We start from the raw sequence: 55,116 nt of genomic DNA, 5'->3' as shown, positions 1-55,116 counted from the left end.
ACACCGTCAGGTGCTGTTCGTCGGCGAACGGCAGCTGGTTGTGGCGCAGGTTGGCCAGGGCGTATTCATAGGTCTTCTCGCCCTGGTCGCGGCTGGTGACGTAGAACACTTCGACGCCCTTGGACTGGGCGTACTTGAGGAAGTCCACGGCCCCCGGGGTGGCGACCGGGCCGTTGTCGGCGACCCACTGGTCCCAGGCGGCGTCATCGAAGAATTCCTTGTCCGAGTTGATCAGGTAGCCCCAGTAGCTGTTGCTGCTGAGCACGGTGTCGTCGATATCGCTGATGATCGCCAGCGGGCGGTCGCCGGCCTTGCGTTGTTGCAGGGCCTGGTCCAGTTGCATCCTGGCCACGTTGAAGCCCTGGTAGTACAGCGCCTGGAACTCGGCGGCGGTCTGTCGCCAGGCCACGGCGGCGGTCAGCAGGTTGGAAGATGGCGCGCTGGCCTGGTCGGCGAAGGCCGGGGCACAGGTCACGGCCAGAAGCGAGAACAGCCAGGGGGCGAGGGAAGTCCCTGTGGTTTTTATTGTCATGGTCGAGCCCTAGAAGTGAGGATTGCGCAGCTCTCACGAACACTGCCCGGGTGTTCTATCCCAGGCAGCACCGGCGCTCAATGCGGGTGTCGCGATTGTGGATCAATGAGGCGTAATCCCGGGTACTTTTTCGCGGACATAAAAAAACGGCCTACCTTGCGGTAAGCCGTTTTTCGGTACTTGGTGGCTACACAGGGACTTGAACCCCGGACCCCAGCATTATGAATGCTATGCTCTAACCAACTGAGCTATGTAGCCAAGTGGCGCGCATTATTCGCTCAGAACGAACATGCGTCAAGCGTTTTTTTAAAAAAAATATCCACGCTATCAACCGCTTATCAAAATCCCCGCTTTGCTGCTATCGCCCAGTCGCAACTGGCGGCTCGAGATGCAGCGATGCATTGCGAGCGAAACAGGTCGTTAGCAAGCTAAGGGGATGGCCTGAGTGCCGGCAAAAGTGGCACATTGACGCACCTGCCCCTGTGCATCCACCCGTTGTACGGAAACAATCCTATGGCTATCAGCAATGCCCAGCCTGTCGCAACGACGGCTTCTCCCGCTTCCCAAGGCAGCCCGCTGGTCCTGCGCATCATTGGCGCGGTGGCCCTGGCGCACCTGATCAACGACCTGATCCAGGCGGTGATGCCGGCGATCTACCCGATGCTCAAGGCCAACTATGGCCTGACGTTTACCCAGGTCGGCCTGATCACCCTGACCTTCCAGCTCACGGCATCGTTGCTGCAGCCCTGGGTGGGCTACTACACCGACCGTCGGCCCCAGCCGTTCCTGTTACCGGCGGGAATGATCTGCACCCTGGTCGGCATCCTGATGATGTCCCAGGTGGGCAGCTTCGGCTTGATCCTGCTGGCTTCGGGGTTGATCGGCATCGGCTCCTCGACTTTCCACCCGGAGGCTTCCCGGGTGGCGCGGCTGGCGTCTGGCGGTCGCTATGGCCTGGCGCAATCGAGCTTCCAGGTGGGCGGCAATGCTGGCACCGCGTTCGGCCCACTGCTGGCAGCGGCGATCATCATCCCCTATGGCCAGGGCAACGTGGCCTGGTTCGGCCTGTTCGCGCTCTTCGCCCTGGTGGTGCTATATGCCATCAGTCGCTGGTACGCCAACCACTTGCGCCTGTACCAGCTCAAGCAGGGCCAGGCCGCGGTCCACGGGCTGTCCAGGGAACGAGTGATCAGCGCGTTGGTGGTACTGGGGCTGCTGGTGTTCTCCAAGTATTTCTACATGGCCAGCTTCACCAGCTACTTCACCTTCTACCTGATCGAGAAGTTCGACCTGTCGGTGGCTAGCTCGCAGTTGCACTTGTTCCTGTTCCTGGGAGCGGTGGCGGCGGGGACCTTCTTCGGCGGTCCCATCGGCGACAAGATCGGGCGCAAGGCGGTGATCTGGTTCTCGATCCTCGGAGTGGCGCCGTTCACCCTGTTGCTGCCCCATGTCGACCTGTTCTGGACCAGCGTACTGAGCGTGGTGATCGGCTTCATCCTGGCCTCGGCGTTCTCGGCCATCGTGGTCTACGCCCAGGAACTGGTACCAGGCAAGGTGGGCATGATCGCCGGGATATTCTTCGGCCTGATGTTCGGTTTTGGCGGGATCGGCGCCGCACTGCTGGGGCACCTGGCGGACCTGCACGGTATCGAGCATGTGTATTTCCTGTGCTCGTTCCTGCCGCTGTTCGGTGTATTGGCGATCTTCCTGCCCAGGACGCGCAAGGCCTGAGGCCAAAGGCTGTCGAACACGCCCGGGCCATGCCCGGGCGTTGTGTTTGCGCGCCTAGCGATGGTCCTGGCGTTGGCGGCTGCAATCTTGCCGGAAGGCGTTGGGCGATTGGCCGCCAAGACGCTTGAAGAACCGCGAGAAGTAGGTGGGATCGCTGAAACCCAGCTGATCCGCTAGCTGGCTGATACCGATGTTGCTGTACACCAGGCTGCGCTTGGCCTCCAGCATCAGGCGCTGGTGGATAATCTGTAGCGCGGTCTGTCCGGCCAGTTCCCGGCACAGGGTGTTGAGGTGCACGCTGGACAGGCCGATGCGATGGGCCAGGGATTCCACCGTCGGGTGTTCCCGATAGTGCTGTTCCACCAGCTTGATGAATTGCCCCAGCCATTGCTGGCGGCGTTCGCTGCGGTTGCTGGGGGCGACGTTTTGCTGGCCACGGCGGGCGATCCAGATCATCAATACGTTGACCAGCGAATGCAGCAGCAGGTCTCGGGCCGAGGCGCTGCCTTCATATTCGTGCTGCAGGTGTTTGAACAGCGTGTCGAGGCTGCGTCGCTCGCGCCCGACCGGGTAGCAGCCGGAGCTGGCCAGCACTGTCGACGGTGCGCCCAGTTGCGTTTCCAGGTGGGCGACCAGCGGCACCGCCAGGGTCAGCACATAACCCTGGATATCGGCGGAAAACCTGAAGCCATGGACCACCAGTGGCGGTATCACCTGGATCGCGGCTTCTCGCACTTCCCGCTGTTGTCCTTCGATTTCCAGCCAGGCCTGGCCTCGTTGCAGATACAGCAACTGGTAGAGGTCTGCGTGGCGATGGGGCTTGATCTCCCAGTGGTGCAGGCTGCTGCGTTCGGGGATGGATTCGCAGTGCAGCAGGTCCGGGGTCGGCCAGGCCTGGTTCTCGCCGTAGAGCTTGAAGACCGGGATGCTGGAGAGACTGGCTTTCATGGCTGGGCTACCTTCGAGACGGATCGACAACATGCTCGATAATCGAACGCAGTTTGTAAAAGTGCATTAAATAATGGGTTTATCATCATTTTTTGCAGATTTCATCGGCAAAAATGCAGGTTGACAACAAAAACCATAAATTCCGCGCCAGGCCCCATGGCGCACTGGGAATGCCCTGCGAGACGACGACAATGAAGACTCAGGTTGCGATTATCGGTGCCGGCCCGTCCGGTTTGCTGTTGGGCCAATTGCTGCACCAGGCTGGCATCGATACGGTGATTCTCGAACGCCAGACCCCGGAATACGTATTGGGACGCATCCGTGCCGGGGTGCTGGAACAAGGCACGGTGGACCTGTTGCGCGAAGCCGGTGTGGCCCGGCGCATGGAAGCCGACGGGCTGGTCCACGAAGGCGTGGAGCTGCTGCTGGGCGCTCGACGGGTGCGCATCGACCTCAAGGCGTTGACCGCTGGCAAGACCGTGATGGTCTATGGCCAGACCGAAGTCACCCGCGACCTGATGCAAGCCCGAGCAGCCTGCGGTGCAGTGACGCTCTATTCGGTAAGCCAGGTGCAACTGCATGATCTGCGAGGCGAGCGGCCTTACATCACTTGTGAGCAGGGCGGTGGGTCATTGCGGATCGACTGTGACTACATCGCCGGGTGCGACGGCTTCCATGGCGTGGCCCGGCAAAGCATTCCCCAGGAATCACTCACACACTATGCGCGTGAGTATCCCTTTGGCTGGTTGGGGCTGCTGGCCGATACTCCGCCGGTCAACCCTGAGCTGGTCTATGCACAGCACGACCGGGGTTTCGTGCTGTGTAGTCAGCGTTCCCTGACCCGCAGTCGTTACTACCTGCAAGTGCCATTGGGCGACAAGCTCGAGGATTGGTCTGACCGGCGTTTCTGGGAGGAACTCAAGGTGCGCTTGCCTGCTGACCTGGCTCAGCGCCTGGTGACCGGCCCAGCGCTGGAAAAGAGCATTGCGCCCTTGCGCAGCTATGTGGTGGAGCCGATGCAGCATGGCAAGTTGTTCCTGGTGGGAGATGCAGCCCATATCGTCCCGCCCACCGGGGCCAAGGGCCTGAACCTGGCGGCGTCCGATGTGCACTACCTATACCGGATCCTGCTCAAGGTCTATCGACAAGGGCGCTTGGAGCTGCTGTCCAGATATTCGGCACTGGCCCTGCGCCGGGTCTGGAAAGGAGAACGGTTTAGCTGGTTCATGACCCATTTGCTGCACGATTTTGGCGAGCACCAGGACGCCTGGGCGCACAAGATGCAACAGGCCGACCGTGAGTATTTCCTCCATTCCCCTGCGGGCCAGTTGAGCATCGCCGAGAACTACGTGGGGCTGCCCTACGAGGAGGTGGACTGAACAATGACACCGCGCGACACGCGCGTAGGAGCTCGATTCAGACGCGGCTGAATATGTCAGTTCTGTAACTTTTTAATGTCTAAATGATAATCATTAGTATTACACTCCGATCCCTCTCTCCCTTAGCGCACCGTTAAGGTGCATTGGTTCGACAAGGATTGCGTGTAATGAAACTCAGCTCCTGCGTGTTCAACTCCCTTCTATTGAGTGCTGGCGTTGGCCTGCTTGGCCCGTTGGCACAAGCTGGCGAAGCCGGTGAAGCGTCCAAGCCGACACCGTTGGAATTGGATACCGCCTTCGTCACGGCCAGTGGCGGTGCCACTGATCTCAAGGATGCGCCGGCCAGTGTCAGCGTCATCACCCGTGAGGAAATCGAACGCCAGCCGGTCTATGACCTCAATACCCTGTTGCGCCGGGTGCCGGGCGTGACGGGCGGTTTCGGCCCGGTGGGCGAGCAGTCGAAGATCAAGCTGCGGGGGCTGGACGACAAGTACACGCTGATCCTGGTGGACGGCAAGCGGGTCGGCAGCTCCGGGGATATCAGCTACCGCCGTGACTTGGCGCGCCAGGACCTGAACTGGATCTCGCCGAACATGATCGAGCGCATCGAGATCGTCCGTGGGCCGATGTCCTCGCTTTATGGCTCGGATGCCATGGGTGGGGTGATCAATATCATCACCCGCAAGGTGTCGCGGACCTGGAGCGGTTCGGCCAGTACCCATATCACCGTGCCCAAGGATTCCGACCGCGGCCAGACCACCCAGTACAGTGCCAACCTGTCCGGTCCATTGACCGAATCCCTGGGCCTGCGCCTGGGAGCCAACGTGACTCGGCGGGCGGCGGACGAGGTCGAGGCCCGTCTCGATTCGAAGGGCGAATTCATGTATGGCGACGGGGCTGGAGGCGCCAAGGACCAGAGCCTGAACGCCTTGCTGGACTGGCAGGTCAACGATGAGCAGAGCTTGTCTTTCGAGGCTGTGCATGGCGTAGAGCGCGCCTGGTCCTCGAAGAAGACCTTCGGTGATTGGGATGAAACCATCGGCGGAGCCTTTGGCCCCAGCCGCCTGATCCGCGACAGCTACATCCTGTCCCATGTCGGGGAGTGGAGTTTCGGTACCTCGAAACTCGATGCCTACCTGAACAAGTACCGCAACGATATCGACTGGGGCAAGGCCAGTTCCGAGGAGAAGATCGTCGAAGGCAGCCTGAACCTGCCGTTCGAGTGGCTGGTGGACCAGCGCTTGACCGCCGGTGGGCAATGGAAGCGTGAAGAGCTGACCAACACCGACACCCTGGGCACGGTGCCGGTGGACTACAAGGGCGCGCCGGTCAGTGGCTCGACCCTGAAGGGTGATTATTCGGCGGCCTTCATCGAGGATGAGCTGTTCCTCCTGGACAACCTGTCCCTGACCCTGGGCAACCGCTTCGACCACAGCGACAAGTACGGCAATCACAACAGCCCGCGGGCCTATGTGGTCTACCACCCGCATGCGGACTGGACGGTGCGGGGCGGGGTATCCAAGGGCTTTCGTGCACCGAGCCTGAAGGAAGGCAGCGCCGGCGCGGCGACCGAATCCGGTGGCCGTGGCTGTGGCTCGCTGAAGCCCCTGGGGTATGTCCGGGGCAGTTGCTGGATGGCCGGTAACCCGGACCTGACGCCCGAAACCAGTACCAACAAAGAGATCGGCGTGTCCTTCAACCATGACGACTGGGAGCTGGGCCTGACCTACTTCCATACCGATTTCACCGACAAGATCGAATATGGTCCGCTGGGGCAATTCCAAGGTCGCTGGTGGACCATGCTGGAAAATATCGACAAGGCTCGGACCCGCGGCTGGGAAGGCACCACCCGGATCCCGCTGGGCGACTCGGTGAACTGGCGCACCAACGCCACCTACATGCTGGAAAGCCGCAACCTGTCCACCGGCGAGGACCTGATCAGTGCGCCCAAGCTCTCGCTGTTCAGTGCGCTGGACTGGCAGGTCAACGATCGCTTGAGTACCGAACTGTCGGCGCAGCATGTGGGCAAGCAGCGGGGGAGACGCAATGACTTCGTGCAGTCCTACACCACCTACGACCTGACGGCCAACCTGGCCCTGACCAAGTGGCTGACCTTGAATGGCGGGGTACAGAACCTGCTGGACAAGGACCTGCGGGACGGCTCGACCAACTTCTACGTGCCCGGTCGGGCGTTCTTCGCGGGGGCGACCACCTACTTCTGAGGCAATGACAGGTATTGCGCCAGGAAGGGCGAGAGTCTGGCAAAACAGAGGGCACAAAAAACAAACCCCCGTGCATCCTGGGGATGTACGGGGGGTGGTGTCGTCCGGGGGGATCAGACGTTGAAGCGGAAGTGCATCACGTCGCCGTCCTTGACGATGTATTCCTTGCCTTCCAGGCGCCACTTGCCGGCTTCCTTGGCACCGGCTTCACCCTTGAACTGGATGAAGTCGTCATAAGCCACCACTTCGGCGCGGATGAAGCCTTTTTCGAAGTCGGTGTGGATCACGCCCGCTGCTTGCGGTGCGGTGGCGCCGACGCGAACGGTCCAGGCCCGTACTTCCTGCACGCCGGCCGTGAAGTAGGTCTGCAGGTTGAGCAGTTCGTAGCCTGCGCGGATCACGCGATTCAGGCCCGGCTCTTCCAGGCCCAGGGCCTCGAGGAACATGTCCTTTTCTTCACCTTCTTCCAGCTCGGCGATCTCGGCTTCGATCTTGTTGCATACCGGTACCACGACCGCGCCTTCTTCTTCGGCGATGGCCTTGACCACATCCAGGTGCGGGTTGTTCTCGAAGCCATCCTCGGCCACGTTGGCGATGTACATCACCGGCTTGCTGGTCAGCAGGTGGAAGCCACGGATGACGGCCTTGTCTTCGGCGCTCATGTTCTTCATCAGGCTGCGGGCCGGCTTGCCTTCGGTGAAGTGCGGGATCAGCTGCTCGAGAATGGCCTTCTGGGCCAGGGCGTCCTTGTCGCCGCCCTTGGCATTGCGCGCGACCTTCTGCAGTTGTTTCTCGCAGCTGTCGAGGTCAGCGAAGATCAGTTCCAGATCGATGATCTCGATGTCGCGCTTCGGGTCGACGCTGTTGGAGACATGAATCACGTTCTCGTCTTCGAAGCAGCGCACTACGTGGGCGATGGCATCGGTCTCGCGGATGTTGGCGAGGAACTTGTTGCCCAGGCCTTCACCCTTGGATGCACCTGCCACCAGGCCGGCGATGTCGACGAACTCCATGGTGGTCGGCAGGACACGGTTCGGCTTGACGATCTCGGCCAGGGCATCCAGGCGCGCGTCGGGCATCGGCACGATGCCGCTGTTGGGCTCGATGGTGCAGAAGGGGAAGTTCTCCGCCGCGATACCGGACTTGGTCAGGGCGTTGAACAGGGTGGACTTGCCGACGTTGGGCAGGCCGACGATGCCGCAATTGAATCCCATGGTGTTTCCCCTCGGGTAAGAGTCAGGCCTTCTGGCTGTGCAGGTTTTTCATCGCGCGGTTCCATTCACCGGCGAAGATATCCGGCAGCACGCCGAGGGCAAAATCGATGCTGGCGTCGAGCTTTTCCTGTTCGGCGCGTGGCGCACGACCCAGGACAAAGTTCGAAACCATGCTGGCGACGCCCGGGTGGCCGATGCCGAGCCGCAGGCGGTGAAAGGTATTCTGGTTGCCGAGCTGCGCGATGATGTCCCGCAGTCCGTTGTGCCCGCCGTGTCCGCCGCCGGTCTTGAGCTTGGCGACGCCGGGAGGCAAGTCTAGTTCGTCATGGGCCACCAGGATTTCTTCGGGCTTGATGCGGAAGAAACCCGCAAGCGCCGCCACGGCCTGGCCGCTGCGGTTCATGTAGGTGGTGGGAATCAGCAGACGAATGTCCTGACCCTGGTGACTGAAGCGCCCGGTCAGGCCGAAATATTTGCGATCGGCCACAAGGTTCACACCTTGCTTGTCGGCGATGCGCTCAACAAAAAGGGCCCCTGCGTTATGCCGGGTCTGTTCGTATTCAGCGCCTGGATTACCCAGGCCGACGATCAGTTTGATGGCAGTCACGATAGGGGCCCTTCTCTGGAGTTGTGGATAACATCGCCGCGCAGCTTGGCAGCGGCGAAAGTGGACGACAACAGCTCATTTACCATGATGCGTAAACTTCGCGTTCTCGCCCGCTTTCTCGCTACGTCACTGTCCGCGATGTTTCCGCTACTCCGGCGTCAGAGTGAAATTACTCTGCAGCGCCTTCAGCAGCTTCTGGAGCAACACGTGGAGCGTGGACGTTGGCTACTGCCAGGTCGTTACCGTGTGCCAGGGCCACGAACTCAACGCCTTTAGGGGCCTTGATGTTGGACAGGTGAACGATGGTGCCGATTTCAGCGTCAGCCAGGTCGACTTCGATGAATTCAGGCAGATCTTTCGGCAGGCAGGAAACTTCGATTTCCGACACTACGTGGGAGATCTCGCCGCCTTTCTTCACAGGTGCAGATTCGTTGATGAAGTGCACTGGAACGATAGCGGTCAGTTTCTGGCCGGCAACTACGCGAACGAAGTCAGCGTGCAGTACGTGGCCTTTGGCTGGGTGACGTTGCAGGGCCTTGATCACGACGTTCTGCTTGGTGCCACCGACGTTCAGTTCGATGATGTGGCTGTAGGCAGCTTCGTTTTCCAGCAGCTTGGCAATTTCCTTGGCCAGCATGCTGATGGATTCAGGGGCTTTGTCGCCACCGTAAACAACAGCTGGAACCAGGCTAGCGAGACGACGCAGGCGGCGGCTCGCACCTTTCCCCAGGTCGGAACGCAGTTCAGCATTCAGGGTAAAATCGTTCATTTTGTATCTCCAAAATAACCTCGTCCGCCTTGGCGTTTGCGACCAGCGCCAAGGGCGATACGGGCAAAAAAGCCCCGTCCCAACCTAGGCTGGGACGGGGCGCTTTTCGTCATCGAGATGTTTTGCCAGGGACCAGCCCTTAGCGGAACATCGCGCTGATCGATTCTTCGTTGCTGATACGGCGAACCGCTTCGGCAACTACCGGTGCGATATCCAGTTGGCGGATACGTGCACAGGCTTGTGCTGCTGCGGACAGCGGGATGGTATTGGTCACCACCAGCTCGTCCAGCACGGAATTTTCGATGTTCTCGATGGCCCGACCCGACAGCACAGGGTGTGTGCAGTAGGCGAAGACCTTGGCGGCGCCATGCTCTTTCAGGGCCTTGGCCGCGTGGCACAGGGTGCCGGCGGTATCGACCATGTCGTCGACCAGAATGCAGGTGCGTCCTTCGACGTCGCCGATGATATGCATCACTTCGGAGTGATTGGCTTTCTCACGACGCTTGTCGATGATCCCGAGATCAACGCCCAGGGACTTGGCCACGGCACGTGCACGCACGACGCCGCCGATGTCCGGGGAGACGATCATCAGGTTTTCGAAACGCTGGTCTTCGATATCGTCCACCAGGACTGGGGAGCCGTAGATGTTATCTACCGGGATATCGAAGAAACCCTGAATCTGGTCAGCATGCAGGTCAACCGTGAGCACACGGTCGATGCCGACCACGGTGAGCATGTCAGCCACGACTTTCGCGCTGATAGCCACACGTGCGGAACGCGGACGGCGATCCTGACGGGCATAACCAAAATAAGGAATAACAGCAGTGATACGAGTAGCCGAGGAACGACGGAAGGCATCAGCCATCACGACGAGTTCCATCAGGTTATCGTTGGTCGGAGCGCAGGTCGGCTGAATAATGAAGACGTCTTTACCGCGGACATTTTCATTGATCTCGGCAGTAATTTCGCCGTCGGAAAATTTTCCAACAGAAATGTCACCGAGAGGGATATGCAGCTGACGTACGACACGCCGAGCCAGATCGGGGTTGGCGTTCCCCGTAAAGACCATCATCTTGGACACGCGCAGTACCTGAAGGCTGAGGGTATACCTGGATGAGTATAAGGAAAATGGCAGGGGCGGCTGGATTCGAACCAACGCATGGCAGGATCAAAACCTGCTGCCTTACCGCTTGGCGACGCCCCTGTATCTGTTGCTTCGAGTGCCTGACACTCGTTTCCGTTAGAGCAGCGTTTGCAGCTTGCGATGCAACATCGAAACGTTGCTCCCTTTTGCTACAAACCCTGTAAGGGTCTCTGTAAGAAGGGCCGAGACTTTATCAGCTTCAGCTTTGCTTGGGAAGCCCCCAAACACACAACTTCCAGTTCCAGTCAGTTTTGCTTCGGTAAATTTACCTAGCAAATTCAATGCGTTACGTACTTCTGGATAACGCCTTGCGACTACCGGGAGGCAGTCATTTCTGCTGTTTCCCTTGGGAACGGGGCGCACTTTAATGGGCGCGCTGTCACGTGTCAACAGCGGATCGGAAAAAATTTCTGCTGTACTTACAGAGACTTGCGGGACCAGCACGAGGTACCACGGCTCCTCGGGGTATTCGGGGCTGAGTTTTTCCCCAACGCCCTCGGCGAATGCCGCATGCCCACGGACGAAGACCGGTACGTCGGCACCCAGGGTCAAACCCAGTGCCGCCAGGCGGTCTTCATCCCAGTCCAGTTGCCAGAGATGGTTCAGGCCCAGCAGGGTGGTGGCGGCATTGGAACTGCCGCCACCGATGCCGCCGCCCATGGGCAGGATCTTGTCGATCCAGATGTCGATACCCAGGGTGCAGCCGGATTGTTCCTGGAGTTTCTTCGCGGCCTTGACGATCAGGTTGCTGTCGTGGGGGACGCCTTCGAACTCGGTGTGCAGGTGGATCACCCCGTCATCACGTACGGCGAAGGTGATTTCGTCGCCGTAGTCGAGGAACTGGAACAGGGTCTGCAGCTCGTGATAACCGTCTGCGCGACGTCCCAGGATGTGCAGCATCAGGTTGAGCTTGGCCGGGGACGGCAGCGTCAGTTTTTGCACGCTCATGTCATTGCCCCAGCTTGCGTGGTTGCCATTCCTTGATCACCAGTGTGACGTCAAGGTCGCTGCCATGCAGCTTGATCCGCTCGGGCAACCAATAGCCGTTCTGCTGCGAGTAGCTGCTGTAATCCACTTGCCAGCCGTCCTGTTCCAGGCTCGCCAGGTGGCTGTCGCCATCCAGGGTCAGGCGGCTCTTGCTACCCGGGGCGGGCAGGCCACGAACCCACCAGCCCAGGTGGGATACCGGCAGTTTCCAGCCCAGTTGTTCTTCCAGTAGCGACTCCGGGCTGCTGGCTTCGTAGCGGCCCTGGTTGGCCACTTCGAGGCTGACCTGGCCCGGGCGACCGGTCAGGCGTGCGGCACCGCGGCCCAGCGGGCCGGACAAGCGGATGTCGTAGTAATCCTGGCGTTGCAGCCAGAACAGCGTACCGCTGCCGGAGTCCTTGGGAGCACGGATGCCGATCTTGCCGTTGATCTGCCAGCCATCGAGACCGCTCAACTGGTCCTTGTGCTGGCGCCATTGCGCCGGGTTGCCCTGGCCCTGGACGGATTCACGGGCGCCGAAACCGGCGCAGCCGGCCAGCAGGGCGATGAAGCTGAAAACGATGAAGTGGCGCACAAGCATGGTCTTAAAGAGTCTCTGATCCGGTCAGGCGTTTGATGGTCTGGCGCAGCACGGGGTTGTCCGGCTGGTCCTTGAGGAACTTGTTCCAGACCTGCCGGGCTTCGCGTTGCTTGTCGTTATGCCACAGGACTTCACCCAGGTGCGCGGCGACTTCCGGGTCGGGGAAGCGCTCCAGGGCCTGGCGCAGAAGGCGCTCGGCCTCGTCCAGGTTACCCAGGCGGTAGTTCACCCAGCCCAGGCTGTCGAGTACCGCCGGGTCGTCCGGGGTCAGCTGGTGGGCCTGCTCGATCAGGGCCTTGGCCTCGGCATAACGGGTCGTGCGATCGGACAAGGTGTAGCCCAGCGCGTTCAGTGCCATGGCGTTGTCCGGTTCGCGCTGGATGATCAGGCGCAGGTCCTTTTCCAGCTGGCCCAGGTCATTGCGCTTCTCGGCCTGCATGGCACGGGTGTAGAGCAGGTTCACATCGTCGGGATACTGCTTCAGCGCCTGCTGGATGACGCTCCAGGCGCGCGGCCCCTGGTTGTTCGCCGACAGGGTCTCGACCTCGATCAGGTACAGCTGGATGGCGTAGTCGGGTTGGGCGTCGCGAGCCGCCACCAGGCGCTTTTGCGCTTCATCGGTACGGCCGTTGTTCATCAGGATGTCGGCCTGGCGCAGTTGTGCCGGCAGGTAGTCGTTGCCCGGGCCAACCTGGGCATACTCGGCCAGCGCCCCTTGCGGGTCGTTGAGCTCTTCGGCGATACGGCCCAGGTTCAGGTGCGCGGAATCTTCATGGCTTTCCCGCGCGATCAGGTCTTCGAGGTAGCCCTTGGCCTCGTCCCAGGCCTTGGCTTCCAGGCACACCAGTGCCAGGGAGTAGCGCAGCTCGTCGTCCTCGGGGTACTGCTGGACCAGGCTCGAGAACTGCGCCTTGGCATCTTCCATGCGGTCCTGTTCCACCAGCATGCGGGCGTAGGTCAGGCGCAGGCGCTTGTCATCCGGATACTTGCGAATGCTCTTTTCCAGCAGGGGCAGGGCTTCCTTGCTGCGGTTCAGGCTTTGCAGCAGGCGGGCGCGCAACAGCAGCGGCGCCACTTCGCCGTCTTCCGGCGGATTCTCCTCCAGCAGGGCCAGGGCTTCCTTGGCGTCGCCATCCTGTTGCATCAGCAGGGCCTTGCCGAAAATCAGCTGGCTGTTATGCGGATGCTTTTGCAGCAGCCGGTCGAAGCCTTTCATCAAGCCGTCACGGGTTTCCTGATCGGTATCGGCGGCCGACAGGGCCAGGAAGTCGAAATGGGTATCGCCCTTGCCCTGCAGGACCTTCTCCATATAAAGCATGGAGTCGTCGTAACGCCCGGCGCGGGCCAGCTGGATAGCGGCCGCACGCTGCGCCTCGAGGTCGTCGGGAGCGTTTTTCGCCCAGATCAGCGATGTGTCCAGGGCCGCTTGGTCGGCGCCCAGGTACTCGGCGATGCGAAAGGCCCGCTCGGAGATGCCCGGGTCCTGGGTGTTGATGGCCTGGGTTACGTAGTTGTCCAGGGCAATGTCGAAGCGATTGCGCTGGCCCGCCAGCTCGGCGCTCAGCAGGCTGAAGACGGTGTCTTCGCTGAACGAGGAGTAGACCTTGGGCTTTTCAGGGGCCGGGGCGCTGTCTTCCACCGACGGCGTGGCGTCCGATGAAACAGGGGCCAGGGACTGGCATCCGCTGAGGAAGACAAGGGCGAGGAGCAACGCGGAGGATCTATTCATATAGGAAGAGGGCGACTAACCTGCGGTCGGATCATCATGACACAAGCCTTCGGCCAAACATAACCGAGACTCAACGGGATGCCAGAACAGAGGCAGTCTATTGGGACAATAGTCGGCGGGAGTTGTTCTGAATCTGTCGAAGTAGGACAATTGCCGGCTTCTCGACATCATCAGCGACCTTGAATGGCCTTCCTTGCACTTGGTATTAACCACAAGACTGCTTCTGTAGACGTCCGCGAGCGCGTGGCCTTTACCCCTGAGCAGTTGGTTGAGGCCTTGCAGCAGCTCTGCCGACTCACCGACAGCCGCGAAGCTGCGATCCTCTCCACCTGCAACCGCAGTGAGCTCTATGTAGAACAGGATCATCTTTCGGCCGATGTGGTGCTGCGCTGGCTGGCGGAATACCACCAGCTGAGCCTGGACGACCTGCGTGCCAGTGCCTATGTGCATGAGGACGATGCGGCAGTTCGTCACATGATGCGCGTGGCCTCGGGCCTGGACTCGCTGGTACTGGGCGAGCCGCAGATCCTCGGGCAGATGAAGTCCGCCTACGCCGTGGCCCGTGAGGCCGGCACCGTCGGCCCCTTGCTGGGACGGCTGTTCCAGGCGACCTTCAATGCCGCCAAGCAGGTCCGCACCGATACCGCCATCGGTGAGAACCCCGTATCCGTGGCTTTCGCCGCAGTGAGCCTGGCCAAGCAGATCTTCAGCGACCTGCAGCGCAGCCAGGCGCTGCTGATCGGCGCGGGCGAGACCATCACCCTGGTCGCCCGGCACCTGCACGAACTGGGCGTCAAGCGCATCGTGGTGGCCAACCGCACCCTGGAGCGCGCCAGCCAGCTGGCGGAACAGTTCGGCGCCCATGCGGTACTGCTCGCGGATATTCCCCAGGAGCTGGTGCACAGCGATATCGTCATCAGTTCCACCGCGAGCCAGTTGCCGATCCTGGGCAAGGGAGCGGTGGAGAGTGCCCTGAGGCTGCGCAAGCACAAGCCGATCTTCATGGTGGACATCGCCGTTCCCCGGGATATCGAGCCGGAAGTCGGCGAGTTGGACGACGTTTATCTCTATACCGTCGACGATCTCCACGAAGTGGTCGCGGAAAACCTCAAGAGCCGCCAGGGCGCGGCACAGGCTGCCGAAGAGCTGGTGAACATCGGCGCCGAGGATTTCATGGTGCGTTTGCGCGAGCTGGCGGCAGTGGACGTGCTCAAGGCCTATCGTCAACAGAGCGAGCGCCTGCGTGACGAGGAGTTGCAGAAGGCCCTGCGCATGCTGACCAACGGCACCAGCGCCGAAGACGTGCTGGCCCAGCTGGCCCGTGGCCTGACCAACAAACTGCTGCATGCACCGAGCGTGCAGTTGAAAAAGCTTTCCGCCGAAGGCCGCCTCGATGCGCTGGCCATGGCTCAAGAACTCTTTGCCCTCGGTGAGGGCTCTTCGGATAAAACCCCGCAATGAAAGCGTCACTGCTCAGTAAGCTGGACATTCTCCAGGACCGTTTCGAGGAACTGACCGCCTTGCTTGGCGACGCCGAGGTCATTTCCGACCAGGCCAAGTTCCGTGCCTATTCCAAGGAGTACGCGGAAGTCGAGCCGATCGTCGCCTCCTACAAGCAGGTACTCAAGGTCCAGGCCGACCTGGAGGGCGCCCAGGCGCTGCTCAAGGACAGCGACCCGGACCTGCGGGAAATGGCCGTGGAAGAAGTCCGCGAAGCCAAGGAACAACTGGCCGAGCTGGAAAGCAGCCTGCAGCGCATGTTGTTGCCCAAGGACCCCAACGATGGGCGCAACGTGTTCCTGGAAATCCGTGCCGGTACCGGTGGTGACGAGGCGGCGATCTTTTCCGGCGATCTGTTTCGCATGTATTCGCGTTATGCCGAGCGACGTGGCTGGCGCCTGGAGATTCTCTCCGAGAACGAGGGCGAGCACGGCGGCTACAAGGAAATCATCGCCCGGGTCGAGGGCGATAATGTCTACGGCAAGCTGAAATTCGAGTCCGGGGCCCATCGTGTACAGCGAGTGCCGGCCACCGAATCCCAGGGGCGCATCCATACCTCGGCGTGCACCGTGGCGGTGCTGCCCGAGCCGGATGAGCAGGAAGCCATCGAGATCAACCCGGCGGACTTGCGCATCGACACCTATCGTTCTTCCGGCGCCGGCGGCCAGCACGTGAACAAGACCGACTCGGCCATCCGCATCACTCACTTGCCCACCGGCATCGTGGTGGAGTGCCAGGAAGAACGTTCCCAGCACAAGAACCGTGCGCGCGCCCTGGCCTGGTTGTCGGCCAAGCTCAATGACCAGCAGGCCAGTGCGGCAGCCAGCGCCATCGCCAGCGAGCGCAAGTTGCTGGTGGGCTCGGGCGACCGTTCCGAACGTATCCGCACCTATAACTTTCCCCAGGGGCGTGTCACCGACCATCGGGTCAACCTGACCCTGTATTCCCTGGACGAAATCATCGCCGGTGGCGTGGAAGCGGTGATCGAGCCGCTGCTGGCCGAGTACCAGGCCGACCAACTTGCCGCATTGGGTGATTGAATGACCATCATCGCCAGCCTGTTGCGCGCCGCCCAACTGCCCGATTCGCCAACCCCGCGCCTGGACGCCGAGCTGCTCCTGGCCGCGGCCCTGGGCAAGCCCCGCAGCTTTCTGCATACCTGGCCCGAGCGCATCGTGCCCAGCGAGGCGGTCCTGGTGTTCACTGAATACCTGCAACGGCGTCGCTCCGGCGAGCCGGTGGCCTATATCCTCGGCCAGCAGGGGTTCTGGAAACTCGACCTGGAAGTGGCTCCCCATACCTTGATCCCGCGCCCCGACACCGAACTGCTGGTGGAGGCCGCTTTGCAGCTGTGGCCTGCCGGCCCGGCCCGGGTCCTGGATCTGGGCACCGGCAGTGGCGCCATTGCCCTGGCCCTGGCCAGCGAGCGTCCGGCCTGGCAGGTCACTGCGGTGGACCGCGTGCTGGAAGCCGTGGCCCTGGCCGAACGCAACCGCCAGCGCCTGCAACTGGACAACGTCACCGTGCTCAGCAGCCACTGGTTCGATTCGATCCAGGGCCAGCGCTTCGGCTTGATCGTCAGCAACCCGCCCTACATTGCCGAAGCCGATCCGCACCTGGCGGCCGGCGACGTGCGTTTCGAACCGGAAAGCGCCCTGGTGGCCGGCAAGGATGGTCTCGATGACCTGCGCCTGATCGTGGACCAGGCTCCGCTGCACCTGGAAGCCGGTGGCTGGTTGATGCTGGAGCACGGCTACGACCAGGGCCCGGCGGTACGCGAGCTGCTAGCCGCCCGGGGTTTCATCGAAGTCCATAGCCGGGTCGATCTCGGTGGCCATGAACGCATCAGCCTGGGGTGCTTGCCGTGCTGACCGATGAGGAGCTGTTGCGCTATAGCCGGCAGATCCTGTTGCAGCAGGTCGATATCGACGGTCAATTGCGTCTCAAGCAGAGCCGCGTGCTGATCGTCGGCCTCGGTGGCCTTGGCGCTCCTGCGGCGCTCTACCTGGCAGCGGCCGGGGTCGGCGAGCTGCACCTGGCCGACTTCGACCGCGTCGACCTGACCAACCTGCAGCGCCAGATCATCCATGACAGCAATAGCGTCGGTTCGAGCAAGGTGGACTCGGCCATTGGCCGGCTGTCCGCCCTCAACCCACAGATCCGCCTGGTGCCCCATCCGGTGGCGCTGGACGAGGACTCTCTGGCCGCCGCCGTGGCAGGCGTGGACCTGGTGCTGGACTGCAGTGACAATTTTTCCACCCGCGAAGCAGTGAACGCCGCCTGTGTCGCCGCCGGCAAGCCCCTGGTCAGTGGTGCGGCGATTCGCCTGGAAGGGCAGTTGTCGGTATTCGATCCGCGCCTCGCGCACAGTCCTTGCTATCACTGCCTGTACGGGCACGGCAGCGAGGCCGAACTGACCTGCAGCGAAGCCGGGGTCCTGGGGCCGCTGGTGGGCACCGTGGGCAGCCTGCAGGCGCTGGAAGCCTTGAAGCTGCTGGCCGGTTTCGGCGAACCGCTGGTGGGCAGGTTGTTGCTGATCGATGCCCTGGGTACGCGTTTTCGCGAGCTGCGGGTCAAGCGCGACCCTGGCTGCAAGGTCTGTGGAGGCCGGCATGAGTGAAGCACCGGTGGCGGTCTTCGATTCCGGGGTCGGCGGTTTGTCGGTCCTGGCGGAGATCCAGCAGTTGCTGCCCAATGAGTCGCTGCTGTATCTCGGTGACTGCGGCTACATTCCCTACGGCGAAAAGACTCCCGAATTCATCCGCCAGCGCTGCGGCCTGATGGCCCGCTTCTTTCGCGAGCAAGGGGCCAAGGCCCTGGTGCTGGCCTGCAACACCGCCACCGTGGCCGGCGTCGCCGAGCTGCGGGGGGACTTTCCGGATTGGCCCATCGTCGGCATGGAGCCTGCGGTCAAGCCTGCCGCGGCGGCTACCCGCAGCGGCGTGGTCGGGGTCCTGGCCACCACCGGTACCCTGCAGAGCGCCAAGTTCGCCGCCTTGCTCGACCGGTTTGCCGGCGATGTGAAGGTCGTCACCCAGCCTTGCCCGGGCCTGGTGGAGAGGATCGAGAACGGCGACCTGCACAGCGCGGCCTTGTGCCAATTGCTGCAGGGGTATGTCGAGCCGCTGCTGGCGGCGGGCTGCGACACCATCATCCTGGGCTGCACTCATTACCCGTTTCTCAAGCCCGTGCTGTCACGGATGCTGCCTGGGCACATCAGCCTGGTGGATACCGGTGCGGCGGTGGCCCGCCAACTGCAGCGCCTGCTCGACGAGGGCGGCCTGCGCGCCCATGGCCCGGCCCGGGAAACCCGCTTCTGGACCAGCGGCAATGTGCCGCATTTTGCCAAAGTACTGCCCATCCTGTGGCAAGAATCCGGTAGTGTGCAGTCTTTCGACTTGTGAAAAAAACGTTAAATCCTGCTGTCAGTGCTGAACTTCTGGTTCAGCGCTGACTTCTATAGCCTATCTACCAGGCTGTATAAAAACGTTCAAAATAGTTCAATAAAAGGATGTTCCTGATGAAGCGACTGTTGTGTCTGGCCGCGCTTGCGGCCGCGTTGCTGGGGCCAAGTCTTTCCGCGCATGCCGCCGGGGTGGAATTTTCCGTGGGGCAGACCGGGGACTCGACGCAAGCCTACCGGCTTGGTATGCAATTCGATTGGGACAAGAGCTGGCTGCAAAGCGATGTCGGTCGCCTGACGGGCTACTGGAGTGGCGCCTATACCTACTGGGATGGTGACAAGAAGTCGAGCAACCACAGCCTGTCGTTCTCCCCGGTATTTGTCTACGAGTTCGCTGGAAACAGCGTCAAGCCCTACATCGAGGCCGGGATCGGGGTCGCGGCCTTTGCCCATACTCAATTGGAAGACAACAAGCTGGGCTCGTCCTTCCAGTTCGAGGACCGCATCGGTTTCGGCCTGCGCTTCAACGGCGGACATGAAGTTGGCATTCGCGCCACGCACTATTCCAACGCCGGCATCAGCAGCCCCAACGATGGGGTAGAAAGCTACGCCCTGCACTACACGATGCCGCTCTGATCCGTCCCAGCGATACGCCGTGGACCATTCCTCGGCGTTCGCTCAAGCAATCCGCCTCTCCCCATTCGAATTCGCGGCCTATCTCGGCCGCCGCTCGTATCAGCGCATGCGGCAGCCAGAGGCTGTCTTTAGCACACAACTGAACCCAGCCCAGCTGAAACAGCAGGGCGTCGGCCAGTTGCCTAGGCATCGAGGCGTCCCAGCAGCGGTCGTGGCGCTGCGGCAGGTTTGGCCAGCAGCATTTGCGCGGTGCCGATGGTGCGTTCCAGGAAGCCTCCTTCGCAGTAGCACAGGTAGAACTCCCAGAGCCGCAAGAAATACTCGTCGTAACCCAGTTCGCCGAGACGACCATGGGCGCGGCGCAAATTCTCGTGCCACAGGCGCAGGGTTCGGGCGTAGTGCAGGCCGAAATCCTCCATGTGCAGCAGGTTCATGTCGGTTTCGCGGCTGACCACTTCAAGCATTTTCTGCACGCTGGGCAGGGCGCCGCCGGGGAAGATGTAGCGCTGGATGAAGTCCACGCCCTTCTTCGCCTGCTCGTAGCGTTGGTCGCGAATGGTGATGGCTTGCAACAGCATCAGGCCATTGCTCTTGAGCAGGTTCGCGCATTGTCTGAAGTAAGTGGGCAGGAAGCGGTGGCCCACGGCTTCGATCATCTCGATCGACACCAGCTTGTCGTACTGGCCGCGCAGGTCGCGGTAATCCTCCAGCAACAGGGTCACCCGGTCCTGCAAGCCGGCGGCGTCGATCCGCTGCCGGGTGTAGGCGAACTGTTCCCTGGACAGGGTCGTGGTGGTGACCTGGCAGCCATAGTGCCGCGCGGCATACAGGGCCATGCTGCCCCAGCCGGTGCCGATCTCCAGCAGGTGGTCCTCGGGAGTGAGCGCCAGCTTCTGGCAGATGCGCTGCAGCTTGTTCAACTGGGCCTGCTCCAGGCTGTCCTCGGCACTGCGAAACTGCGCGGCGGAATACATCATGGTGGGGTCGAGGAACTGCTCGAACAGCTCATTGCCCAGGTCGTAGTGGGCGGCGATGTTTTTCTGCGAGCCCTTGCGGGTATTGCGGTTGAGCCAGTGCAGGCCGCGCACCAGCGGCCGGCCGAGCCTGGCCAGGCCGCCTTCCATGGCGTCCAGCACTGCCAGGTTGCTGACGAACACGCGGATGACCGCCGTCAGGTCCGGGGTGCTCCAGTAGCCATGGATATAGGCCTCGCCGGCGCCGATCGAACCGCTGCTGGCTACAAAGCCCCAGACGCTGCTGTCGTGGATGTGGATTTCCCCCAGCAGGGCGCCGCTGCTGCCGAACACCAGGCGTTCAGCGTTTTCATGGACCACCAGTTGGCCGTGGCGCAGTTGTGCCAGTTGCCGCAGCACGCCACGGCGCAACAGGCTGGCAGTGAGGCCGTGAGTGTTGATCAGAGTGGTTTTGGCCGAGACGCTAGAGGATTTCATGGCGGCGATCCTTGGGTGGTATAGCGGCTGTGCGAAAGGCGCCAACGGCGGCCTGATGGGGGAAAAAGCGCAGGCCCTTGGCGGCCAGGCGCAGGGCCTGCCAGTAGATCGCCAGGCAGGTCTTGGCGGTCATCCACGGAAAGCGCCGCAAGTACCGATGCAGGCTGCGTCGATCCAGGGCCTGGCGTTGCAGGTTGAGGGTGGCGTCGAACAACTTCAGCTCACCCTGCCAGTCGGCCATGTGTACGCCCAGGCGTTCGCCCGGGGGGCTGAAGCTCATGCGGTACTCAAGGTCCCGGGGCAGGAATGGCGATACGTGAAAGGCCTTGGCCACGGCAAAATGCTGGTGCTCGGGAGTGTCGGTGCTGGCGGGGCTGGCCGGCAGCACATAGTGATAGCGCTCGCGCCAGGGGGTGTTGCTGACCTCGCAGAGAATCGCCGCCAGTTGTCCGTCGGCTTCGTAGCAGTAGAAGAAGCTCACCGGATTGAAGGCCAGGCCCCAGCTGCGCACCTGGGTCAGCAGTCGTACCGCACCACCGGGCACATGACCGATGGCCGCGGCCACCTGCTGGCGTACGGCGTCGATCAGGTCCATGCCCCGGCCGGTGAAGGCCGGCAGGTAGTCGCCTTGACGAAAGGCGAAGGGCGCGAAGCGGCTCCGGCCAGCCAGGGGTGAGAGGCCCAGCACCGCGTCCTGTTCCTCCAGGTCCAGGTACAGCAAGCCGATCCGGTAGCGGAACGCGTGGCCCTTGGGGGCGAAGCGCCGGTGGCTGATCCAGCCGCTGTACAGGGCACTGTTCACAATTGTTCTCCGAAGACCTGGGCCACCCGCAGGGCACTGACCACGCCGTCCTCGTGGAAGCCGTTGGCCCAGTAAGCACCGCAGTAGAAACTGTGGTGGGGGCCTTGCAGTTCGCTCCAGCGCGCTTGCGCGGCCACGGCCTCCAGGCTGTATTGCGGGTGGGCGTAGGTGTAGCGGGTGAGAATCTTCGACGGATCGATGGCCGCGCTCTGGTTGAGGCTGACGCAGAAGGTGGTGCTGCTCTGCAGGCCCTGCAGGATGTTCATGTCGTAGGTCACGGCGGCGGCCTTATCGGCGCTGGCATCGAGGCGATAGTTCCAACTGGCCCAGGCCAGGCGGCGGCGCGGCAGCAGTCGGGTATCGGTGTGCAGCACTACGTCGTTGTCGGCGTAGGGCAGCGCCTGGAGGATGTCCTGTTCGGCGCGGCTAGGGCTGGCCAGCAGCCGCAGGGCCTGGTCGCTGTGGCAGGCGAACACCACCTTGTCGAAACGCTCGTTGCCGGCGGCGCTGTGGATCACCACGCCGAGTTCGTCGCGCTCGACCCGCTGCACCGGGCAGTCCAGGCGGATGCGCTCGCGGAACGAGGCCGTCAGTGGTTCGACGTAGCGGCTTGAGCCGCCTTCGATCACGTACCACTGGGGGCGGTTGTTCACCGACAGCAAACCGTGGTTCTTGAAGAAACGGACAAAGAACTGCAGGGGGAAACCGAGCATCTGCCCCCGTGACATCGACCAGATCGCCGAGCCCATGGGCACGATGTAGTGCTGGATGAAGCGCTCGCCGTAGCCCTGGCTCTTCAGGTAGTCACCGAGGGTGGTCGAGGCCGCGATACGCTGGTTTTGCAGGTCCAGCAGCGAGTGTTGGTTGAAGCGCAGGATGTCCCGCAGCATGCCCCAGAAACCGGGCGACAGCAGATTGCGCCGCTGGGCGAACAGGCTGTTGAGGTTGTTGCCGTTGTACTCCAGGCCCGTGGCTGGATCGCACACCGAGAAGCTCATCTGGGTGGCTTTGAACTTGACGCCGATCTGTCCCAGCAGGCGGATGAAATGGGGGTAGGTCCAGTCGTTGAAGACGATGAAACCGGTGTCCACGGCCTGGGTCTCGCCGTTGAGGCTGACCTCCACGGTATGGGTGTGGCCGCCGATCCAGCTGCCGGCTTCGTAGACCTGGATGTCATGACGGCGGTTCAGGAGGTAGGCACAGGTCAGGCCGGCGATGCCGCTGCCGATGATGGCGATTTTCATGGGGCACTTCCCGGGCGGGCCAGGCGTTTGGCGAGGGCCAGTTGCAGGCGGCCGGGCAGCCAGGACAGCAGCTTGAGGCCGAAGATGAACGGGGCGGGGAATGCAATCTCCAGATCCCGGTGGGGCAGGCGCTGGTGGATATGCCGAGCGGCCTTCCGGGCGCTCCAGCGCATGGGCATGGCGAAGTCGTTGCGCGCGGTTAGCGGGGTATCGACGAAGCCCGGGCTGACCAGGGTCACGTCGATGCCTTCGGCGGCCAGGTCGATGCGCAGCGATTGCAGCAGGTAGCGCAGCGCCGCCTTGGAGGCGCCGTAGGCACCGGCCCGGGGCAGCGCCAGGTAGGTTACCGAGCTGGCTATACCCACCAGGTGCGGGCGATTGCCGGCGCGCAACAATGGCAATGCGGCTTCGATGCAGTAGCTGGCGGCCAGCAGGTTGGTGTTCAGTACCCGTTCGATCAGCGCTGAGTCGAATTGCTGCACCTCGATGTACTCGCAGGTCCCGGCATTGAGGATCACGCTGTCCAGGGCACCCCAGGCCTGGGCGATGCGCTTGCCGATCTCGCGCACCTGCAAGGCGTCGCCAAGGTCGCCCGGTACCACCAGCACCCGGCCCGGATAGCGCTGGGCCAGGGCCTCCAGCGGCTCGCGCGAGCGGGCACTGAGCGCCACCTGGGCACCGGCCCCGAGCAGCTCTTCGGCCAGCGCCGCGCCGATGCCGCTGCTGGCGCCGGTGAGCCAGACCCGCCTGGGCATGGCCGGGTTCATCCGAGCCTCCTTTTCAACCAGGCGATCACGGCCCCGATCAGTGGCAGGTGTTCGTAGAGCAGGGCTCCCGCGTCGAAATAGTCACGGTGGCGATAGACCCGGGCGTCACGCCATTGCAGGTGTGAACAGCCGGCCACCTGGATCAGGCCGCCGCCGTTGAGGCGCGGGTGGCGGTAGCTCATGGTCCAGCGCAGGTAGCCCTGGCCTTCGGCGCACTGGTCGCTGCCGTGGAAGTCGAAGCGCAGTTCGCGGGCGTTGGCGTACAGCTGGGCGAAGTAGTCGCGCAAAGGGGCCAGTCCATGAACCTCGTGCAAAGGGTCGGTGAACTGGACGTCAGCGCTGTAGAGCTGGCCCAGGCGATCGAGGTTGTGGGCGTCCAGGGTGGCGAATTCCCGGGCGAAGTGGTCGAGGAAATCACTCATGGCCGGCCCCTGCCTCCAGCCGCGAGGGCAGTGCCTTGAACGCCGCCAGGGCCCGTTCCCGGGACCGTGACAGGTCCACTATCGGCGCCGGGTAGTCAGAGACGCCGAACAGCCCGCCCAGGGTCGCCGGGTTGTGGATATCTTTTTTGTTCAGCCCGGCCAGTTGTGGCAGCCAGTGCTTGATGAATGCGCCTTCGGGGTCGAACTTCTGTGACTGGCTCACGGGGTTGAAGATACGGAAATAGGGCGCAGCATCGGTGCCGGTGGAGGCGCTCCATTGCCAGCCACCGTTATTGGCCGCCAGGTCGCCGTCGATCAGGTGGCGCATGAAGAAACGCTCGCCTTCGCGCCAATCGATCAACAAGTTCTTGGTCAGGAACATCGCCACCACCATGCGCAGGCGGTTGTGCATCCAGCCGGTCTCCAGCAACTGGCGCATGGCGGCATCGATGATCGGCAGGCCGGTGCGGGCTTCTTGCCAGGCCGCCAGTTCCTCGGGAGCGTCGCGCCATTTCACAGCTTCGGTTTCCGCTCGGAAGGCGCGGTGCCGGGATACCCGTGGGTAGCCCGCGAGGATGTGCTTGTAGAAGTCGCGCCACAGCAACTCGTTGATCCAGGTGACCGCCCCGGGGTTGCCGCTGTCGAACTCGCCCTGGTTGCTGCGCAAGGCGGCGTGCAGGCATTGGCGGGGCGAGATCACGCCGGCGGCGAGGTAGGGCGACAGCTGGCTGGTGCCGGGCTTGGCCGGAAAGTCGCGTTCGCCCTGGTAGTAGTGGATCTGCTCATCGGCGAACCGCTCCAGGCGCGCTTGCGCTTCGTCTTCGCCGGCGGGCCACAGTTCGCGCAAGGCCGGCTTCGGGGTGGGGAAGCCCTCGACGTGGCCTGGCAGCGGATCGGCATGGATCGACAGCGGTATCTGCGCCCTGGGCGCGCTCACCAGCGCAGGCAGCGCGGTGTGCAGGCGGCTGTAGCAGACCTTGCGGAACTGGCTGAAGACCTGGAAGTAGCCGCCGCTCTGGGTCAGCACGCTACCGGGCTTGAACAGCAGTTGATCGAAGTGGCCTTGGACGCTGATACCGGACTTTTCCAGAACCCGGGCCACTGCTGCATCGCGACGGCTTTCGTGGATGCCGTATTCCTGGTTGAAGTGCAGCATGCGTATCTGCAGTTGCCGGCACAGGTCCAGCAGGACCTGGGGCGCCTGGTCCCAGGTGGCAGCGCTGCGAATCAAGAGCGGGATGTTCAGCTGGCCCAGGGCGTGACTCAGCGATTGCAGGTTGCGCAGCCAGAAATCGATCTTGCAGGGCGCATCATCATGGGCCTGCCACTGCTCCGGGCTCAGCAGGTACACCGCCACGGTCGGGCCCCGCTGGGCGGCGGCGCTCAGGGCGGTGTTGTCGTGTAGGCGCAGATCGCTGCGCAGCCAGATCAATTGCATATCGGTTTCCGGATCAGAAAAGTCCTCGCTCGAGCAGTGCCTGGTAGGCCGCAATCGGGTCTTGGGCCAGGTACAGATCGGCGATTTCAGTGATACATACGGACCACTCGGCGGGGTGGATGCACACCGTGGGTCCGGCGATGAATTTTTGGCAGGCAATGCCGCCCAGCAGCCGGGGCAGTTGGGCGGGATTGAGCGCCTTGCTGGAGTACAGCAGCAGGCCGCGGGCTTGCAGGCGCTCGGTGGCCAGGGCCAGTTCGCCCCCGGGCAGGGGCCAGTCGAAGACCTCTACCGGGCAGTCGGCGCTGCTGGCCAGCCAGGCGGTGAGCCACAGATGGGGTTCCAGGGGCAGGTCCGACTGGTTGACCAGCAACAACGGCGCGCCCTGCAACTGGCGGTTGTTGTGGTAGATCCGTGCGCCAAGCTTGCTGCGCAGCCATGAATAGAAGAACACCTGCTCTGACCGGCTGCCGGCTTGCCCTTGCCAGTGCTGCTCCAGCTCCGCCAGCAGGGGCATCAGCAGTTGCTCGCACAGGGTGCGAGGCGGGTACAGGGCCATGGCTTGGTTGAAAGCATCATCGACCTTGCGCTCAGCCAGTTGACTGATGGCCAGCCTGAGTACCTGGCGCAGACGTTGCCAATCATTTTGTACAGGGACATTGAAGGTCGGGGCGCTTTCGAGCAGGTGCCTGACCTGGCTGACCGCGACGCCACGGTTGAGCCAGGTCAGGATGGTCAGTACCTGTTGCACCTGTTCCCGGGTGTATAGGCGGTGCCCCTTGGGCGTACGGTGGGGCACGATCAATCCATAGCGACGCTCCCAGGCGCGCAGGGTGACCGCATTGACTCCGGTCAGGCGCGCGATCTCGCGGATCGGCAGCCACCCCTGATCCGGGTTGTCTCGGGATGCCGTAGCGGGCAGGGGATTGGGTTCCATGGGTCAGATCGCGTTGCGCAGGCTGAGGTTTTCCGGGTGCGGCTGCAGGTACAGTTGCCGCTCGATATAGGGATCGGGGTGGCGGCGCAAGTGATGCTTGAGCAAGGTCAGGGGCACCACCAGCGGCACGATGCCCTGGCGATACTGGCCGATGATGTGCTGCATTTCCTGCTTGTCTTCGGCACTGATGGCCTGCCGGAAATAGCCGCTCAGGTGCTGTAGCACATTGCTGTGGGTACCGCGGGTAGCGCATTGCTTCAAGGCGTTCATCAGTTGACTGAAGTAGCGCGGGCCCACCTGTGCCGCATCCTGCCTGCCCATGCTGCCCAGCAGCTGACCGAGGGCCTTGTACTGCACCGGGTGGTGGGCCATCAGCAGGTATTTGCAGCGGGCATGGAATTCGGTGAGGGCACGGCGGGTGAGGCCTTGTTCGAGCAGGAGCTGCCAGGCGCGATAGACATAGACCCGGGCCAGGAAGTTTTCCCGCAGTACCGGATCGTTGAGGCGTCCGGCTTCTTCCACCGGCAGGTCAGGGCGTCGCTCGCAGAAGACCCGCGCATATACCCCACGGCCATCGCGCCGATGATGAGGCCCGCTGCCTTGGTACACCTTGACCCGTTCCAGTCCGCAGGAGGGTGAGTCCTGCATGAAGATGTAGCCGCACAGGTCGGTCATATCGGCGGCCATCCGTTCGGCGTAGTCCTGCAGGGGGCGAGTGACATCCAGGGTTTCGTCCAGGGTCCCGATGGCCCGTGGCTGGTTGTTGGCCTGTACCAGGCGGATCGGTTCGCGGGGGATGCCCAGGCCGATGGCGACCTCCGGGCAAAGCGGCAGCAGTTCGAAGTGCTCGCCGAGTACCTGGCTGCACAAGCGGGATTCCTTGTGTCCACCGTTGTAGCGGACTTCGGCGCCGGTCAGGCAGGCGCTGATGGCGATTTTCGGCTTGGGAGTCATGGCTCGGCCTCCGGATACCTGTACATTTGGCAAGATTTGTACAACTTTTTTCTATCATAGATTCAAAGTTGTACGAGTCAAATTATTTGTACAAGTATTGGCGGTCGTCCTTCAAGGCTTGCCACTCCAGGCGGCTGAGGACTGCCTGCAACTGGATATCCAGTACATGGCTTTCTTCATTGCAGGACATTTCGGTGACGAGAAGGTGTTTCTCGCGATGCAGCGGGTGGGCTGCTGTCCATCTCGACAGCAGCAATTTACAGGGGGCGACTCGGTTCACTGCAGGTTCGCGTGCAGCCTGCGAGCAGCCTCCTGGCCACTTAACCAGGCACCCTCGACGCGCCCGGACAGGCACCAGTCGCCGCAGGCGTACAGGCCCAGGTCGGCGTCGGCCAGGGCACCCCATTCATGACTGGTGGCAGGCCGGGCATAGAGCCAGCGGTGCGCCAGGCTGAAGGCGGGCGCGGGCATGACGCTGTGCAGCAACTCGGCGAACGCACCGTGCAACTGCTCGATCACGGCCTCCTTGGGCAGGTCGATGTGTTGTCGACTCCAGCTGCTGGAAGCATGCAGGACCCAGGTGTCGAGCTGGCTGTCACGGCCGGGCTTGCTGCGATTGCGGGCCAGCCAGTCCAGTGGGCTGTCCTGGACGAAACAGCCCTGCATCGGGGTTTCCAGGGGAGTCTCGAAGGCTAGAGCGACGGCCCAGGTCGGATCCATCTTCACCCCGGCGGCGACTGCCGCCAGCTTTGGCGCGGCGGCCAGCAGAGCGGTAGCCTGTGGCGCTGGCGTGGCGATGACCACGTGGCTGAACGGGCCGTGGCTAGAACCTTCGGCATCTTGCAGGTGCCAGTGTCGTTCGCCGCGAAAGACTTCGGTGATACGGCAAGCGAAGTGCACTTCGAGATCGCCGATCAGGGCCCGAGTGATGGCGCTCATGCGCGGTGTGCCGACCCAGCGGGTTTGCTCGTCGGGGGAAGGGCTGAGCTGGCCAGCATGGGAGTTGTAGAGCTGCGGTGTCCATTCGGCGACCCAGCCTTTGGCCTGCCAGCGCTGGACCTCGGTGACGAAACGGCGATCGCGGGCGGTGAAGTACTGGGCGCCCAGATCCAGGCTACCGGCATCGCTGCGCTTGCTCGACATGCGGCCACCGCTGCCGCGGCTTTTGTCGAAGAGTTGGATGGGGTGCCCGGCGTCTCTAAGCGCCTGGGCGGCGGAGAGTCCGGCGATGCCGGTACCAATGATTGCAATGGGTACTGTCATAGGGGCCTCGTTTACCTTTCTGTACAGACTACGCCGCTGCCAAAACCTGTACAATGTTGTTCTTTGGTATAGCTTTCGGCGTCATCGGTTATGCAGGTTGTCTATCGTTAAAACGCAGCCTGTCCGATTGAAAAGATCCCTGCTTATAAAAATAGACTAGGGATTTGGGTAAAACGCCACGCGAGGAAGACGTCATGCATATCTTGCTGACCGGCGGTACTGGTTTGATCGGGCGGGCGTTATGTCGTCATTGGCTGGCCCAGGGGCATCAGTTGAGTGTATGGACTCGCCAGCCCGATAAAGTTGCCGCCTTGTGCGGTCCCCGGGTACGGGCCGTCAAATCTTTGCAAGAGCTGGACCAGGCGCCGCTGGATGCGGTGATCAACCTGGCCGGCGCGCCCATAGCCGACCGTCCCTGGACCCACAAGCGCAAGGCGCTGCTGTGGGCCAGCCGCATCACCCTCACCGAAACCCTGCTGGCCTGGCTCGAGAGTCGCGAGCACAAGCCCCGGGTGCTGGTCTCCGGGTCCGCGGTGGGGTGGTATGGCGATGGTGGTGAACGGGAACTGGCCGAGGACTCACCTCCGGTCAGCGAGGATTTCGCCAGCCAGCTGTGCATCGCCTGGGAAGAAACCGCCCAGCGTGCCGAAGCCATGGGCGTGCGCGTGGTGCTGGTGCGCACCGGCCTGGTGCTGTCCGCCGACGGCGGCTTTTTGTCGCGCCTGTTGCTGCCATTCAAGCTGGGCCTAGGGGGCCCGATCGGCAACGGGCGGCAATGGATGCCGTGGATCCACATCGATGACCAAATCGCTCTGATTGATTTTCTTATGCATCAGGATGCGGCACGGGGTCCTTATAATGCCTGCGCGCCGAAGCCGGTGCGTAACCGCGAGTTCGCTTCCGCCCTGGGGCGGGTCCTGCGCCGGCCCGCATTGCTACCGCTGCCGGCCTTTGTCCTGCGCCTGGCGCTGGGCGAGTTGTCGCTGTTGCTGCTGGGAGGCCAACGTGCCGTGCCCGCACGCTTGCTGGAAGCAGGCTTCACTTTCCAGTTCACCGATTTGCCCGCGGCCTTGGACGACGTGTCCGGCCGCCATTGAAATAGGACGTTGCATGAGCGATCACGCGTTGCTTCTGGTCAATCTCGGTTCACCGGCCTCCACCTCCGTGGCGGATGTGCGCAGCTACCTCAATCAGTTCCTCATGGACCCTTATGTGATCGACCTGCCCTGGCCGGTGCGGCGTCTTTTGGTGTCGCTGATCCTGATCAAGCGCCCGGCCCAGTCGGCCCATGCCTACCAATCGATCTGGTGGCAAGAGGGGTCGCCCCTGGTGGTCCTCAGCCAGCGCCTGCAGCGGGCAATGAGCGAGCAATGGAAGCATGGGCCGGTGGAGTTGGCGATGCGCTACGGCGAGCCATCGATCGAGTCGGTGCTGCTGAAATTGGTGGCCCGGGGGCAGCGCAAGATCACCCTGGCACCGCTTTATCCACAGTTCGCCGACAGCACCGTGACCACGGTGGTCGAAGAGGCGCGGCGGGTGATACGCGAACGGCGCCTGGATGTGCAGCTCAGTGTGTTGCAGCCCTTCTACGATGAACCCGAGTACATCGATGCCCTGGTCGCCAGCGTCAGGCCGCACCTGGAGCAACCCTTCGATCACCTGCTGCTGAGTTTCCACGGCTTGCCCGAGCGCCACCTGCAGAAGCTCAATCCAGGGCATAGCCTGGAGGGCGCCGGTGATTGCTGCCAGGATGCCTCGCCGCAGGTGCTCGGCAAGTGTTACCGCGGCCAGTGCTTCCGTACCGCCAAGGCCTTCGCCCGGCAAATGGGGCTGGCCGACGAGCAGTGGTCGGTGTCGTTCCAGTCGCGCCTGGGACGGGCCAAGTGGATCGAGCCCTATACCGAGGCTCGGTTGGATGAGCTGGCGAAGCAGGGCGTGAAGAAATTGCTGGTGATGTGCCCGGCCTTCGTCGCCGATTGCATCGAGACCCTGGAAGAGATCGGTGATCGTGGACGTGAGCAGTTTCGGGCGGCGGGGGGGGAGGACCTGGTGCTGGTTCCGTGCCTGAATGACGACCCGCAATGGGCCCAGGCCTTGAACGCCTTGTGCCTGCGGGCACCCTTGGCGCTATAGAAGGTTTCGCCGGACCGGTTCCTGGGGGACCGGCCGGCGAAGGTGTTTTCAGATCAGGGGGTCGTCGGACTTCTTGTTCTTCCAGCCGTCGTTGCCTGGCAGTATCAGGTTCAGGGCGATGGCGACGATGGCGCACAGGGCGATGCCCTTGAGGCCGAAGTCATCCTGCCCGGTACCGCTACCCACCAGCATCCCGCCGATACCGAACACCAGGGTCACCGAGACGATCACCAGGTTGCGCGCCTCGCCCAGATCGATCCTGTGGCGAATCAGGGTGTTCATGCCCACGGCGGCGATCGAACCGAACAGCAGGCAGAGGATCCCGCCCATCACCGGCACCGGGATGCTTTGCAGCAATGCACCGAACTTGCCGATGAAGGCCAGGGCTATGGCGAAGACCGCGGCCCAGGTCATGATCTTCGGGTTGTAGTTCTTGGTCAGCATCACCGCGCCGGTCACTTCGGCGTAGGTGGTATTGGGCGGACCGCCGAACAGGCCGGCAGCGGTGGTGGCGATGCCGTCACCGAACAAGGTGCGGTGCAGGCCGGGCTTCTTCAGGTAGTCGCGACCGGTCACGCTGCCTACCGCGATCACCCCGCCGATATGCTCGATGGCCGGGGCCAAGGCCACCGGAACGATGAACAGGATCGCCTGCCAGTTGAACTCCGGCGCCGTGAAATGCGGCAACGCCAGCCACGGGGCGGCGGCGATCTTGGCGGTATCCACTACGCCGAAGTAGAACGACAGGGCAAAGCCCACCAGCACCCCGGAAATGATCGGTACCAGCCGGAAGATCCCCTTGCCGAACACCGCCACCACCAGGGTGGTGAGCAACGCCGGCATCGAGATCATCATGGCGGTCTGGTAATGGATCAGCTCGCTGCCGTCGCCGGCCTTGCCCATGGCCATGTTGGCGGCGATGGGAGCCATGGCCAGGCCGATGGAGATGATCACCGGGCCGATGACCACCGGCGGCAGCAGGCGGTCGATGAAACCGGTGCCTTTGATCTTCACCGCCAGGCCGAGGAAGGTATAGACGAAGCCTGCCGCCATCACCCCACCCATGGTCGCGGCCAGGCCGAACTGGCCCTTGGCGAGGATGATCGGGGTAATGAAGGCGAAGCTCGAAGCCAGGAACACCGGTACCTGGCGACCGGTGGCCAGTTGGAACAACAGAGTCCCAAGACCCGCCGTGAACAGCGCCACGTTGGGGTCAAGACCGGTGATCAGCGGCATCAACACCAAGGCGCCAAAGGCTACGAAGAGCATCTGGGCGCCAGACAGCACCTGGCGCCACAGCGGATCGTTGAACTCGTCCTGCATGATCAGGAGTCCTTCTGCTTGGTGCCGAAGATCTTGTCTCCGGCATCACCCAGGCCAGGAATGATGTAGCCATGCTCATTGAGTTTCTGATCGATGGACGCGGTGTAGATGGTCACGTCCGGGTGGGCCTGCTGGACAACGGCGATGCCTTCGGGAGCGGCCACCAGGACCATGGCGCGGATGTCCCGGCAACCGGCTTTCTTCAAAAGGTCGATGGTGGCGACCATGGAGCTGCCGGTCGCCAGCATCGGGTCGATGATCATCGCCAGGCGCTCGTCGATTTCCGGTACCAGTTTTTCCAGGTAGGTGTGGGCCTGCAGGGTTTCCTCGTTGCGGGCCACGCCCACGGCGCTGACCTTGGCGCCCGGGATCAGGCTCAGCACGCCTTCGAGCATGCCGATGCCGGCGCGCAGGATCGGCACTACGGTGATCTTCTTGCCGGCGATCTTTTCCACCTGGACGGGGCCGCACCAGCCTGGAATCTCATAGCTTTCCAGGGGCAGGTCCTTGGTGGCTTCGTACGTCAGCAGGGCGCCGACTTCCTGAGCGAGTTCGCGAAAATTCTTCGTGCTAATGTCTGCGCGGCGCATAAGGCCAAGTTTATGACGGATCAGCGGATGGCGGATCTCATGGATGGGCATAGGGAAAGGCTCCGGCGGCGGGCAAAAAAAACGGCCTAGATTAATCTATCCGGGGTTGATGTCCTATAGACATAAAGTACGTTAGTCCAGAAACGCTTGATCTGGCCGGGCCGGATGCGTACCTTTGCCCGCTTTTCCGAAACTGCCACCCCTTGGAGAGCGCCATGTCCGCTGATCTCGAGCATATCCGTCAAATCATGCGCGAGGCTGACTGCCTGTACACCGAAGCTGAAGTCGAGGCGGCCATCGCCCGGATCGGTGCACAAATCACTGAAGAACTGGCTGAGCGTAATCCGGTGGTGTTCTGTGTCATGAACGGCGGGCTGATCTTCGCTGGCAAGTTGCTGACGCACCTGCGTTTTCCCCTGGAAGCCTCCTATCTGCATGCGACCCGGTATCGCAACGGAACCAGCGGTGGCGAGCTGTTCTGGAAATCCAAGCCGGAAATCTCCTTCATCGACCGCGACGTGCTGATCATCGATGACATCCTCGACGAAGGGCACACCCTGACCGCCATCATCGATTTCTGCCACCATGCCGGCGCCCGCGCCGTGCATACCGCGGTACTGATCGACAAGGACCATGACCGCAAGGCCCGTCCCGACCTCAAGGCCGACTACATGGGCCTGCCCTGCGTCGACCGTTATGTCTTCGGCTACGGCATGGACTACAAGGGCTACTGGCGCAACGCCGCCGGCATCTATGCCGTGAAGGGCCTGTAAGGCATGGCCGGCCCGAGCTTTCTCGATCAAGCGTTGTTCAGCGACCTGGCAGAGAAGGCCGCGGCCAACCCCCGTGGTCGCCAGCACCACAACTTCCATGCCATGGAAGAGCCCTGCCATCGCCTGGCGGTGGGGTTGCAGCCCTCGACCTATATCCCGCCGCATCGCCACCTGAGTGCCGACAAGGCCGAGACCTTGCTGGTGCTCAAGGGCCGCCTGGGCCTGTTGGTCTTCGACGAGGCCGGCCAGCTCCAGGACAAGCGCGAGCTGCAGGCCGGCGGCGACTGCGTTGGTGTGGATCTACCGGCTGGAGTGTTCCATGGCCTGGTGGCCCTGGAACCCGACAGCCTGATGTTCGAATGCAAGGCCGGGCCTTATCGTGCGTTGAATGCGAACGAACAAGCGACCTGGGCGCCCCGCGAAGGCGAGCCCGGCGTAGCCGAGTACCTGGCCTGGATGCGCGCGCAGTTCGACTGACCCGCCCGCGATCGTGCCAGGGGGGAATCACTGAAGGCGGCGCTTTCCCCGGGGGACGCCGCCTTCGGCATTGATGGCCGCCTGGTGGCTGCAATATCCAGGGAAAGCCGTGCTAGAGTGCTCGGCCCTTGCCTGGAGCCTGTCATGAGCCTGTTGATTCGCAGTAGCGCAGTCCTTCTTCTGAGCTTGAGCCTGCCCCTGGCGGCCGCCCCGGCGCCCTTGCACGGGCAGTTCCTGCCGCCGGACGACCTGACCCTGCGCGATGCGGTGCCTGAACAGCAGCAACTGCTACAGGTCACCGAATATTCGGTGGTCATCGGCAGCCAGCGCCAGTCCAACCAGCAGCCGATTCCAGTGACCTCGCCGGTTTGGGTGCGGCTCAAGGGCAAGCCCCTGAACAAGGGCGCCACCATCAGCCAGGTACTGGTCAACTTCGATGGTGAAAGCAAAAGCCTGAAAAAGCCGCAATACGATGCCCAGGGCCGAACCCTGACCCTTTATTACCCGCTGGCCCAGTACCGGGCGGTGATGGACCTGCTGCGCAACGACATCGTGTATTGCCAGTTCCTCAGCTATGCCAACGGCCACATCTGGGCCGACCTGCATACTGGCAGCGTGCGTCCGCGTTGAGGCTGGAGGCGGGCAGGAGGTAAACTGCCGGCCCTGTGAAATGTCTGCGAGCTGGAGTCGGCGATGCGTAAAGATAAGAAACAAGTGATTGGTGACGAGATCGGTGATGAGCAGGTCAAGTTGTTCCTCGATTTCGAACCGGCCGATGCCACCTCGCCGTCCCTGCACAAGCTGATCAAGGCCTATCGCGGCCTGCGTATCGATGACTTCGAGCGCTTCCTGGGCTTTTTCGTCGCCGCCGGTTACGACCTGGACGGCCGGGACGAGCAGGGCAAGACCTTCGTCGAGCTGATCCGTGACCAGCGCAATGGCGCCGACTACATCGAACTGGTGGACAAGGCCCGCGGCTGATTGCGCTGTGTCCGGTTTGCCGGAGCTATTGGCCAGGCATAAAAAAACGCCCCGTCCTGCAAAGGACGGGGCGTTTTTCATGGGCATGGATCAAGCGTAGCTTTCGGTTTCCTTGCTTGGCTCTACCAACTCCAGGCTCAGGTTGTTCTCGCTGTTGATCTTGCGATACAGCGCAGCGTCGGTGGCCAGGACCTTTTCCCGCGCCGGGAAGATTTCCTTGAGCTTGGCAGCCCATTCGCCGCTGGTCTTGGCCGGGAAGCAGCGTTCGATCAGCTCCAGCATGATCGATACGGTCACCGATGCGCCTGGCGAAGCGCCCAGCAGGGCGGCCAGGGTACCGTCCTTGGCCGCCACCAATTCGGTGCCGAACTGCAGGATGCCGCCTTTCTTCGGATCCTTCTTGATGATCTGCACCCGCTGGCCGGCCACTTCCAGGCGCCAGTCCTCGGCCTTGGCTTCAGGATAGAACCGACGCAGGGATTCCAGGCGCTGCTCCATGGACTGCATGACTTCGCTGACCAGGTACTTGGTCAGGTCCATGTTGTCGCGTGCCACGGCCAGCATCGGGCCGATGTTGCCGGCGCGAACCGACATCGGCAGGTCCAGGAACGACCCGTGCTTGAGGAACTTGGTGGTGAAACCGGCATAAGGTCCGAACAGCAGGGATTTCTTGCCATCGACCACACGGGTATCCAGGTGCGGTACGGACATCGGTGGCGAACCCACGGCGGCCTGGCTGTAGACCTTGGCCTGGTGCTGCTTGACCACTTCCGGGTTGTCGCAGCGCAGCCACTGGCCGCTGACCGGGAAACCGCCGAAGCCCTTGCTCTCTTCGATGCCCGAAGCCTGCAGCAACGGCAGGGCCGCGCCGCCGGCGCCGAGGAAGACGAACTTGGCGTCGACTTCGCGGGTGTTGCCGCTATTGACGTCCTTGATGCTCACGGTCCAGCCGTTGGCCTTGTTGCGCTTTAGGCCGGTGACGCGCTTGCAGTACTTGACCTGGGCGTCGGGGGCGCTGGTCAGGTGCTTGAGCAACTGGTTGGTCAGGGCGCCGAAGTTGACGTCTGTACCGTTGACGACCCGGGTGGCGGCGATGGTTTCATCCGCCGGGCGGCCCGGCATCATCAGCGGCATCCACTCGGCCATCTTGGCCTTGTCCTCGGTGTACTCCATGTCCGCGAAGGCGTGGTGCTGGCTCAGCACTTCATGGCGCTTCTTGAGGTAGGCGACACCCTTGTCGCCCTGGACGAAGCTCAGGTGCGGCACCGGATTGATGAAGGACCTGGACGAGCCGAAGGTGCCTTTGCGGGTCAGGTAGGACCAGAACTGCTTCGACACCTCGAACTGGGTGTTGATGTGCACGGCTTTCTTGATATCGATGCTGCCATCGGCGGCCTGTGGCGTGTAGTTCAGCTCACAGAGGCCAGCGTGGCCGGTACCGGCGTTGTTCCAAGGGTTGGAACTCTCCGCGGCACCCGAATCCATCAGCTCGACGACTTCCAGCTTGATCGCGGGGTCGAGCTCCTTGAGCAGTACAGCGAGGGTGGCACTCATGATGCCGGCCCCGACCAATACAACGTCTACTGCTTCGTTATGCGCCATTAACGCGTCTCCAAAATCTGCAGCACCAAATTGACGGCATGGCTGCCAGGAGTGACGGGGCGATTCACGTGGTGCCCCAGGTTACCCATGGCCAGGATTGCCATGTCCGAGTCTTCGCAATTCTTTGCAACTTCTGCGGACGCTACCAACCGGGCCTCAAGGTGCATATGAACGCATCTCGATGAACCTCGGGGCAATTCGACTTATGGTCGATACATCCGCCAGTGCAACCAAATCCGTCAGCGGACAGGCTTCAAGCTTCAGCTCTCGAGGAGCGCTCGGACCTGTGTAATCGGGCTGTTGTAGAGGCTAATGGTGCCAGTTCAGACGCAAAACTATTCATTTGCTCGCCACACTCTTGTGAAGTAGTGAAAACCCGTTTTTTCACGCTCTTTTGAAGACGTGAACCTCAAAAAAGGGCTGCCTCGGCCTGGCACCTGGCCCGAGCGGTGGTACCGGCATGACAGGGGCATGCGGGCACGACGGGCGAACAGCATAAGTGTCCGAGCAATGGCAGCTCTGCAGATTCGTGAAAAGTGGAGGGTTGCAAGGTGGGACAACAGCAAGCACGCCAGCTTCACTCGATCTGTGTGGGCGGCTCTCTGTGGGCGGTGCGGGGTGCCAAGGCAGTGGCGTTGGCGGTACTGCGAGGCCCGATCAGGAGACGTCCTTATAATCGGGGGGAGATTGTAACGAAGAAATGTGCAGAAATGATCCTGTTTCGCGACTTTTATTAGGCTTTTGGTCAGGTGGCCAGTATCGGTCGCGCCCCGGTGACCACGCCGCTCGGGCTTACACGGGCGCTGGCGGGCAGCATCTGGTGCAGCCAGTTCAGGCGAATCTCCTGGATCTCCACCCAGCCGTCGCCGACCGGTGCCACGAGACTGTGGCGAAATGCCTGGCAGCGGCCCTGGCAATCCAGCAGGGCGTAGCTACGGAACTCATGGCGTGGAGCGAACAGGGAGCGAAGGAACTTCATGACCAGGCACCTAGTGTGTCATTGACGATAAGCATGCCGCCGAGCCGTTACATCATCGTGTATTGCCAGTGAACGGCAGGTTACAGGAACCTGCTTGTACGGGACCTGTCCGAGTGATGATTCAAGTCCCCCGGCAATGCTGGTTTGCCGCTGTCGTGCACCGCTATACTGCGGGCCTGTTTGTGCCTGATTCCTGGAGAAATGAGCATGTTGCAACGCCTGTTGTTCGGTTTGATCACTGTGGCCAGCCTGTCGCTGGCAGGCTGCGCCCACAGCCCGCAACAACTCACTCCGGAGCCCAAGCTCACCTCCCAGCTGGCGCCGGTGGGTCATGGCCAGCCGGTGGTGGTGAGGGTGGTCGACGGCCGTTCGTCCCCTGTGCTGGGAACCCGTGGCGGGCTGTACCCTGAAACCAGTTCGATCACCGTGCAGGGCGCGCAGATCCTGCCCAAGCTACAGGCCCAGGCCGAGGCCGCGGTGCGCCTGCTGGGCTTCACCCCGACTGCCGGTGGTAGCCATGCGCCCCAGTTGACCGTGACGCTGGCCGAACTCAAGTATCAATCGCCCAAGGAAGGCATGTACGTGACCGAGGCGACCATCGGTGCGACCTTCCGCTCCGACGTGCAGAACGCCAACCGCCGCTACAGCGGCCGCTATGGTGCTTCCCTGGACCAGCGCTTCGGCATGGCGCCGAACCAGGACACCAATACCAAGCTGGTGGGCGATGTACTGAGCGACGCGCTGACCCGCCTGTTCAAGGATCCGAGCATCGGCCAGATCCTCGGCGAGTGATGCGCATCCTGTAGCTGCCGTCGCAGGCTGGGTCTTGTTTGACGCGATAAGCTGACTGATGCAAAAAAGCCCGGGTCCATTGGACGCCGGGCTTTTTCATTGCCTGTCGGGCAATGCTTCATGCCGCTTCGACGTAGAAGTCCAGCACGCTGACACCGGTCAGCAGGTCGGTCTCCGGCAAGTCCGCGTGTTGATGCCCGCCCAGGGCGCAATACACCAGCCAATGACGATCCTGGACGTTGAAGGCCAGGGCTCCGACCAGCGCCTGCTGTTCCTCGCTAGGGGCGATCAGGTAGAGGCGGTCCTGGTTTTCTGCATGCAACATGACAAGCTCCGTGGGTCTTCGAGGGGCGACAGACTGGCTTGTTCAGATGACGAAAAGATGACGATCTAAATTAATTGCCCGGCGCCTCGTTACTGGTCGGAAAGGTCCGCGGGGCCGCCCGGGGATTGAGTAGAATCCGCGCCGCGGGCGCACTCGACGGCCCGAACACCGGTCTTTTTCGAGGTTCATGATGTCGTTGCAAATGTTCTGGTCGATGTTCAATGCCCACCCCGGCAAGCTGATCAACCTGTTCGCCCTGCTATTGGCCTGCCCGGGCAGCTGGCTGCTACACGCCACTCGTCGCCGCGAGCAGCGGGCCCTGGCCAACCTGGCGACCCAGACCGAAGAGCGAGCGGTGGACCAGCCCATGCTGATGCTCGATCCCGCCACCCTGCGCATCAACCGCTTCTTTTATCGTTTCGGTTTCGCCTGCCTGGTACTGGCCTTGCTGGTGTCCTGGATCAGCACGCGGTTCTGATCGTCCACCGGGCCACGGATACGACAACGGCGCCCGCGGGCGCCGTTGTGCTTTAGCAGCCCGGGCTCTACAGCGCCAGGCCGGCCTTGACCCGATACTGGTTGCGGACCGGGGTCGCATACTGCAGCACCAGGTAGGGGCGATGCTCCGGCGGGCATTCTTGCAGGCGACGCTGCCATTCCTGCTCGGCCTTGGCCAGCTCCTGGGCCGGGAACACCTCGGCGGCGCTGGGCACCTGCAACTGTGGATCGGCATCGCTCCACTGGGCATAGGCCAGGTAGTGCACCGGGAACAGCCGGTAGCCGCCGAGGATCTGCCGATCCATTTCCATGGCCAGTTGCTTGGTATCTTCGAACTTTTCGCTGATGGGTGCGGCGAAGTTCACGTGGACCCGGCCCTTGTAGCCGGTGATGCCCTTGGCGATGCTCACGTCGTCTTCCCCCGGCGCCTTGGTGTAGCTGCCGGTGGTGGCGCGGATATACAGTTCCCGGGCCTTGGCCTGGTCGCAAGGATCGTATTCGTAGCTGATGGACACCGGCGTCAGGTTCAGTGACTGGATCACCTCTCCGAACGGTTCGTCCTTGCGGCTCATGTGGAACATCTTCAGGATCGCCGACTCGGTACGGTCGTCGCCGTCCTTGGCCCGGCCTTCGGCCTGGGCGATCCAGATCGACTGGCCGTCGTTGCGGATCGAGTGATTGATATAGGCCGACAACAGCTGGTACGCGGCGAGCTTTTCCTTCCGCCCGCTGAGGGAACGGTGGACGATGAAGCTCTTGTTCAGGCGCATCAGGTCGCTGACGAACGGCTTCTGCAACAGGTTGTCGCCGATGGCGATGCGCGGGGTCGGCAGCCCGGCGTGGTAGATCGCGTAGTTGACGAAGGCCGGGTCCATGACGATATCGCGATGGTTGGCCAGGAATACGTAGGCGGTGCCCGAGCGGAACTGCTCGACGCCGGTATAGGTCACGCCGTCGGTGGCGCGTTCGATGGTGTGGTCGACATAGAACTCGACCTTGTCCTGCAAGGTCGCCACCGAGCTGATCCCGGCGAATTCGCGGCGCAGGCGGTGGGCGATCAGGGGCTTGAGCAGCCAACCGAAAGTGTTGGCAAAACGCGGGAAGCGAAAGTGGGTGAGGATATCTAGGAATGCCTTGTCGCTGAGCAGCCGGGCCAGCACCGCTGGTACTTCGCTGTCGTGGTAAGGTCGGATGGCATCGAATTCGCCCATCATGCTCTCTTGTTGGAAACGGCTAGGGTAAGAAGAAGGTTCGGATCGAAAAAAAGCCGGGCGCGGTCTGAAAATTCAGCTCAAGCATTAAAAGCCCTGCAAATAGACCGGCGATTATACGCATAAGTCACTCGGGAGACCGCGATGCTGGAAACCGACCATTATCAATGTCCTTACTGCGGCGAACAGGCGGAAGCGGTGCTGGACCTGTCCGCTGGCGACCAGACCTATATCGAGGACTGCCCGGTTTGCTGCCGGCCCATCGTGTTCACGCTGCAGACCGATGGTCGGGAATGGATGCTCGAGGTGCACGCGGAAAACGATTGAGCCGGGGGAGTGGTCTTTATGCTGCGTATCTACGAGCCGGAAAATCTGATGGAAGGCGAGCTGCTCCAGCGCATGTTGGCCAGCGAGGGCATCGAGGCGCACCTGCAGGGGCGCGATTTGTTGGGCGGGGCGGGGGAATTGCCGCTCTTCGGGCTGCTGGCGCTGTCGGTGGAAAACCACGAGGCGCAGCGCGCGCGGGAACTGATCGCTGCGTACAATGCCGCCCTGCCGTTGCCCTTCGAAGAGCCGGAGGGTTTTGCCGGCGTGCTGGTCTGTTAGGCTGAGCGCCGATTTGTCGAGAGTCGTATTACCCCATGTGTGGACGTTATGCCCTGTTTCGCTGGAACCCCGCCTTCGCGGCCTTGCCGGGATTTCCCGCGGACCAGCGGGCCCAATGGAACATTTCGCCGAATGATTCGGTACTGATCCAGCGCCTGGAGAGCGACCAGCGCACCCTGGCCAGGGCTCGCTGGGGCTTGACCCCGGCCTGGTTGACCGACCTGTCCCGTACCCCGGCCCACGCCCGGGCGGAAACCCTGGCCGAGCAGCCGATGTTCCGCCAGGCGTTTCGCGAACGGCGTTGCCTGCTGCCGGCCAACGGTTTCTATGAATGGCGCGGGGGTAGCCGCAAGCGTCCTTATTGGCTGACCCCGGGGGAGGGCTCGTCGATTTTCTTCGCTGCGATCTGGGAGGCCTATCCGGTCCAGGAGCAGGTCTGGCTGAGTACCGCGGTGGTGACCCAGGCGGCTTCTACCCTGCGCCGCCCGCTGATCCTCGACGCTGCCGGCCAGGATGCCTGGCTGGATCCGCAGACTCCCCTGCATGTCTTGCACGCCTTGCTGGCCCGCCCGCCCGCGGCCTTGCGCGAGCGGGTCCTGGCCAACCTGGTCAACGATCCCAAGCTCAACGGGCCGGAGTGCCTGACCCCCGCCTGAGGCCGGGGCGAGGCATCTCGCCGCTCAGACCTTGAACTGGTTGATCAGGCGCCGTTGCTGTTCGGCCAGCTTGGTCAGGCCGGCACTGGCGGCGCTGGACTCGTCGGCCCCGCCAGCCACTTCGTTGGCCACCTGGCCGATGTTGATCACGTTGCGGTTGATATCCTCGGCCACCGCGCTCTGTTCCTCGGCGGCGCTGGCGATCTGGGTGTTCATGTCGTTGATCACCGAGACCGCCTGGGTGATGGTCTCCAGGGCCTGGGCCGCCTTGGCCGCATGCTCCACGCTCTGGTCGGTCTTGTGCTGGCTGTCCTCCATGACCCGCACCACTTCCCGGGTACCTTGCTGCAGCTGCTGGATCATCGACTGGATTTCCTCGGTGGCCTGCTGGGTCTTCTGCGCCAGGTTGCGCACCTCGTCGGCGACCACCGCGAAGCCGCGGCCTTGTTCGCCGGCACGGGCGGCCTCGATCGCGGCGTTGAGGGCCAGCAGGTTGGTCTGTTCGGCGATCCCGCGGATGGCGATGAGGATGGCGTTGATGTTCTCGCTGTCCTTGGCCAGGGTTTGCACCACGGTCACCGCGCGACCGATCTCTTCGGCCAGGGCGGCGATGGCACTGGAGGTGTCCCGCACCACCTGCATGCCCTGGCTGGCGGCCTGGTCGGCGTGACTGGCCGCTTGCGCGGCCTGGGTCGCGTTGCGTGCCACATCCTGGGCGGTGGCGGTCATCTCGTGCACCGCAGTGGCCACCTGGTCGATTTCCACCATCTGCTTGTGTACGCCCTGGTTGGTGCGGATGGCGATATCGGCGGTGTGCTCCGAAGAGTCGCTGACACTCTGCACCGACGTCACCACCTGGCCGATCATCGCCTGCAACTTGGCCAGGAAGGTATTGAAGCCCTTGGCGATCGAGCCCAGTTCATCGGCCCGGTCGCTGCTCAGGCGGCGAGTCAGGTCGCCTTCGCCCTGGGCGATATCGTCGAGCATCGCCACCATCTGTCGCAGTGGCCGGGCGATGCCGTGGCCCACCAGCCAGATCACCAGCAGGCCGACGCCGGCGATCACTAGGCCGACCATGGCCATGCCGAAAGTGTCGGCCTGGCGCTGTTCGGCCAGGTCGCCCTGGAGCTTGTCCAGGTCGGCCATTACCGCGCCCAGGGGCAACTGCAGCATCAGGGTCCACTGGGCATCGGTCTGGCCGATGCCGAAGGGCAGGTAGAGGGCGATCTTGCCGTTGGCCTGGTCGATGTCATAAGTCACTTCGCCGCGCTTGAGGCTGGACAGCTTGGCGACGGTATCGCTGTTGAGTACGTCGCTGACCTTCTCGCCGAACTTGCCGGGATCCCTGGTATAGGCCACCAGGCGCGCGTTGCCGCCGATCAGGGCCATCTCGCCGGCGCCGCCATAGAGCTTCTGGTTGGCGTCCACCAGCATGTCCTGGATGAAGTTCACCGACAGGTCGGCACCGACGATGCCCTGGAACTTGCCGCCCAGCAGGACGGGCTGGATGAAGGAGGCGAGCATCACCACCTTGTCGCCGACCTTGTAAGGGGCCGGGTCGATCACGCAGGGCTTGAGGTTGTCCTTGGAGCACAGGTAGTACTCGCTGGTCCGCACCCCGGTGGACAGCAGGGTCCGGTCGTTGACGTCGGCCAGTTTGTCCAGGCCCAGGCTGGAATCCTGGTTGCGGAACCACCAGGGCAGGAAGCGGCCGGTGGCGGCATCGATGCCGACCACGCTGGTGCCGACGTAGGCTCCGTCGTTGTGGTCGATGGCGTTGGGTTCCCAGCCTATATAGGCGCCGAGGATCTTCGGGTTCTGGGTGACGTTTTCCTTGATCAGGGCGATCAACTGTTCGCGGCTCAGGTTCAGTTGCGCCTGGCCCTGGGCATCCCGGCTGCCCATCAGCGCGTTGACCCGCACCAGGCCGGCGGCAATCAGCAGCGGCGCCTCCAGTTCCCGCTGGATCTGGCTGACCTGGGTCTGCGCCAGGCCGCTCAAGCGCTGCTCGATGACTTGCTCGAACTGGGCCTGGGTCCTTTGTTGCACCATTTGCTGGGTCCTGGCGCCGGAGAACAGGGCATACAGCACCAGGGCTGCAACCACGCTGAGGACGATGGCTCCGGCCAGTGCGGCCACCGAAAACTGGATCGACTTGAACTTCATAGAGGCTCCGGGCGCAGGAATTGAGGTCTGCCGTGCTGTATCGGCCGCAGCCCCATGGGTCATTAGCCCTGATTGCACAAATGACGCGGCGCAAGAGGCGGATGTCGCTAGTGGCAAGGTGATATTCCAGATGCCACGGACCCTGGGGACAAGATGAATTTTTTCCTGCAGCGCTGGCCTGTGTCCCAATTGCGAGCAAAAAGCCATTTTGCATCTGGCGCGGATACCAACTCGCCCTTAGGATACGCGCCATGTTTTCAGGGAGGTTTTCATGAAGAAGAAGTCATTGGTTGTATGTGCGCTGAGCGCCGCGGTATTGCTCAGTGGTTGCGAGACGGTCAACACCACCAACGCAGGTGTAGTGGGCGTGGACCGCAAACAGTCCATGTTCAGCATGGTATCCAGTGCCGAGGTCAACCAGTCCTACGCACAGTCCTACCAGGAGACCCTGAGCGAGGCCAGCAGCCAGGGCGCGCTGGACAAGACCAGTGCCAACGCCAAGCGCCTGCAGGTCATCGCCAACCGCCTGATTGCCCAGGCCCCGAATTTCCGTCCGGACTGCGCGCAGTGGAAATGGGAAGTCAACCTGATCAAGAGCGATGAGCTCAACGCCAACTGCGGTCCTGGCGGCAAGATCATTTTCTACTCCGGCCTGATCGAGCAGTTGAAACTGACCGACGATGAGATCGCCGCGGTGATGGGCCACGAGATCGCCCACGCCCTGCGTGAGCACGGTCGCGAGGCGATGTCCAAGCAGTACGCGCTGGGTGCCGGCAAGCAGATCGCGACCCTGTTCGGTGTTTCTCAGCAGGCGGTTGCCCTGGGCGACAACGGCGTCAACCTGTTGATGACCCTGCCCAACAGCCGCGAGAACGAGAACGAGGCGGACCTGATCGGCCTGGAGCTGGCGGCTCGCGCCGGCTACAACCCGAACGCGGCCATTACCCTGTGGAACAAGATGGGCCAGGCTGCCGGTGGTTCCGCGCCGCCCGAGTTCATGAGTACTCACCCGGCTTCCACCAGCCGTATCGCTTCGTTGCAGGCGGCGATTCCCAAGGTGATGCCGCTGTACCAGCAGGCCAAGAAGCCCTGATCCACCGCGTCATCCGATGATGCATTCGCCGGCAAGGCGTTCCCGCAACGGGGGCTGCCTTGCCGGCGATTTCGTTTACAGCCAGCCGCTGCTCTGCATGGCCTTGTACACCGCGACCAGGGCCAGGATGAAGAACGCCGATGCCGCCAGGCGCCGGATCAGGGTCAGTGGCAGTTTGTCCGCGGCGAAATTACCGGCAAGCACCACTGGCACGTTGGCGATCAGCATGCCCAGGGTGGTGCCGATGATCACCAGCCACAATTCCGGATACTGAGCAGCCAGCATGACCGTGGCGACCTGGGTCTTGTCGCCGATCTCGGCCAGGAAGAAGGCGATCAGGGTCGTCAGGAAAGGCCCGAACTTGCGCGCGGTGGTGGCTTCGTCATCGTCCATCTTGTCCGGCACCAGGGTCCACAGCGCGGTGGCGGTGAAGCTGGCGGCGAGGATCCAGTGCAGGGTCGCATCCGAGAAGAAGCTGCCGAACCAGGCACCTACCGCACCGGCGGCGGCATGGTTGGCCAGGGTCGCGGCGACGATGCCGGCGATGATCGGCCAGGGTTTGCGAAAGCGCGCAGCCAGGATCAGGGCAAGGAGTTGCGTCTTGTCGCCGATTTCGGCCAAGGCAACGATTGCGGTGGGAACGAGCAGGGAGTCCAGCATCAGGGTTTTCCTAAGGGGCGGGTCGACACGGCTATGACACGTACAGCCTTCCCGCCCCGGGTAAGGTGTGCGTGTCATAGGTCTTGTCAAACCCGGCAGCCCGTCTGTGCGGACTCTTGGGTCGCATGCGCCATGGTCTGTGGACCAAGTATGTTGACGCATGCCGGACGAGCGTGGCGCTCGTGGGAGACTACTCCCCTAGGACGGAGCGGATTCTGCCTAGGCAAAATCCTTTCGGCAAGCCTTGTTTGTGAAAAAGACGCTCAGCCGCGCTTGGCCCGATAGATGCGGAAACCATCGCCTTCGGCCTTGATCGCGCAGGGCCCCAGGTGCTCCTCGATCAGTGGCTGATAGCGCAGGAAACTGTTGGCGACTACCCGCAGTTCGCCGCCTTTTTCTAGATGTTCCCTGGATTTTCTCAGCAGGTTTTCCGTGGCCTGGTAGTCGGTGTGGACCCCGGTATGGAACGGTGGGTTGGTCAGGATGCAGTTCAAGCCCATGGGCGCGGCATCGATACCGTCCCCGGTCAGGACTTCGCCTTCCAGGCCATTGGCGGCCAGGGTCAGGCGGCTGCTCTGGGCGGCGAAGGCGTCCACGTCCAACAGGGTCACGCGGGTTTGCGGATAGCGGCGCTTGACCGTCGCCCCCAGCACCCCGGCGCCGCAACCGAAATCCAGCAGGTGGCCGGCGGGCAAATGGTCCAGGTGCTCGAGCAGCAGCGCGGTGCCGCGATCCAGGCGGCCATGGCTGAACACGCCGGGCAGGCTGACGACCTTCAGCGGCCCTTCGGCCAATGGCAACAGGTACTCCTGGGCCAGGCTCTGCAGGGCCACGGGTTCGGGGGCGTTGCTCACCGTGACTTGCCACAGCTGGCAATGCCTGGCGCTATCGAGCTTGCGCGGCTTGCCGAAAGCGGCGAGTTGCTTGGCGGTACTTTCCACGCCGGCGCGTTTTTCCCCCACCAGGTACAGCTCGCGTCCGGCCAGGCGCGAGGCCAGGGCGTTGAGCAGGTAGTGGGCCAGGTCCTTGGACTTGGGCAGGAACAGCACGGCGCTGTCGAAGGCGCTGTCCGGGGCGCTCACCCCGAAATGGCAGCGCTCCGGGAAGCGGGCCTGCAGCGCTGTGTGGTCGCCGGCGTGCCAGCTCCAGCCCTGGGCGGCCGGCAGGCGACCGAGCAGGTCATCGGCGCTCAGGCCGGCCAGCAGTACCGGGCCCTGGAACAGCTCGGCCTGGCGTAAGAGTATTTCGCTGCGTATATCCATCGTCCGCACCTGAAAAAGTGGCGCAGTCTATCAATTCACGACCCGCAGCGGTTCACCATTGAAGAAAGCCCGGGCATTTTCCACCAGTTGGCCGACGATGCGCTGGCGGGCTTCGCGGCTGCCCCAGGCGTTGTGCGGAGTCACGATCAGGCGCGGGATATCGGCTTCCAGCAAGGGGTTGCCGTTGACCGGCGGTTCGACGCTCAGGACGTCGGTGGCCGCGCCACCCAGGTGACCGCTGCGCAGGGCGTCGGCCAGGGCCTGTTCGTCGATCAGCCCACCGCGGGCAGTGTTGATCACCAGGGCCCCGGGCTTGAGCTGCGCCAGCTCACGGGCGCCGATCAAGTTGCGGGTGTGTTCGTTGAGCGGGCAGTGCAGGGTCAGGGCGTCCACCTGGGGCAGCAGTTCGTCCAGGGGCAGGCGATCGGCGCGCAGCGGGCGTCCGGGAATCTGTCCCAGGACCACGCGCATGCCGAAGGCCTCGGCCAGGCGTGCTACCGCGCCGCCCAGCTCGCCATGGCCCAGCAGGCCCAGGGTCTTGCCCGCCAGCTCCATGATCGGGAAATCCAGCAGGCAGAACTGGCTGGCCTGCTGCCAGCGTCCGGCAGCCACGGCCTGTTGATAATCGGCGACCCGTGTCGCCAGGTTGAGCAGCAGCATCAGGGTGTGCTGGGCCACCGACGGCGTGCCGTAGCCCTGGCAGTTGCTGACGGTGATGCCCTGGCGCCGGGCGGCTTCCAGGTCGATGTTGTTGGTGCCGGTGGCCGTCACCAGGATCAGTCGCAGGTCGGGGCAGGCGGCCAGGGCCTGGGCGTTGATCGCCACCTTGTTGCTGATGGCTACCCGGGCTCCTTGCAGGCGCTCGGCCACCTGTTCCGGGGACGTATGGGCATGCAACTGCAAGGGACTGAAGCTGGCATGCAGCGCCCCCAGATCCAGGTCACCCAGGTCCAACGAACGGTGATCGAGGAAGACGGCGCGGCGATTGTCGGTCATGAACTGTACCTTTCGTGCGAGGAAACCAAGGCGTAATCTGCCGAGCCTAACAGATGAAATAATTAGACATATACAGGAGCCAGCATGTACCTCACCGAGTTCTTGACCGTTGCCCTCATCCATCTGCTGGCGGTGGCCAGCCCCGGCCCGGACTTTGCCGTGGTGGTGCGCGAAAGCGTGACCCATGGTCGTCGCGCCGGCACCTGGACCGCCCTGGGAGTGGGGTCGGCGATCTTCCTGCACGTGGGGTATTCGTTGCTGGGGATTGGCCTGATCGTTTCCCAGTCCATCGTGCTGTTCAACGCCCTGAAGTGGCTGGCCGCCGCCTACCTGCTGTACATCGGCTACAAGGCCCTGCGTGCCCAGCCAGCCAAGCCGGCCACGGACGACCTGCACAAGGAGGCCGGCGTGCGCACTGCCCGCGGGGCCTTCGCTTCAGGTTTCGTCACCAATGGCCTGAATCCCAAGGCGACCCTGTTTTTCCTCTCGCTGTTCACCGTGGTGATCAACCCCCATACCCCGCTGGCGATCCAGGCCGGCTACGGGGTCTACCTGGCGGCGGCCACGGCCCTGTGGTTCTGCCTGGTGGCCATGCTGTTCAGCCAGCAACGGGTGCGTGCCGGCTTCGCCCGCATGGGCCATTGGTTCGATCGCACCATGGGCGCGGTGCTGATCGCCATCGGCGTCAAGCTGGCCTTCACCGAGATGCATTGAGGGCACTGAGCTGGTTCAGGGACGCCACGTAATGCCGTGGCGTATCCCCGAGCAAGCGCTGGAACATGGCGCTGAAGGCCCGGGCGCTGCCATAGCCCAGTGAGTCGGCCACGCTGTGCACGCTTTCCCCGGCGAGCAGGCGTGGCAGGGCTTCCATCAGGCGCAACTGTTGGCGCCAGGCATTGAAATTCATCCGCACCTGCTGCTGGAACAGCCGCGCCAGGGTCCGTGAGCTGGCGCCCACCTGCTGTGCCCAATCCTCCAGGGTGTAGCAATGGTCGGGAGTGCGCAGCAGGGCCAGGCAGATGGCTTGCAGGCGCCGGTCCTGGGGCATCGGGATATGCAGCGGCAGGTTCTCCAGGCCGGCGATCTCCTCCAGCATCAGCTGCTGGATCAGCGGGTTGCGGGCCTGCTTCGGGCCTTGCACCGCGCGCAGGATCAATTCCCGCAACAGCGGCGTGACCGCCAGTACGCAGCACTGTTGCAAGGATGCCGGGCAGAGCTCGGCGGCGATGAACAGCGTGCGCATGCGCACTTCCCCGGCCATGAAGATCTCATGCTCCACCAGCGGTGGGATCCATACCGCGCGGGTGGGAGGGATGACCCAGGCGCCATGGGCGGTCACCAGGCGCATGGTGCCGCAGGCGGCGTAGAGGAACTGCGCCTCGTGATGGCAGTGCAGCGGCTGGTGCGCGGCATCGGCGTAGTCCCGGGAGTAAGCGCTGACCGGGCCCTGCTGGAAGTGGCTGATTAACATGTCCGTTTTGATGACTTTGTTGTCCAGAATGCTGTTTGTCGCCAACCTAGCATAGGCGTCACCTTCACAACCTGCAGCGTGCCGCCATGAATCAAGCCCGAAATGTCATCCGCTACGTCAATGCCGCCCATGTCATCGACCACATGTTCATGCTGATCTACCCGGCGGCGGTACTGGGCATGACCCAGGCCTTCGCCATGGACTATGCCGCGCTGATCGGCTTGTCCCTGGGTGGTTTCATCGCCTTCGGCGCCTGTTCGCTGCCGGCCGGCTGGCTGGGCGACCACTGGAGCCGCCGACGCATGATGATGCTGTTCTTCTTCGGCATCGGTGGTTCCTCGATCCTCACGGGCCTGAGCAACAACCCGGCAACGTTGACCCTGGGCCTGACCCTGATGGGGGTCTTCGCCGCCATCTATCACCCGGTGGGCACGGCGATGCTAGTGGCCTACGCCCGCAACCGTGGGCGCGAGATCGGTATCAACGGCATGTGGGGCAACCTCGGGGTGGCCTTCTCGGCGCTGCTCACCGGCTTCCTGGTGGCCCGCTTCGGCTGGCGTTCGGCATTCATCCTGCCAGGGGCCGTGGCGATCGTGCTGGGTATCGGCTTTGCCTGGCAGGTGCGTGAGGAGCCGATCCCGGCCCGGGCCCATGCGCCGCTCAAGGGGCAAGGCGGGCAGCAGATCTCGATGTTCCTGGTGTTCGCTGTCCTGGCGCTGGCCACGGCCACCGGCGGCGTGGTGTTCAACGCCACCACCATGACCTATCCGAAACTGTTCCAGGAGCGCTTGCTGGACGTCTTCACCTCGCCGCAGACCCTGGGGCTGGTGGTGAGCCTGGCCTACGCCTTCGGCGCGGTGGCGCAGTTGACCATGGGCCGGCTGTTGCATCGCTTCAGCCTGAAATGGCCATTCATCGCCATGACCCTGTTCCAGGGGCCGTTGTTGCTGGCGCTGGCCCATGCTGAGGGCTGGAATGTGATTGTGCTGGGCGCGGCGTTCATGTTCGTGGTGTTCGGCCAGGTCACGGTCAACGATGCGATGGTCGCCAACTTCGTCGCCCCCCAGTGGCAGGCCCGGGTGTTCGCCCTGCGTTACTGCCTGTCGTTCGGTGCCAGCGCCACGGCGATTCCGCTGATCGCCCTGGTGGAGCCGCGCCAGGGCCTGGCCGGGTTGTACCTGATCCTGGGCGCGATCGCGGCGCTGACCTTCGTCGCCGCCCTGGCTTTCCCCCGTACGCCGGCCGAAGCGGCGCTGGGCCAGCAGGCATGAAGGCACGCAGGGCCGCGCCGATACTGGCCTGGAGCCAGTATTGGGCGGCCCTGCAAATCATCCCTTTGGCTGATTTGGCTGGTGCGCAGGCACTCTAGAGTGAATATTCTCCAGTTACGATCGAGCCGTCAGAAAAGGGATTCTTATGTTGCAGACTCGCGTTATCCCCCCTGCCGAAGGGGCCTACCAATACCCGCTCCTGATCAAGCGGCTGCTGATGTCCGGCAGCCGCTACGAGAAGACCCGCGAGATCATCTATCGTGACCAGCTGCGCTACACCTATCCGACCCTGATCGAGCGGGTCGCGCGCCTGGCCAACGTGTTGACCGCGGCCGGGGTCAAGGCCGGGGACACCGTGGCGGTAATGGACTGGGACAGCCATCGTTACCTGGAGTGCATGTTCGCCATCCCGATGATCGGCGCGGTCATCCACACCATCAACGTGCGCCTGTCGCCGGAGCAGATCCTCTACACCATGAACCACGCCGAGGACCGCTTCGTGTTGGTCAACAGCGAGTTCGTCGGCCTGTACCAGGCCATTGCCGGACACTTGACCACGGTGGACAAGACTCTGCTGCTCACCGATGGCGAGCAGAAGAGCGCTGATCTGCCGAACCTGGTGGGCGAGTACGAGACCTTGCTGGCCGCCGCCAGCCCGCACTACCAGTTCGAGGACTTCGACGAGAACTCGGTGGCCACCACCTTCTACACCACCGGCACCACCGGCAATCCCAAGGGCGTGTACTTCACCCACCGCCAACTGGTGCTGCACACCATGGGCGTGTCGACCATCATGGGCGCCATCGACAGCGTGCGCCTGCTGGGTACCAACGACGTGTACATGCCCATCACGCCGATGTTCCACGTGCATGCCTGGGGCCTGCCCTACGTGGCCACCATGCTGGGCCTCAAGCAGGTCTATCCGGGGCGCTACGATCCCGAGTACCTGGTGGAGCTGTGGCGCCGGGAAAAGGTCACCTTCTCCCACTGCGTGCCGACCATCCTGCAGATGGTGCTCAATGCCAAGGCGGCCCAGGGCACGGACTTCGGCGGCTGGAAGATCGTCATCGGCGGCAGCGCCCTGAACCGCGCGCTGTACGAGGCCGCCAAGGCCAGGGGCGTGCAATTGACGGCCGCCTACGGCATGTCCGAGACCGGGCCGCTGGTGTCCTGTGCCCACCTCAACGATGAACTGATGGCGGGGAGCGAGGACGAGCGCACCACCTACCGGATCAAGGCCGGTGTGCCCGGTCCCCTGGTGGAGGCGGCGATCATCGATGCCGAGGGCAACTTCCTGCCGGCGGACGGCGAATCCCAGGGCGAGCTGGTACTGCGCGCACCCTGGCTGACCGAGGGTTATTTCAACGAGCCACAAAAGGGCGCCGAGCTCTGGGAGGGCGGCTGGCTGCATACCGGCGACGTGGCGACCCTGGACGGCATGGGCGTGATCGATATCCGCGACCGGATCAAGGATGTGATCAAGACCGGTGGGGAGTGGATCTCGTCCCTGGACCTGGAGGATCTGATCAGCCGGCATGGCGCGGTACGCGAAGTAGCAGTGGTGGGCATCGCCGATCCGCAATGGGGAGAGCGGCCGTTCGCCTTGCTGGTGGTCCGCGAAGGCCACGAGATCGGTGCCCGGGAGCTCAAGGAACACCTCAAGCCATTCGTCGAGCTGGGGCACCTGAGCAAGTGGGCCATTCCCACCCAGATCGCCCTTGTTACGGAAATTCCCAAGACCAGCGTCGGCAAGCTCGACAAGAAACGCATCCGCGTCAACATCAGCGAGTGGCAGGCCAGCAACAGCGCCTTTCTCTCCACCCTCTGAGCCTTTCCCGCCGTGTCCGCCCGGGCACGGCGCGCCCACCCTGCAAGCCTTTGCCTTGTACTCGCGGATTTTTCCGTCATCCTTGCCGGCCATTTTTCAACGGTTATGGCAACGGACCGCTCCAGCACGGCCAGATGGGCTGCAAATCACACTTTAGAGGGATCAAGCAGTAATCCTTGCTGGCTATAGTCCGCTGACAGTCTTTTTCGAGGGACGGGGCATTGCGGGGTATTGGCGCCACGCAAGCCCAGGGCCTGTACCAGTGTGCTGGTGCCGGTAGCCGGGGCGGTCTCGGAAAAACCAACTGCCATAACAATAATGCACATGGAGTAGCGTCGATGACATCAGCAAACCAGTTCTGGCGCCGGGCGAAACTGCCCCTGGCCGTCGGTCTCGCCTCCACGCTCGCCGGGCCCGCATTCGGCGTCACCTTCAACGTCGGTGAAATCGAAGGCAGCTTCGATTCGTCCCTTTCCCTCGGTGCCAGCTGGTCGACCGCAGGGCGCAACAAGGACCTGATCGGAGTCAACAACGGCGGCAAGGGCTTGTCCCAGACCACCGACGACGGCCACTTGAACTTCAACAAGGGGCAGACCTTCTCGAAGATCTTCAAGGGCATCCATGACCTGGAGCTCAAGTACGGCGATACCGGTGTGTTCGTGCGTGGCAAGTACTGGTACGACTTCAAGCTCAAAGACGAAGACATGGACTTCAAGAACATCAGCGACAGCAACCGCAAGGAAGGCGCCAAGTCCTCCGGCGGGCAGATCCTCGATGCCTTCGTCTACCACAACTACTCCATTGGCGATGAACCGGGTTCGGTGCGTTTGGGCAAGCAGGTGGTGAGCTGGGGCGAAAGCACCTTCATCGGCGGCGGCATCAACTCGATCAACCCGATCGACGTCTCGGCGTTCCGCCGTCCCGGTGCCGAAATCAAGGAAGGCCTGATTCCGGTCAACATGTTCTACATCTCGCAGAACCTGACCGAGAACCTGTCGGCCGAAGCCTTCTACCAATTGGAATGGGACCAGACCGTCACCGACAACTGCGGGACTTTCTTCTCCCAGCCGGACAACATTTCCGATGGCTGCGATGACAACCTGCGACTGCTGGCCAAGCGTTCGACCATCGCCGCCACGGCCCCGGGGCGAGCTGCGCTGGCGGCGATGCGAGCCCGTGGCGTCGACACCAACGAAGAGGGCACCCTCGTGCGCCGCAGCGGTGACCGCGATGCCCGTGACGACGGCCAGTTCGGCGTGGCCTTCCGCTACAACTTCGAGCCGCTGGACACCGAGTTCGGCGCCTATTTCATGAACTACCACAGCCGCGCGCCGATCTTCAGCGCCACCGCGGCGCCGAAGTCGGCCTATGCCATGGCCCCGGGCTTCGGCGCCCTGGCCCCGGTCTGGATCGCCGGCAACTCGAAGTACTTCGTCGAATATCCCGAGGACATCCGCCTGTACGGCCTGAGCTTCTCCACCACCCTGCCTACAGGGACCGCATGGAGCGGCGAGATCAGCTACCGGCCGAACGCGCCGGTTCAGTTGAACAGTACAGATCTCCTCTATGACGCTGTTCGTGGACTGGGCGGTATCTACACAAACGCTTCGTTGCTTAAGCACAATCCTGGAGAGGACTCTCACGGCTACAACCGTAAGGAAATTACCCAGTTCCAGACCACCTTCACCCATTTCTTCGATCAGGTCATGGGTGCCAGCCGCTTGACTCTTGTCGGTGAGTTGGGCGTGACCTATGTGGGTGGACTGGAGAGCAAGTCCAAAGCCCGTTATGGCCGTGATCCTGTATTTGGCCCGGGCAAACTACCTGCCACACCTACCGGGTTGAATACCTGCGAGATTCTTGATCTAGGCACCATAAATGGAGCAGGTCCTGGAGCAAGTACCAGTAATGCCACCAAAAATTGCAACAACGATGGTTTTACGACCGCCACCTCCTGGGGCTACCGCGGCCGGGCGATCTGGGAATACCCGGATGTGTTCGCCGGCGTGAACCTCAAGCCCAACGTGGCCTGGTCCCATGACGTCAAGGGTTACTCACCAGGCCCTGGCGGCAACTTCGAGGAAGGCCGCAAGGCCATCAGCCTGGGGCTGGACGCCGAGTACCAGAACACCTACACCGCGAGCCTGGCCTACACCAACTTCTTCGGTGGCGACTACAGCACCGTGGATGACCGGGATTTCCTCGCCTTGAGCGTTGGCGTGAACTTCTAAGCACACTGCATTTTCAGGAAGAACAACAATATGAAAATCACCAAGAGTCTGTTGCACGTCGGTGTGCTGGGACTGTCGCTGCTGGCTACCGGAGTCATGGCTGCGGTATCGGCCGACGAGGCCGCCAAGCTGGGCACCAGCCTGACGCCGATGGGCGCCGAGATGGCCGGTAACGCCGCCGGCACCATCCCGGCCTGGAAGCCGCTGGCGACCAACGCCGGCAGCGTGGACGGCAAGGGTTTCCTGTCCAATCCCTATGGCAACGAACAACCGCAGTTCACCATCACCGCGCAGAACGTCGAGCAGTACAAGGACAAGCTGGCACCCGGGCAGTACGCGATGTTCAAGCGCTACCCGGACAGCTACAAGATGCCGGTATACGCCACCCACCGTGGCGCTACCGTGCCGGCTGATGTGTTCGCCGCCATCAAGCGCAACGCCACCAAGACCAACCTGGTCTCCGGCGGCAACGGCCTGGAGAACTTCGAGACGGCGATTCCGTTCCCGATCCCGAAAAGCGGGGTCGAGGTGAT

At 62.8% G+C, this 55,116-nt stretch carries 56 protein-coding genes, 2 tRNA genes, 1 pseudogene and 1 riboswitch (2 of these 60 cut by a window edge); of the genes and pseudogenes, 26 read left to right on the top strand and 33 right to left on the bottom strand.

Annotated features, from left to right (window positions below; translation table 11 throughout):
• Both H7A76_RS21590 and H7A76_RS21585 read right to left on the bottom strand, forming a co-directional pair.
• On the bottom strand, nt 1-532 hold the 5' portion of the coding sequence (locus tag H7A76_RS21590; protein WP_185700373.1) for a 5'-nucleotidase, lipoprotein e(P4) family. Its footprint begins 317 nt before the window's first position; the window shows 532 of its 849 coding nt (coding positions 1-532); the start codon lies at nt 530-532; the stop codon falls past the left edge of the window.
• 181 nt (nt 533-713) lie between these two features.
• Nucleotides 714-790, bottom strand: a tRNA-Met gene (locus H7A76_RS21585).
• A gap of 255 nt (nt 791-1,045) precedes the next feature.
• On the opposite strand from H7A76_RS21585, the gene H7A76_RS21580 reads away from it, so the two are divergent.
• The gene (locus tag H7A76_RS21580) at nt 1,046-2,263 is read left to right on the top strand and encodes an MFS transporter (RefSeq protein ID WP_185700372.1); all 1,218 of its coding nucleotides are present in this window, start codon (nt 1,046-1,048) and stop codon (nt 2,261-2,263) included.
• Between the two features lie 54 nt (nt 2,264-2,317).
• Here the strand turns inward: H7A76_RS21580 and H7A76_RS21575 are convergent, their stop codons facing one another.
• Nucleotides 2,318-3,211, bottom strand: a complete 894-nt coding sequence (locus H7A76_RS21575) for a helix-turn-helix domain-containing protein (RefSeq protein ID WP_185700371.1) — start codon at nt 3,209-3,211, stop codon at nt 2,318-2,320.
• A gap of 191 nt (nt 3,212-3,402) precedes the next feature.
• Here H7A76_RS21575 and pobA point away from each other — a divergent pair, with 191 nt between their 5' ends.
• Together pobA and H7A76_RS21565 are read left to right on the top strand one after the other, a co-directional pair.
• Nucleotides 3,403-4,590 carry a 4-hydroxybenzoate 3-monooxygenase gene (pobA, locus tag H7A76_RS21570; protein WP_185700370.1) on the top strand — a complete coding sequence of 396 codons (1,188 nt, stop codon included), beginning with the start codon at nt 3,403-3,405 and terminating at the stop codon, nt 4,588-4,590.
• A 167-nt stretch (nt 4,591-4,757) separates the two neighbouring features.
• The gene (locus tag H7A76_RS21565) at nt 4,758-6,812 is read left to right on the top strand and encodes a TonB-dependent receptor domain-containing protein (protein ID WP_185700369.1); all 2,055 of its coding nucleotides are present in this window, start codon (nt 4,758-4,760) and stop codon (nt 6,810-6,812) included.
• 113 nt (nt 6,813-6,925) lie between these two features.
• Here the strand turns inward: H7A76_RS21565 and ychF are convergent, their stop codons facing one another.
• The 8 genes from ychF to H7A76_RS21525 all read right to left on the bottom strand — a co-directional run bounded on the left by ychF (nt 6,926) and on the right by H7A76_RS21525 (nt 13,842).
• On the bottom strand, nt 6,926-8,026 hold the full coding sequence (ychF, locus tag H7A76_RS21560; protein WP_185700368.1) for a redox-regulated ATPase YchF: 1,101 nt from the start codon (nt 8,024-8,026) through the stop codon (nt 6,926-6,928).
• A gap of 22 nt (nt 8,027-8,048) precedes the next feature.
• Nucleotides 8,049-8,633 (bottom strand): aminoacyl-tRNA hydrolase, encoded by a 585-nt coding sequence (pth, locus tag H7A76_RS21555; RefSeq protein WP_031320511.1) that lies wholly within the window; start codon nt 8,631-8,633, stop codon nt 8,049-8,051.
• A gap of 169 nt (nt 8,634-8,802) precedes the next feature.
• Nucleotides 8,803-9,402 carry a 50S ribosomal protein L25/general stress protein Ctc gene (locus H7A76_RS21550; protein WP_185700367.1) on the bottom strand — a complete coding sequence of 200 codons (600 nt, stop codon included), beginning with the start codon at nt 9,400-9,402 and terminating at the stop codon, nt 8,803-8,805.
• A 139-nt stretch (nt 9,403-9,541) separates the two neighbouring features.
• Entirely contained in the window at nt 9,542-10,483 is a 942-nt protein-coding gene (locus tag H7A76_RS21545; RefSeq protein WP_003171603.1) for a ribose-phosphate pyrophosphokinase, read from the bottom strand.
• 48 nt (nt 10,484-10,531) lie between these two features.
• Nucleotides 10,532-10,606, bottom strand: a tRNA-Gln gene (locus H7A76_RS21540).
• Nucleotides 10,607-10,642: 36 nt separating this feature from the next.
• The gene (ispE, locus tag H7A76_RS21535) at nt 10,643-11,494 is read right to left on the bottom strand and encodes a 4-(cytidine 5'-diphospho)-2-C-methyl-D-erythritol kinase (RefSeq protein WP_185700366.1); all 852 of its coding nucleotides are present in this window, start codon (nt 11,492-11,494) and stop codon (nt 10,643-10,645) included.
• A gap of 1 nt (nt 11,495) precedes the next feature.
• Nucleotides 11,496-12,113 (bottom strand): lipoprotein insertase outer membrane protein LolB, encoded by a 618-nt coding sequence (gene lolB, locus H7A76_RS21530; RefSeq protein WP_185700365.1) that lies wholly within the window; start codon nt 12,111-12,113, stop codon nt 11,496-11,498.
• A 4-nt stretch (nt 12,114-12,117) separates the two neighbouring features.
• Nucleotides 12,118-13,842, bottom strand: coding sequence for a tetratricopeptide repeat protein (locus tag H7A76_RS21525; RefSeq protein ID WP_185700364.1), 1,725 nt, complete (start codon nt 13,840-13,842; stop codon nt 12,118-12,120).
• Between the two features lie 183 nt (nt 13,843-14,025).
• On the opposite strand from H7A76_RS21525, the gene hemA reads away from it, so the two are divergent.
• The 6 genes from hemA (at nt 14,026) to H7A76_RS21495 (ending at nt 19,381) form a co-directional block, all read left to right on the top strand.
• On the top strand, nt 14,026-15,303 hold the full coding sequence (gene hemA / locus H7A76_RS21520; protein ID WP_185700363.1) for a glutamyl-tRNA reductase: 1,278 nt from the start codon (nt 14,026-14,028) through the stop codon (nt 15,301-15,303).
• Nucleotides 15,300-16,382 carry a peptide chain release factor 1 gene (prfA, locus tag H7A76_RS21515; protein ID WP_185700362.1) on the top strand — a complete coding sequence of 361 codons (1,083 nt, stop codon included), beginning with the start codon at nt 15,300-15,302 and terminating at the stop codon, nt 16,380-16,382. Before hemA ends, prfA begins: the two co-directional genes overlap by 4 nt.
• Nucleotides 16,383-17,213 (top strand): peptide chain release factor N(5)-glutamine methyltransferase, encoded by an 831-nt coding sequence (prmC, locus tag H7A76_RS21510; RefSeq protein WP_185700361.1) that lies wholly within the window; start codon nt 16,383-16,385, stop codon nt 17,211-17,213.
• Nucleotides 17,207-17,962, top strand: coding sequence for a molybdopterin-synthase adenylyltransferase MoeB (locus tag H7A76_RS21505; RefSeq protein WP_185700360.1), 756 nt, complete (start codon nt 17,207-17,209; stop codon nt 17,960-17,962). The genes prmC and H7A76_RS21505 overlap by 7 nt, the downstream gene beginning before the upstream one ends.
• Nucleotides 17,955-18,746 (top strand): glutamate racemase, encoded by a 792-nt coding sequence (murI, locus tag H7A76_RS21500; protein ID WP_185700359.1) that lies wholly within the window; start codon nt 17,955-17,957, stop codon nt 18,744-18,746. Before H7A76_RS21505 ends, murI begins: the two co-directional genes overlap by 8 nt.
• A 116-nt stretch (nt 18,747-18,862) precedes the next feature.
• A complete protein-coding gene (locus H7A76_RS21495) occupies nt 18,863-19,381 on the top strand; it encodes an acyloxyacyl hydrolase (RefSeq protein WP_185700358.1) in 519 nt (172 codons plus the stop codon).
• A gap of 182 nt (nt 19,382-19,563) precedes the next feature.
• Here H7A76_RS21495 and H7A76_RS21490 read toward each other — a convergent pair whose 3' ends face one another.
• The 10 genes from H7A76_RS21490 to H7A76_RS21445 all read right to left on the bottom strand — a co-directional run bounded on the left by H7A76_RS21490 (nt 19,564) and on the right by H7A76_RS21445 (nt 28,659).
• Nucleotides 19,564-20,832, bottom strand: a complete 1,269-nt coding sequence (locus H7A76_RS21490) for an SAM-dependent methyltransferase (protein ID WP_185700357.1) — start codon at nt 20,830-20,832, stop codon at nt 19,564-19,566.
• Nucleotides 20,819-21,634 carry a DUF1365 domain-containing protein gene (locus tag H7A76_RS21485; protein WP_185700356.1) on the bottom strand — a complete coding sequence of 272 codons (816 nt, stop codon included), beginning with the start codon at nt 21,632-21,634 and terminating at the stop codon, nt 20,819-20,821. Before H7A76_RS21485 ends, H7A76_RS21490 begins: the two co-directional genes overlap by 14 nt.
• Nucleotides 21,631-22,878, bottom strand: coding sequence for an NAD(P)/FAD-dependent oxidoreductase (locus tag H7A76_RS21480; protein WP_185700355.1), 1,248 nt, complete (start codon nt 22,876-22,878; stop codon nt 21,631-21,633). The genes H7A76_RS21485 and H7A76_RS21480 overlap by 4 nt, the downstream gene beginning before the upstream one ends.
• The gene (locus H7A76_RS21475; RefSeq protein WP_185700354.1) at nt 22,875-23,645 is read right to left on the bottom strand and encodes an SDR family oxidoreductase; all 771 of its coding nucleotides are present in this window, start codon (nt 23,643-23,645) and stop codon (nt 22,875-22,877) included. The genes H7A76_RS21480 and H7A76_RS21475 overlap by 4 nt, the downstream gene beginning before the upstream one ends.
• Nucleotides 23,642-24,067, bottom strand: a complete 426-nt coding sequence (locus H7A76_RS21470) for a nuclear transport factor 2 family protein (protein ID WP_185700353.1) — start codon at nt 24,065-24,067, stop codon at nt 23,642-23,644. Before H7A76_RS21470 ends, H7A76_RS21475 begins: the two co-directional genes overlap by 4 nt.
• Nucleotides 24,060-25,505 carry a deoxyribodipyrimidine photo-lyase gene (gene phrB / locus H7A76_RS21465; RefSeq protein WP_185700352.1) on the bottom strand — a complete coding sequence of 482 codons (1,446 nt, stop codon included), beginning with the start codon at nt 25,503-25,505 and terminating at the stop codon, nt 24,060-24,062. Before phrB ends, H7A76_RS21470 begins: the two co-directional genes overlap by 8 nt.
• A 13-nt stretch (nt 25,506-25,518) precedes the next feature.
• A complete protein-coding gene (locus tag H7A76_RS21460) occupies nt 25,519-26,442 on the bottom strand; it encodes a MerR family transcriptional regulator (protein WP_185700351.1) in 924 nt (307 codons plus the stop codon).
• Between the two features lie 3 nt (nt 26,443-26,445).
• A complete protein-coding gene (locus tag H7A76_RS21455) occupies nt 26,446-27,396 on the bottom strand; it encodes a DUF523 and DUF1722 domain-containing protein (protein ID WP_185700350.1) in 951 nt (316 codons plus the stop codon).
• An 82-nt stretch (nt 27,397-27,478) separates the two neighbouring features.
• Nucleotides 27,479-27,676: a TIGR02450 family Trp-rich protein gene (locus H7A76_RS21450; RefSeq protein ID WP_185700349.1), complete on the bottom strand. Its 198-nt coding sequence runs from the start codon at nt 27,674-27,676 to the stop codon at nt 27,479-27,481.
• Nucleotides 27,673-28,659 (bottom strand): NAD(P)/FAD-dependent oxidoreductase, encoded by a 987-nt coding sequence (locus H7A76_RS21445; protein WP_185700348.1) that lies wholly within the window; start codon nt 28,657-28,659, stop codon nt 27,673-27,675. Before H7A76_RS21445 ends, H7A76_RS21450 begins: the two co-directional genes overlap by 4 nt.
• 194 nt (nt 28,660-28,853) lie before the next feature.
• On the opposite strand from H7A76_RS21445, the gene H7A76_RS21440 reads away from it, so the two are divergent.
• A complete protein-coding gene (locus H7A76_RS21440) occupies nt 28,854-29,756 on the top strand; it encodes a TIGR01777 family oxidoreductase (RefSeq protein WP_185700347.1) in 903 nt (300 codons plus the stop codon).
• A 13-nt stretch (nt 29,757-29,769) separates the two neighbouring features.
• Nucleotides 29,770-30,792, top strand: a complete 1,023-nt coding sequence (gene hemH / locus H7A76_RS21435) for a ferrochelatase (protein WP_185700346.1) — start codon at nt 29,770-29,772, stop codon at nt 30,790-30,792.
• Between the two features lie 48 nt (nt 30,793-30,840).
• Here hemH and H7A76_RS21430 read toward each other — a convergent pair whose 3' ends face one another.
• Nucleotides 30,841-32,115: a uracil-xanthine permease family protein gene (locus H7A76_RS21430; RefSeq protein ID WP_185700345.1), complete on the bottom strand. Its 1,275-nt coding sequence runs from the start codon at nt 32,113-32,115 to the stop codon at nt 30,841-30,843.
• Between the two features lie 2 nt (nt 32,116-32,117).
• Nucleotides 32,118-32,756, bottom strand: coding sequence for a uracil phosphoribosyltransferase (upp, locus tag H7A76_RS21425; protein WP_022640873.1), 639 nt, complete (start codon nt 32,754-32,756; stop codon nt 32,118-32,120).
• Nucleotides 32,757-32,920: 164 nt separating this feature from the next.
• On the opposite strand from upp, the gene H7A76_RS21420 reads away from it, so the two are divergent.
• From H7A76_RS21420 to H7A76_RS21405, 4 genes are all read left to right on the top strand, one after another.
• Nucleotides 32,921-33,478, top strand: a complete 558-nt coding sequence (locus H7A76_RS21420; RefSeq protein WP_152898373.1) for a hypoxanthine-guanine phosphoribosyltransferase — start codon at nt 32,921-32,923, stop codon at nt 33,476-33,478.
• Between the two features lie 3 nt (nt 33,479-33,481).
• Nucleotides 33,482-33,955, top strand: a complete 474-nt coding sequence (locus H7A76_RS21415; protein WP_022640871.1) for a WbuC family cupin fold metalloprotein — start codon at nt 33,482-33,484, stop codon at nt 33,953-33,955.
• Between the two features lie 144 nt (nt 33,956-34,099).
• The gene (locus H7A76_RS21410; RefSeq protein WP_185700344.1) at nt 34,100-34,585 is read left to right on the top strand and encodes a hypothetical protein; all 486 of its coding nucleotides are present in this window, start codon (nt 34,100-34,102) and stop codon (nt 34,583-34,585) included.
• 63 nt (nt 34,586-34,648) lie between these two features.
• Entirely contained in the window at nt 34,649-34,936 is a 288-nt protein-coding gene (locus H7A76_RS21405; RefSeq protein ID WP_185700343.1) for a PA4642 family protein, read from the top strand.
• A 90-nt stretch (nt 34,937-35,026) separates the two neighbouring features.
• Here H7A76_RS21405 and mqo read toward each other — a convergent pair whose 3' ends face one another.
• Complete coding sequence (gene mqo, locus H7A76_RS21400; RefSeq protein WP_185700342.1) at nt 35,027-36,538, bottom strand: malate dehydrogenase (quinone); 1,512 nt, start codon at nt 36,536-36,538, stop codon at nt 35,027-35,029.
• A 745-nt stretch (nt 36,539-37,283) separates the two neighbouring features.
• Complete coding sequence (locus H7A76_RS21395) at nt 37,284-37,517, bottom strand: hypothetical protein (RefSeq protein WP_185700341.1); 234 nt, start codon at nt 37,515-37,517, stop codon at nt 37,284-37,286.
• Between the two features lie 207 nt (nt 37,518-37,724).
• Between H7A76_RS21395 and H7A76_RS21390 the strand changes: the two genes are divergently transcribed.
• The gene (locus H7A76_RS21390) at nt 37,725-38,309 is read left to right on the top strand and encodes a YajG family lipoprotein (RefSeq protein WP_185700340.1); all 585 of its coding nucleotides are present in this window, start codon (nt 37,725-37,727) and stop codon (nt 38,307-38,309) included.
• A 118-nt stretch (nt 38,310-38,427) separates the two neighbouring features.
• Here H7A76_RS21390 and H7A76_RS21385 read toward each other — a convergent pair whose 3' ends face one another.
• Nucleotides 38,428-38,634, bottom strand: a complete 207-nt coding sequence (locus tag H7A76_RS21385) for a hypothetical protein (protein ID WP_022640865.1) — start codon at nt 38,632-38,634, stop codon at nt 38,428-38,430.
• A gap of 190 nt (nt 38,635-38,824) precedes the next feature.
• Here H7A76_RS21385 and H7A76_RS21380 point away from each other — a divergent pair, with 190 nt between their 5' ends.
• Nucleotides 38,825-39,112 carry a hypothetical protein gene (locus tag H7A76_RS21380; protein ID WP_185700339.1) on the top strand — a complete coding sequence of 96 codons (288 nt, stop codon included), beginning with the start codon at nt 38,825-38,827 and terminating at the stop codon, nt 39,110-39,112.
• A gap of 67 nt (nt 39,113-39,179) precedes the next feature.
• On the opposite strand, the gene H7A76_RS21375 is transcribed toward H7A76_RS21380, so the two are convergent.
• Nucleotides 39,180-40,346, bottom strand: a complete 1,167-nt coding sequence (locus H7A76_RS21375) for a 1-acyl-sn-glycerol-3-phosphate acyltransferase (protein ID WP_185700338.1) — start codon at nt 40,344-40,346, stop codon at nt 39,180-39,182.
• 141 nt (nt 40,347-40,487) lie between these two features.
• Between H7A76_RS21375 and H7A76_RS21370 the strand changes: the two genes are divergently transcribed.
• From H7A76_RS21370 to H7A76_RS21360, 3 genes are read left to right on the top strand one after another with little or no spacing between them, the layout of a single operon-like run.
• Complete coding sequence (locus H7A76_RS21370) at nt 40,488-40,670, top strand: CPXCG motif-containing cysteine-rich protein (RefSeq protein ID WP_185700337.1); 183 nt, start codon at nt 40,488-40,490, stop codon at nt 40,668-40,670.
• Between the two features lie 18 nt (nt 40,671-40,688).
• A complete protein-coding gene (locus tag H7A76_RS21365) occupies nt 40,689-40,949 on the top strand; it encodes a putative signal transducing protein (protein ID WP_185700336.1) in 261 nt (86 codons plus the stop codon).
• A gap of 35 nt (nt 40,950-40,984) precedes the next feature.
• Entirely contained in the window at nt 40,985-41,605 is a 621-nt protein-coding gene (locus H7A76_RS21360; protein WP_185700335.1) for an SOS response-associated peptidase, read from the top strand.
• Between the two features lie 24 nt (nt 41,606-41,629).
• Here the strand turns inward: H7A76_RS21360 and H7A76_RS32855 are convergent, their stop codons facing one another.
• Nucleotides 41,630-42,373, bottom strand: coding sequence for a methyl-accepting chemotaxis protein (locus H7A76_RS32855; RefSeq protein ID WP_409301539.1), 744 nt, complete (start codon nt 42,371-42,373; stop codon nt 41,630-41,632).
• A gap of 111 nt (nt 42,374-42,484) precedes the next feature.
• Nucleotides 42,485-42,682: pseudogene (locus H7A76_RS32850) on the bottom strand (HAMP domain-containing protein); the annotation flags it as partial.
• Between the two features lie 1,360 nt (nt 42,683-44,042).
• On the opposite strand from H7A76_RS32850, the gene H7A76_RS21350 reads away from it, so the two are divergent.
• Nucleotides 44,043-44,864, top strand: coding sequence for a M48 family metallopeptidase (locus H7A76_RS21350; RefSeq protein ID WP_185700333.1), 822 nt, complete (start codon nt 44,043-44,045; stop codon nt 44,862-44,864).
• 75 nt (nt 44,865-44,939) lie between these two features.
• On the opposite strand, the gene H7A76_RS21345 is transcribed toward H7A76_RS21350, so the two are convergent.
• From H7A76_RS21345 to H7A76_RS21335, 3 genes are all read right to left on the bottom strand, one after another.
• The gene (locus H7A76_RS21345) at nt 44,940-45,524 is read right to left on the bottom strand and encodes a TMEM165/GDT1 family protein (RefSeq protein ID WP_185700332.1); all 585 of its coding nucleotides are present in this window, start codon (nt 45,522-45,524) and stop codon (nt 44,940-44,942) included.
• Between the two features lie 76 nt (nt 45,525-45,600).
• Nucleotides 45,601-45,735: riboswitch (yybP-ykoY riboswitch) on the bottom strand.
• 52 nt (nt 45,736-45,787) lie between these two features.
• A complete protein-coding gene (locus H7A76_RS21340) occupies nt 45,788-46,786 on the bottom strand; it encodes a class I SAM-dependent methyltransferase (RefSeq protein WP_185700331.1) in 999 nt (332 codons plus the stop codon).
• 30 nt (nt 46,787-46,816) lie between these two features.
• Nucleotides 46,817-47,782 (bottom strand): 2-hydroxyacid dehydrogenase, encoded by a 966-nt coding sequence (locus H7A76_RS21335; protein WP_185700330.1) that lies wholly within the window; start codon nt 47,780-47,782, stop codon nt 46,817-46,819.
• 84 nt (nt 47,783-47,866) lie between these two features.
• Here H7A76_RS21335 and H7A76_RS21330 point away from each other — a divergent pair, with 84 nt between their 5' ends.
• Nucleotides 47,867-48,496: a LysE family translocator gene (locus tag H7A76_RS21330; RefSeq protein ID WP_185700329.1), complete on the top strand. Its 630-nt coding sequence runs from the start codon at nt 47,867-47,869 to the stop codon at nt 48,494-48,496.
• Here the strand turns inward: H7A76_RS21330 and H7A76_RS21325 are convergent.
• Nucleotides 48,480-49,253 (bottom strand): AraC family transcriptional regulator, encoded by a 774-nt coding sequence (locus tag H7A76_RS21325; protein ID WP_185700328.1) that lies wholly within the window; start codon nt 49,251-49,253, stop codon nt 48,480-48,482. The genes H7A76_RS21330 and H7A76_RS21325 overlap by 17 nt on opposite strands.
• An 86-nt stretch (nt 49,254-49,339) precedes the next feature.
• On the opposite strand from H7A76_RS21325, the gene H7A76_RS21320 reads away from it, so the two are divergent.
• The 4 genes from H7A76_RS21320 to H7A76_RS21305 form a co-directional block, all read left to right on the top strand.
• The gene (locus tag H7A76_RS21320; protein ID WP_185700327.1) at nt 49,340-50,524 is read left to right on the top strand and encodes an MFS transporter; all 1,185 of its coding nucleotides are present in this window, start codon (nt 49,340-49,342) and stop codon (nt 50,522-50,524) included.
• A gap of 145 nt (nt 50,525-50,669) precedes the next feature.
• On the top strand, nt 50,670-52,352 hold the full coding sequence (locus H7A76_RS21315) for a fatty acid--CoA ligase (RefSeq protein ID WP_185700326.1): 1,683 nt from the start codon (nt 50,670-50,672) through the stop codon (nt 52,350-52,352).
• Between the two features lie 338 nt (nt 52,353-52,690).
• Entirely contained in the window at nt 52,691-54,583 is a 1,893-nt protein-coding gene (locus H7A76_RS21310) for a DUF1302 domain-containing protein (protein ID WP_185700325.1), read from the top strand.
• A 30-nt stretch (nt 54,584-54,613) separates the two neighbouring features.
• Nucleotides 54,614-55,116: the 5' end (the start) of a DUF1329 domain-containing protein gene (locus tag H7A76_RS21305; RefSeq protein ID WP_185700324.1), read on the top strand. 862 nt of this gene lie beyond the right edge of the window; 503 of the gene's 1,365 nt are visible here — the first part of the coding sequence; it begins with the start codon at nt 54,614-54,616; its stop codon lies off the right edge, out of view.

This window comes from Pseudomonas sp. MSSRFD41 (assembly GCF_014230245.1).
Lineage (GTDB): Bacteria > Pseudomonadota > Gammaproteobacteria > Pseudomonadales > Pseudomonadaceae > Aquipseudomonas > Aquipseudomonas piscis.
The sequence above is the reverse complement of the archived record's forward strand: the minus strand, read 5'-3'. Positions and strand labels throughout refer to the sequence as shown.

Coding starts and splice junctions, on each gene's coding strand:
- H7A76_RS21580 (WP_185700372.1), top strand. CDS start 1,046: ATGGCTATCAGCAATGCCCAGCCTGTCGCAACGACGGCTTCTCCCGCT.
- H7A76_RS21575 (WP_185700371.1), bottom strand. CDS start 3,211: ATGAAAGCCAGTCTCTCCAGCATCCCGGTCTTCAAGCTCTACGGCGAG.
- pobA (WP_185700370.1), top strand. CDS start 3,403: ATGAAGACTCAGGTTGCGATTATCGGTGCCGGCCCGTCCGGTTTGCTG.
- H7A76_RS21565 (WP_185700369.1), top strand. CDS start 4,758: ATGAAACTCAGCTCCTGCGTGTTCAACTCCCTTCTATTGAGTGCTGGC.
- ychF (WP_185700368.1), bottom strand. CDS start 8,026: ATGGGATTCAATTGCGGCATCGTCGGCCTGCCCAACGTCGGCAAGTCC.
- H7A76_RS21550 (WP_185700367.1), bottom strand. CDS start 9,402: ATGAACGATTTTACCCTGAATGCTGAACTGCGTTCCGACCTGGGGAAA.
- ispE (WP_185700366.1), bottom strand. CDS start 11,494: ATGAGCGTGCAAAAACTGACGCTGCCGTCCCCGGCCAAGCTCAACCTG.
- lolB (WP_185700365.1), bottom strand. CDS start 12,113: ATGCTTGTGCGCCACTTCATCGTTTTCAGCTTCATCGCCCTGCTGGCC.
- H7A76_RS21525 (WP_185700364.1), bottom strand. CDS start 13,842: ATGAATAGATCCTCCGCGTTGCTCCTCGCCCTTGTCTTCCTCAGCGGA.
- hemA (WP_185700363.1), top strand. CDS start 14,026: ATGGCCTTCCTTGCACTTGGTATTAACCACAAGACTGCTTCTGTAGAC.
- prfA (WP_185700362.1), top strand. CDS start 15,300: ATGAAAGCGTCACTGCTCAGTAAGCTGGACATTCTCCAGGACCGTTTC.
- prmC (WP_185700361.1), top strand. CDS start 16,383: ATGACCATCATCGCCAGCCTGTTGCGCGCCGCCCAACTGCCCGATTCG.
- murI (WP_185700359.1), top strand. CDS start 17,955: ATGAGTGAAGCACCGGTGGCGGTCTTCGATTCCGGGGTCGGCGGTTTG.
- H7A76_RS21495 (WP_185700358.1), top strand. CDS start 18,863: ATGAAGCGACTGTTGTGTCTGGCCGCGCTTGCGGCCGCGTTGCTGGGG.
- H7A76_RS21490 (WP_185700357.1), bottom strand. CDS start 20,832: ATGAAATCCTCTAGCGTCTCGGCCAAAACCACTCTGATCAACACTCAC.
- H7A76_RS21480 (WP_185700355.1), bottom strand. CDS start 22,878: ATGAAAATCGCCATCATCGGCAGCGGCATCGCCGGCCTGACCTGTGCC.
- H7A76_RS21475 (WP_185700354.1), bottom strand. CDS start 23,645: ATGAACCCGGCCATGCCCAGGCGGGTCTGGCTCACCGGCGCCAGCAGC.
- H7A76_RS21470 (WP_185700353.1), bottom strand. CDS start 24,067: ATGAGTGATTTCCTCGACCACTTCGCCCGGGAATTCGCCACCCTGGAC.
- phrB (WP_185700352.1), bottom strand. CDS start 25,505: ATGCAATTGATCTGGCTGCGCAGCGATCTGCGCCTACACGACAACACC.
- H7A76_RS21460 (WP_185700351.1), bottom strand. CDS start 26,442: ATGGAACCCAATCCCCTGCCCGCTACGGCATCCCGAGACAACCCGGAT.
- H7A76_RS21455 (WP_185700350.1), bottom strand. CDS start 27,396: ATGACTCCCAAGCCGAAAATCGCCATCAGCGCCTGCCTGACCGGCGCC.
- H7A76_RS21445 (WP_185700348.1), bottom strand. CDS start 28,659: ATGACAGTACCCATTGCAATCATTGGTACCGGCATCGCCGGACTCTCC.
- H7A76_RS21440 (WP_185700347.1), top strand. CDS start 28,854: ATGCATATCTTGCTGACCGGCGGTACTGGTTTGATCGGGCGGGCGTTA.
- hemH (WP_185700346.1), top strand. CDS start 29,770: ATGAGCGATCACGCGTTGCTTCTGGTCAATCTCGGTTCACCGGCCTCC.
- H7A76_RS21430 (WP_185700345.1), bottom strand. CDS start 32,115: ATGCAGGACGAGTTCAACGATCCGCTGTGGCGCCAGGTGCTGTCTGGC.
- upp (WP_022640873.1), bottom strand. CDS start 32,756: ATGCCCATCCATGAGATCCGCCATCCGCTGATCCGTCATAAACTTGGC.
- H7A76_RS21420 (WP_152898373.1), top strand. CDS start 32,921: ATGTCCGCTGATCTCGAGCATATCCGTCAAATCATGCGCGAGGCTGAC.
- H7A76_RS21415 (WP_022640871.1), top strand. CDS start 33,482: ATGGCCGGCCCGAGCTTTCTCGATCAAGCGTTGTTCAGCGACCTGGCA.
- H7A76_RS21410 (WP_185700344.1), top strand. CDS start 34,100: ATGAGCCTGTTGATTCGCAGTAGCGCAGTCCTTCTTCTGAGCTTGAGC.
- H7A76_RS21405 (WP_185700343.1), top strand. CDS start 34,649: ATGCGTAAAGATAAGAAACAAGTGATTGGTGACGAGATCGGTGATGAG.
- mqo (WP_185700342.1), bottom strand. CDS start 36,538: ATGGCGCATAACGAAGCAGTAGACGTTGTATTGGTCGGGGCCGGCATC.
- H7A76_RS21395 (WP_185700341.1), bottom strand. CDS start 37,517: ATGAAGTTCCTTCGCTCCCTGTTCGCTCCACGCCATGAGTTCCGTAGC.
- H7A76_RS21390 (WP_185700340.1), top strand. CDS start 37,725: ATGTTGCAACGCCTGTTGTTCGGTTTGATCACTGTGGCCAGCCTGTCG.
- H7A76_RS21385 (WP_022640865.1), bottom strand. CDS start 38,634: ATGTTGCATGCAGAAAACCAGGACCGCCTCTACCTGATCGCCCCTAGC.
- H7A76_RS21380 (WP_185700339.1), top strand. CDS start 38,825: ATGTCGTTGCAAATGTTCTGGTCGATGTTCAATGCCCACCCCGGCAAG.
- H7A76_RS21375 (WP_185700338.1), bottom strand. CDS start 40,346: ATGATGGGCGAATTCGATGCCATCCGACCTTACCACGACAGCGAAGTA.
- H7A76_RS21370 (WP_185700337.1), top strand. CDS start 40,488: ATGCTGGAAACCGACCATTATCAATGTCCTTACTGCGGCGAACAGGCG.
- H7A76_RS21365 (WP_185700336.1), top strand. CDS start 40,689: ATGCTGCGTATCTACGAGCCGGAAAATCTGATGGAAGGCGAGCTGCTC.
- H7A76_RS21360 (WP_185700335.1), top strand. CDS start 40,985: ATGTGTGGACGTTATGCCCTGTTTCGCTGGAACCCCGCCTTCGCGGCC.
- H7A76_RS32855 (WP_409301539.1), bottom strand. CDS start 42,373: ATGGTGGAAATCGACCAGGTGGCCACTGCGGTGCACGAGATGACCGCC.
- H7A76_RS21350 (WP_185700333.1), top strand. CDS start 44,043: ATGAAGAAGAAGTCATTGGTTGTATGTGCGCTGAGCGCCGCGGTATTG.
- H7A76_RS21345 (WP_185700332.1), bottom strand. CDS start 45,524: ATGCTGGACTCCCTGCTCGTTCCCACCGCAATCGTTGCCTTGGCCGAA.
- H7A76_RS21340 (WP_185700331.1), bottom strand. CDS start 46,786: ATGGATATACGCAGCGAAATACTCTTACGCCAGGCCGAGCTGTTCCAG.
- H7A76_RS21335 (WP_185700330.1), bottom strand. CDS start 47,782: ATGACCGACAATCGCCGCGCCGTCTTCCTCGATCACCGTTCGTTGGAC.
- H7A76_RS21330 (WP_185700329.1), top strand. CDS start 47,867: ATGTACCTCACCGAGTTCTTGACCGTTGCCCTCATCCATCTGCTGGCG.
- H7A76_RS21325 (WP_185700328.1), bottom strand. CDS start 49,253: ATGTTAATCAGCCACTTCCAGCAGGGCCCGGTCAGCGCTTACTCCCGG.
- H7A76_RS21320 (WP_185700327.1), top strand. CDS start 49,340: ATGAATCAAGCCCGAAATGTCATCCGCTACGTCAATGCCGCCCATGTC.
- H7A76_RS21315 (WP_185700326.1), top strand. CDS start 50,670: ATGTTGCAGACTCGCGTTATCCCCCCTGCCGAAGGGGCCTACCAATAC.
- H7A76_RS21310 (WP_185700325.1), top strand. CDS start 52,691: ATGACATCAGCAAACCAGTTCTGGCGCCGGGCGAAACTGCCCCTGGCC.